Origin of the sequence: Rhodoplanes sp. P11 (assembly GCF_964266735.1) — a bacterium.
In the GTDB taxonomy this organism is placed as follows: Bacteria; Pseudomonadota; Alphaproteobacteria; order Rhizobiales; family Xanthobacteraceae; genus Rhodoplanes; species Rhodoplanes serenus.
Window position 1 is genome coordinate 111,398 of sequence record NZ_CAXWGY010000001.1, and the last position, 55,219, is coordinate 166,616.

53 protein-coding genes and 2 pseudogenes (2 of these 55 cut by a window edge) are annotated in these 55,219 nt (G+C 70.9%); 21 read left to right on the plus strand and 34 right to left on the minus strand.

What is annotated here, in order from left to right; all coding sequences use genetic code 11:
- Positions 1–265, plus strand: the 3' portion of a protein-coding gene (gene msrP / locus ACFQUV_RS00520) for a protein-methionine-sulfoxide reductase catalytic subunit MsrP (protein ID WP_129608515.1). It extends 704 nt beyond the left edge of the window; only the last 265 of its 969 coding nucleotides appear in the window; the start codon falls outside the window, past its left edge; it ends in the stop codon at positions 263–265.
- A gap of 461 nt (positions 266–726) precedes the next feature.
- Here the strand turns inward: msrP and ACFQUV_RS00525 are convergent, their stop codons facing one another.
- Together ACFQUV_RS00525 and trxB are read right to left on the minus strand one after the other, a co-directional pair.
- On the minus strand, positions 727–1,620 hold the full coding sequence (locus ACFQUV_RS00525; protein ID WP_378393944.1) for a LysR family transcriptional regulator: 894 nt from the start codon (positions 1,618–1,620) through the stop codon (positions 727–729).
- Between the two features lie 175 nt (positions 1,621–1,795).
- Complete coding sequence (gene trxB, locus ACFQUV_RS00530) at positions 1,796–2,761, minus strand: thioredoxin-disulfide reductase (protein ID WP_129608516.1); 966 nt, start codon at positions 2,759–2,761, stop codon at positions 1,796–1,798.
- A 222-nt stretch (positions 2,762–2,983) separates the two neighbouring features.
- On the opposite strand from trxB, the gene ACFQUV_RS00535 reads away from it, so the two are divergent.
- Together ACFQUV_RS00535 and ACFQUV_RS00540 are read left to right on the plus strand one after the other, a co-directional pair.
- The gene (locus tag ACFQUV_RS00535) at positions 2,984–3,466 is read left to right on the plus strand and encodes an Lrp/AsnC family transcriptional regulator (protein ID WP_111383829.1); all 483 of its coding nucleotides are present in this window, start codon (positions 2,984–2,986) and stop codon (positions 3,464–3,466) included.
- A gap of 22 nt (positions 3,467–3,488) precedes the next feature.
- Positions 3,489–4,577, plus strand: coding sequence for a glycosyltransferase family 9 protein (locus ACFQUV_RS00540; RefSeq protein ID WP_129608517.1), 1,089 nt, complete (start codon positions 3,489–3,491; stop codon positions 4,575–4,577).
- A gap of 189 nt (positions 4,578–4,766) precedes the next feature.
- On the opposite strand, the gene ACFQUV_RS00545 is transcribed toward ACFQUV_RS00540, so the two are convergent.
- The 10 genes from ACFQUV_RS00545 to ACFQUV_RS00590 all read right to left on the minus strand — a co-directional run bounded on the left by ACFQUV_RS00545 (position 4,767) and on the right by ACFQUV_RS00590 (position 15,105).
- Positions 4,767–5,201 (minus strand): DUF6165 family protein, encoded by a 435-nt coding sequence (locus tag ACFQUV_RS00545; protein ID WP_244601521.1) that lies wholly within the window; start codon positions 5,199–5,201, stop codon positions 4,767–4,769.
- Positions 5,198–5,671 (minus strand): transcription elongation factor GreA, encoded by a 474-nt coding sequence (greA, locus tag ACFQUV_RS00550; RefSeq protein ID WP_111383827.1) that lies wholly within the window; start codon positions 5,669–5,671, stop codon positions 5,198–5,200. The genes ACFQUV_RS00545 and greA overlap by 4 nt, the downstream gene beginning before the upstream one ends.
- A gap of 108 nt (positions 5,672–5,779) precedes the next feature.
- Positions 5,780–9,277, minus strand: coding sequence for a carbamoyl-phosphate synthase large subunit (carB, locus tag ACFQUV_RS00555; RefSeq protein ID WP_129608518.1), 3,498 nt, complete (start codon positions 9,275–9,277; stop codon positions 5,780–5,782).
- Between the two features lie 230 nt (positions 9,278–9,507).
- Positions 9,508–9,732 carry a DNA gyrase inhibitor YacG gene (gene yacG, locus ACFQUV_RS00560; RefSeq protein WP_129608519.1) on the minus strand — a complete coding sequence of 75 codons (225 nt, stop codon included), beginning with the start codon at positions 9,730–9,732 and terminating at the stop codon, positions 9,508–9,510.
- Positions 9,733–9,850: 118 nt separating this feature from the next.
- Positions 9,851–10,489 carry a Maf-like protein gene (locus ACFQUV_RS00565; protein WP_111383824.1) on the minus strand — a complete coding sequence of 213 codons (639 nt, stop codon included), beginning with the start codon at positions 10,487–10,489 and terminating at the stop codon, positions 9,851–9,853.
- Positions 10,490–10,621: 132 nt separating this feature from the next.
- Positions 10,622–10,840, minus strand: coding sequence for a translation initiation factor IF-1 (gene infA / locus ACFQUV_RS00570; protein WP_111383823.1), 219 nt, complete (start codon positions 10,838–10,840; stop codon positions 10,622–10,624).
- A 198-nt stretch (positions 10,841–11,038) separates the two neighbouring features.
- Positions 11,039–12,541, minus strand: coding sequence for a tripartite tricarboxylate transporter permease (locus ACFQUV_RS00575; protein ID WP_129608520.1), 1,503 nt, complete (start codon positions 12,539–12,541; stop codon positions 11,039–11,041).
- 146 nt (positions 12,542–12,687) lie between these two features.
- Positions 12,688–13,149 (minus strand): tripartite tricarboxylate transporter TctB family protein, encoded by a 462-nt coding sequence (locus tag ACFQUV_RS00580; RefSeq protein WP_129608521.1) that lies wholly within the window; start codon positions 13,147–13,149, stop codon positions 12,688–12,690.
- A 148-nt stretch (positions 13,150–13,297) separates the two neighbouring features.
- On the minus strand, positions 13,298–14,272 hold the full coding sequence (locus tag ACFQUV_RS00585) for a tripartite tricarboxylate transporter substrate binding protein (RefSeq protein ID WP_165363835.1): 975 nt from the start codon (positions 14,270–14,272) through the stop codon (positions 13,298–13,300).
- A gap of 14 nt (positions 14,273–14,286) precedes the next feature.
- Positions 14,287–15,105, minus strand: a complete 819-nt coding sequence (locus ACFQUV_RS00590) for a GntR family transcriptional regulator (RefSeq protein ID WP_129608523.1) — start codon at positions 15,103–15,105, stop codon at positions 14,287–14,289.
- A 45-nt stretch (positions 15,106–15,150) separates the two neighbouring features.
- Here ACFQUV_RS00590 and ACFQUV_RS00595 point away from each other — a divergent pair, with 45 nt between their 5' ends.
- Positions 15,151–16,077: an amidohydrolase family protein gene (locus ACFQUV_RS00595; protein WP_378393951.1), complete on the plus strand. Its 927-nt coding sequence runs from the start codon at positions 15,151–15,153 to the stop codon at positions 16,075–16,077.
- A 174-nt stretch (positions 16,078–16,251) separates the two neighbouring features.
- On the opposite strand, the gene ACFQUV_RS00600 is transcribed toward ACFQUV_RS00595, so the two are convergent.
- From ACFQUV_RS00600 to ACFQUV_RS00615, 4 genes are all read right to left on the minus strand, one after another.
- The gene (locus ACFQUV_RS00600; protein WP_129610473.1) at positions 16,252–16,719 is read right to left on the minus strand and encodes a low molecular weight phosphatase family protein; all 468 of its coding nucleotides are present in this window, start codon (positions 16,717–16,719) and stop codon (positions 16,252–16,254) included.
- Between the two features lie 5 nt (positions 16,720–16,724).
- On the minus strand, positions 16,725–17,219 hold the full coding sequence (locus ACFQUV_RS00605; RefSeq protein ID WP_129610472.1) for a UPF0262 family protein: 495 nt from the start codon (positions 17,217–17,219) through the stop codon (positions 16,725–16,727).
- A complete protein-coding gene (gene hisD / locus ACFQUV_RS00610; protein ID WP_129610471.1) occupies positions 17,216–18,511 on the minus strand; it encodes a histidinol dehydrogenase in 1,296 nt (431 codons plus the stop codon). The genes ACFQUV_RS00605 and hisD overlap by 4 nt, the downstream gene beginning before the upstream one ends.
- A 172-nt stretch (positions 18,512–18,683) precedes the next feature.
- Positions 18,684–19,130, minus strand: coding sequence for a DUF2948 family protein (locus tag ACFQUV_RS00615; protein ID WP_111383815.1), 447 nt, complete (start codon positions 19,128–19,130; stop codon positions 18,684–18,686).
- Positions 19,131–19,499: 369 nt separating this feature from the next.
- Here ACFQUV_RS00615 and ACFQUV_RS00620 point away from each other — a divergent pair, with 369 nt between their 5' ends.
- The gene (locus ACFQUV_RS00620; protein ID WP_129610470.1) at positions 19,500–19,790 is read left to right on the plus strand and encodes a DUF4282 domain-containing protein; all 291 of its coding nucleotides are present in this window, start codon (positions 19,500–19,502) and stop codon (positions 19,788–19,790) included.
- Positions 19,791–19,864: 74 nt separating this feature from the next.
- Here ACFQUV_RS00620 and ychF read toward each other — a convergent pair whose 3' ends face one another.
- The 6 genes from ychF to ACFQUV_RS00650 all read right to left on the minus strand — a co-directional run bounded on the left by ychF (position 19,865) and on the right by ACFQUV_RS00650 (position 23,786).
- Positions 19,865–20,962: a redox-regulated ATPase YchF gene (gene ychF / locus ACFQUV_RS00625; protein WP_129610469.1), complete on the minus strand. Its 1,098-nt coding sequence runs from the start codon at positions 20,960–20,962 to the stop codon at positions 19,865–19,867.
- A 10-nt stretch (positions 20,963–20,972) separates the two neighbouring features.
- Positions 20,973–21,368: a PIN domain-containing protein gene (locus ACFQUV_RS00630; RefSeq protein ID WP_158859429.1), complete on the minus strand. Its 396-nt coding sequence runs from the start codon at positions 21,366–21,368 to the stop codon at positions 20,973–20,975.
- Positions 21,268–21,636, minus strand: a complete 369-nt coding sequence (locus ACFQUV_RS00635) for a hypothetical protein (protein ID WP_158859427.1) — start codon at positions 21,634–21,636, stop codon at positions 21,268–21,270. The genes ACFQUV_RS00630 and ACFQUV_RS00635 overlap by 101 nt, the downstream gene beginning before the upstream one ends.
- Before the next feature lie 55 nt (positions 21,637–21,691).
- The gene (gene pth, locus ACFQUV_RS00640; protein ID WP_129610468.1) at positions 21,692–22,348 is read right to left on the minus strand and encodes an aminoacyl-tRNA hydrolase; all 657 of its coding nucleotides are present in this window, start codon (positions 22,346–22,348) and stop codon (positions 21,692–21,694) included.
- Positions 22,349–22,402: 54 nt separating this feature from the next.
- Positions 22,403–23,119 carry a 50S ribosomal protein L25/general stress protein Ctc gene (locus tag ACFQUV_RS00645; RefSeq protein ID WP_129610466.1) on the minus strand — a complete coding sequence of 239 codons (717 nt, stop codon included), beginning with the start codon at positions 23,117–23,119 and terminating at the stop codon, positions 22,403–22,405.
- Between the two features lie 376 nt (positions 23,120–23,495).
- Entirely contained in the window at positions 23,496–23,786 is a 291-nt protein-coding gene (locus ACFQUV_RS00650) for an accessory factor UbiK family protein (RefSeq protein WP_129610464.1), read from the minus strand.
- 258 nt (positions 23,787–24,044) lie between these two features.
- Between ACFQUV_RS00650 and lgt the strand changes: the two genes are divergently transcribed.
- The 10 genes from lgt to ACFQUV_RS00700 all read left to right on the plus strand — a co-directional run bounded on the left by lgt (position 24,045) and on the right by ACFQUV_RS00700 (position 34,501).
- Positions 24,045–24,884, plus strand: a complete 840-nt coding sequence (gene lgt / locus ACFQUV_RS00655; RefSeq protein ID WP_129610462.1) for a prolipoprotein diacylglyceryl transferase — start codon at positions 24,045–24,047, stop codon at positions 24,882–24,884.
- Positions 24,881–25,972: a class I SAM-dependent methyltransferase gene (locus ACFQUV_RS00660; RefSeq protein ID WP_244601665.1), complete on the plus strand. Its 1,092-nt coding sequence runs from the start codon at positions 24,881–24,883 to the stop codon at positions 25,970–25,972. The genes lgt and ACFQUV_RS00660 overlap by 4 nt, the downstream gene beginning before the upstream one ends.
- A gap of 45 nt (positions 25,973–26,017) precedes the next feature.
- On the plus strand, positions 26,018–26,788 hold the full coding sequence (gene pgeF, locus ACFQUV_RS00665; RefSeq protein WP_129610460.1) for a peptidoglycan editing factor PgeF: 771 nt from the start codon (positions 26,018–26,020) through the stop codon (positions 26,786–26,788).
- A gap of 228 nt (positions 26,789–27,016) precedes the next feature.
- Positions 27,017–27,577: a hypothetical protein gene (locus tag ACFQUV_RS00670; protein WP_129610459.1), complete on the plus strand. Its 561-nt coding sequence runs from the start codon at positions 27,017–27,019 to the stop codon at positions 27,575–27,577.
- A 181-nt stretch (positions 27,578–27,758) separates the two neighbouring features.
- Positions 27,759–28,712: a ribose-phosphate pyrophosphokinase gene (locus tag ACFQUV_RS00675; RefSeq protein WP_111385751.1), complete on the plus strand. Its 954-nt coding sequence runs from the start codon at positions 27,759–27,761 to the stop codon at positions 28,710–28,712.
- Between the two features lie 595 nt (positions 28,713–29,307).
- Positions 29,308–29,808: a YbjN domain-containing protein gene (locus tag ACFQUV_RS00680; protein WP_111385752.1), complete on the plus strand. Its 501-nt coding sequence runs from the start codon at positions 29,308–29,310 to the stop codon at positions 29,806–29,808.
- 327 nt (positions 29,809–30,135) lie between these two features.
- Complete coding sequence (gene purD / locus ACFQUV_RS00685; RefSeq protein ID WP_129610457.1) at positions 30,136–31,413, plus strand: phosphoribosylamine--glycine ligase; 1,278 nt, start codon at positions 30,136–30,138, stop codon at positions 31,411–31,413.
- An 81-nt stretch (positions 31,414–31,494) separates the two neighbouring features.
- A complete protein-coding gene (locus ACFQUV_RS00690; protein ID WP_129610455.1) occupies positions 31,495–32,511 on the plus strand; it encodes an RDD family protein in 1,017 nt (338 codons plus the stop codon).
- Between the two features lie 257 nt (positions 32,512–32,768).
- Complete coding sequence (locus ACFQUV_RS00695) at positions 32,769–33,674, plus strand: alpha/beta fold hydrolase (RefSeq protein WP_129610453.1); 906 nt, start codon at positions 32,769–32,771, stop codon at positions 33,672–33,674.
- Positions 33,671–34,501 carry a patatin-like phospholipase family protein gene (locus ACFQUV_RS00700; RefSeq protein WP_244601664.1) on the plus strand — a complete coding sequence of 277 codons (831 nt, stop codon included), beginning with the start codon at positions 33,671–33,673 and terminating at the stop codon, positions 34,499–34,501. Before ACFQUV_RS00695 ends, ACFQUV_RS00700 begins: the two co-directional genes overlap by 4 nt.
- A 19-nt stretch (positions 34,502–34,520) precedes the next feature.
- Here ACFQUV_RS00700 and ACFQUV_RS00705 read toward each other — a convergent pair whose 3' ends face one another.
- A complete protein-coding gene (locus ACFQUV_RS00705; RefSeq protein WP_129610476.1) occupies positions 34,521–34,949 on the minus strand; it encodes a nucleoside deaminase in 429 nt (142 codons plus the stop codon).
- A 71-nt stretch (positions 34,950–35,020) separates the two neighbouring features.
- Between ACFQUV_RS00705 and ACFQUV_RS00710 the strand changes: the two genes are divergently transcribed.
- Positions 35,021–37,168 (plus strand): pseudouridine synthase, encoded by a 2,148-nt coding sequence (locus ACFQUV_RS00710; RefSeq protein ID WP_129610451.1) that lies wholly within the window; start codon positions 35,021–35,023, stop codon positions 37,166–37,168.
- A complete protein-coding gene (gene rsmD / locus ACFQUV_RS00715; RefSeq protein WP_129610449.1) occupies positions 37,168–37,722 on the plus strand; it encodes a 16S rRNA (guanine(966)-N(2))-methyltransferase RsmD in 555 nt (184 codons plus the stop codon). Before ACFQUV_RS00710 ends, rsmD begins: the two co-directional genes overlap by 1 nt.
- Before the next feature lie 54 nt (positions 37,723–37,776).
- On the opposite strand, the gene ACFQUV_RS00720 is transcribed toward rsmD, so the two are convergent.
- Both ACFQUV_RS00720 and ACFQUV_RS00725 read right to left on the minus strand, forming a co-directional pair.
- Positions 37,777–38,790: a tripartite tricarboxylate transporter substrate binding protein gene (locus ACFQUV_RS00720; protein WP_165364064.1), complete on the minus strand. Its 1,014-nt coding sequence runs from the start codon at positions 38,788–38,790 to the stop codon at positions 37,777–37,779.
- Positions 38,791–38,922: 132 nt separating this feature from the next.
- Positions 38,923–39,918, minus strand: coding sequence for an MBL fold metallo-hydrolase (locus ACFQUV_RS00725; RefSeq protein ID WP_129610445.1), 996 nt, complete (start codon positions 39,916–39,918; stop codon positions 38,923–38,925).
- Between the two features lie 128 nt (positions 39,919–40,046).
- Between ACFQUV_RS00725 and ACFQUV_RS00730 the strand changes: the two genes are divergently transcribed.
- The gene (locus tag ACFQUV_RS00730) at positions 40,047–40,958 is read left to right on the plus strand and encodes a LysR family transcriptional regulator (protein ID WP_129610443.1); all 912 of its coding nucleotides are present in this window, start codon (positions 40,047–40,049) and stop codon (positions 40,956–40,958) included.
- Between the two features lie 42 nt (positions 40,959–41,000).
- Here ACFQUV_RS00730 and mutL read toward each other — a convergent pair whose 3' ends face one another.
- Positions 41,001–42,863, minus strand: a complete 1,863-nt coding sequence (gene mutL, locus ACFQUV_RS00735; protein ID WP_129610441.1) for a DNA mismatch repair endonuclease MutL — start codon at positions 42,861–42,863, stop codon at positions 41,001–41,003.
- Positions 42,864–43,101: 238 nt separating this feature from the next.
- Here mutL and ACFQUV_RS00740 point away from each other — a divergent pair, with 238 nt between their 5' ends.
- Positions 43,102–44,421: a dicarboxylate/amino acid:cation symporter gene (locus ACFQUV_RS00740; protein WP_129610439.1), complete on the plus strand. Its 1,320-nt coding sequence runs from the start codon at positions 43,102–43,104 to the stop codon at positions 44,419–44,421.
- Between the two features lie 31 nt (positions 44,422–44,452).
- On the opposite strand, the gene arfB is transcribed toward ACFQUV_RS00740, so the two are convergent.
- The 8 genes and pseudogenes from arfB to ACFQUV_RS00780 all read right to left on the minus strand — a co-directional run bounded on the left by arfB (position 44,453) and on the right by ACFQUV_RS00780 (position 53,990).
- Positions 44,453–44,872 carry an alternative ribosome rescue aminoacyl-tRNA hydrolase ArfB gene (gene arfB, locus ACFQUV_RS00745; protein WP_129610437.1) on the minus strand — a complete coding sequence of 140 codons (420 nt, stop codon included), beginning with the start codon at positions 44,870–44,872 and terminating at the stop codon, positions 44,453–44,455.
- A gap of 118 nt (positions 44,873–44,990) precedes the next feature.
- Positions 44,991–46,379, minus strand: coding sequence for a pitrilysin family protein (locus ACFQUV_RS00750; RefSeq protein ID WP_244601663.1), 1,389 nt, complete (start codon positions 46,377–46,379; stop codon positions 44,991–44,993).
- Positions 46,376–47,794 carry a pitrilysin family protein gene (locus ACFQUV_RS00755; protein ID WP_244601662.1) on the minus strand — a complete coding sequence of 473 codons (1,419 nt, stop codon included), beginning with the start codon at positions 47,792–47,794 and terminating at the stop codon, positions 46,376–46,378. The genes ACFQUV_RS00750 and ACFQUV_RS00755 overlap by 4 nt, the downstream gene beginning before the upstream one ends.
- Before the next feature lie 161 nt (positions 47,795–47,955).
- Positions 47,956–48,717 carry a hypothetical protein gene (locus ACFQUV_RS00760; protein WP_129610434.1) on the minus strand — a complete coding sequence of 254 codons (762 nt, stop codon included), beginning with the start codon at positions 48,715–48,717 and terminating at the stop codon, positions 47,956–47,958.
- Between the two features lie 73 nt (positions 48,718–48,790).
- Positions 48,791–49,303, minus strand: a complete 513-nt coding sequence (gene lspA / locus ACFQUV_RS00765) for a signal peptidase II (RefSeq protein WP_129610432.1) — start codon at positions 49,301–49,303, stop codon at positions 48,791–48,793.
- Between the two features lie 40 nt (positions 49,304–49,343).
- A pseudogene (locus ACFQUV_RS00770) lies at positions 49,344–51,048 on the minus strand (class I tRNA ligase family protein); the annotation flags it as partial.
- A gap of 1 nt (position 51,049) precedes the next feature.
- Positions 51,050–52,575, minus strand: a pseudogene (locus tag ACFQUV_RS00775) (class I tRNA ligase family protein); the annotation flags it as partial.
- Between the two features lie 404 nt (positions 52,576–52,979).
- The gene (locus tag ACFQUV_RS00780) at positions 52,980–53,990 is read right to left on the minus strand and encodes a bifunctional riboflavin kinase/FAD synthetase (protein ID WP_129611005.1); all 1,011 of its coding nucleotides are present in this window, start codon (positions 53,988–53,990) and stop codon (positions 52,980–52,982) included.
- A gap of 400 nt (positions 53,991–54,390) precedes the next feature.
- On the opposite strand from ACFQUV_RS00780, the gene ACFQUV_RS00785 reads away from it, so the two are divergent.
- Positions 54,391–54,774: a response regulator gene (locus ACFQUV_RS00785; protein ID WP_129611006.1), complete on the plus strand. Its 384-nt coding sequence runs from the start codon at positions 54,391–54,393 to the stop codon at positions 54,772–54,774.
- A 56-nt stretch (positions 54,775–54,830) separates the two neighbouring features.
- On the plus strand, positions 54,831–55,219 hold the 5' portion of the coding sequence (locus tag ACFQUV_RS00790; RefSeq protein ID WP_111387761.1) for a protein phosphatase CheZ. Its footprint extends 313 nt past the window's final position; 389 of the gene's 702 nt are visible here — the first part of the coding sequence; it begins with the start codon at positions 54,831–54,833; the stop codon falls past the right edge of the window.

Here is a 55,219-nt window from a genome sequence, read left to right on the forward strand (position 1 = left end):
GAAGTACGGCTTCAAGTCGATCAAGTCGATCGTTCGCTTCACCTTCACGGACCAGCGGCCGCGCAGCTATTGGGAGGCGCTCCAGGCGAGCGAGTACGGCTTCTGGGCCAACGTCAACCCGCAGGTCCCGCATCCGCGCTGGAGCCAGGCGAGCGAGCGCGTGCTCGGCACCGACGAGCGACGCCCGACCCTGCTGTTCAACGGCTATGGCGACCAGGTCGCCCATCTCTACCAGGGGCTCGACGGCGAGCGCCTGTGGGCGTGAGGACGCTCAGCGTTGGGGTCCCATCGCTCATAAAAAACGCCGGGTCTCGCGACCCGGCGTAGTTTCGTCGGCTAACGCCGACAACACCTTCCAGAGGGACAGCTGGCGGCGACGGTTGGAGTGTGGGAGGAAGCCGTTGCCAGCAGCTCGGATCAGCATGTCTTGACCGGCGCTCGTCCACAATGCCGACCAGCACATGTCACCCTTGCCCGTCCCGCAGGGCTGTTCAGCCCTCGCGAACAGCGGGCCGAGCTCGCCCGCCACGCCGCGCCCGAACAGTGAGCTGAAATGGGCCCAACACCCTCACATTTCGCTACAATGGGCGCGACGGGAGCCGTCAGGTCCGCGACACCGCTCGAACGAGAGGGCGCCACGCCGAGGCGGACGCGACGCTCGGCCGCATCCTGTGCTCACGCCGCCCACGCCCACCGCGTCCGCGCCCACACCGCCATCGCGGCGGCTCAGTAGGCCCAGCGCTGCGCCTTGCTGACCAGGAAGTCGCGGAACGCCTGCACGCGGGCGACCGACTTCAGCTCCTCCGGATAGACGAAGTAGGCGTCGAGCGACACCGCCTCGTCGTCGCTGAACAGCCTGACCAGGCTCTGGTCGTCCTCCAGGATGTAGTCGGGCAGCATGGCGATGCCGATGCCGCGCTGGCAGGCCCGCAGCACGCCGGCAATGTTGGTGATGATCAGATGCGGCTGGCGCAGATCCTTGCCCTCGCGGCCGGTGGTCAACAGCCAGCGGGCGCTCTGGAGATTGATCGGCACCACGGTGCCGCCGAGCACGATCAGCCGGTGCTTGTCGAGATCGTCGACCGAGCGCGGCGTGCCGAAACGCTTCAGGTAGTCCGGCGACGCATAGGCGTGATAGTGCACCGAGAACAGCTTGCGCTGGATCAGGTCTGGCTGGGTCGGCTGGCGCAGGCGGATCGCCACGTCGGCCTCGCGCATGGCGAGGTCGAGCTCCTCCTCGGTGGTGATCAGCGTGATGCGGATGTCGGGATAGAGGTCGGTGAACTCGCCGAGCCGCGGCGTGAGCCAGTGCACTCCCATGCCGATCGTGGTGGTGACACGCAGATCGCCATGCGGCCGCTCGCGGCTGTCGGTCAGCTTCACCCGCACCGATTCGAGCTTCATGAACACGTCGTGGGCGGTGCGGTAGAGCAGCTCGCCCTGCTCGGTGAGGATCAGGCCGCGGGCATGGCGGTGAAACAGCGCCACGCTCAGCTCCTGCTCGAGCGCGCTGACCTGGCGCGACACCGCCGACTGCGACAGCCCGAGCTGCTCGCCGGCATGGGTGAAGCTGCCGGCCTCGGCCGCAGCGTGAAAGACCTTCAGCTTATCCCAATCCATGATCGTTCGCGGGCGCCGCCCGTTCCCATCCCGGCCCGCGGTTGCGCACGGGCGCCGGCCCCGCCGCATGCGGCGCGAGCCTGTGTTGATCTGGCTCGATTCGGGAGAACGGTCACGACCGCTCCGCAACGCCCCGCACCGATGCCGAATCCCATGACCGACGATCCTCGACGTCTCACTCGGCCGCGGCGCGCGTCTCCGCGTGCGCAGCCAAGAAGCGCTCCGCCTCCAGGGCCGCCATGCAGCCCATCCCGGCAGCCGTGACGGCCTGCCGGTAGATGTCGTCGGCGACGTCGCCGGCCGCGAACACGCCGGGCACGGAGGTCGCGGTGGAGAACGGCGCGACCTCGACGTAGCCGGACGGCTTCAGCGCGAGCTGCCCGGCGACCAGCTCGGTCGCCGGCGCGTGCCCGATGGCGACGAACACGCCATCCGTCTCGAGCAGCGTCGGAGCGCCGGTCTGGGCATGGCGCAGCCGCACCCCGGTGACCTTGCGGGGCTCGGCGGTGCCGACGATCTCGTCGACGACGTGGTTCCACACCACCTTGACCTTGGGGTTGCGGAACAGCCGGTCCTGCAAGATACGCTCGGCCCGGAAGCCGTCGCGCCGGTGCACCACCGTCACGCTCGCGGCGAAGTTGGTGAGGAACAGCGCCTCCTCGACCGCCGAGTTGCCGCCGCCGACCACAACGACGCGCTTGCCGCGATAGAAGAAGCCGTCACATGTCGCGCAGGCCGAAACACCGTAGCCCTTGAACGTCTCCTCGGACGGCAGACCGAGCCAGCGTGCCTGCGCTCCCGTCGCGACGATCAGCGTCTCGGCGAGGTACACGGCGCCCGATTCGCAGACGACCCGGAACGGTCGCTGCGACAGCTCGACCGTGGTGACGTGATCGGTGACGATGCGGGTGCCGACATGCTCCGCCTGCTTCTGCATCTGCTCCATGAGCCAGGGGCCCTGGATCGGCTCGGCGAAGCCCGGATAGTTCTCGACCTCAGTGGTGATGGTGAGCTGGCCGCCCGGCTGGATGCCCTGGATCAGCACCGGCTCCAGCATGGCGCGGGCCGCGTACACCGCTGCCGTATAACCGGCAGGACCGGACCCGATGATCACCACGCGGGCATGGGCGGTGTCGGCCATGCGAAGCCTCGTCGAAAACACATGCGGAGGGAGCCCGCCACGAGATTCGAGCGGGTTTTCCTGAATGTAGTCGTTCCGGTGAGTCATGCAAGCCACGCATAACCCCGGATGTGCATTTCGCTTAACGACTGTCGACCACGCGGATCTACGCAAGATCGTTTCGGCGGCACAGCTCTTGCGATAATGCTGTCAGCGAGTCATGCCGATCTCCTGGAGAGCCCCGTGCCATACCGCCTGGATGCGATCGACCACCGGATCCTGAAAGAGTTGCAGGACGACGGCCGCATGACGAATGTCGAGCTCGCACGCCGGGTCGGCATCTCGCCGCCGCCCTGCCTGCGCCGCGTGCGCGCCCTGGAGGAGGCCGGCTTCATCACCGGATACCGGGCGCTGCTCGACGAGAAGCGGCTGGGCTACGAGGTCACCGCCTTCGCCATGGTGCATCTGTCGAGCCAGGCCGAGGCCGATCTCGTCGCCTTCGAGGCGTTCGTACGATCGGAGCCGCTGGTCCGCGAGTGCTGGATGCTGTCCGGCGAGATCGATTTCCTGCTCAAATGCGTCGCCCCCAACCTGTCCGCCTTCCAGGCCCTGGTGGCCGAGCTGACCGCCGCCCCCAATGTCCGCAACGTCAAGACGACCCTGACGCTGCGCAATGCCAAGAACGCGCCCGTCGTCCCGATGGAGCTCGACCGGCTGGCCGGCTGACCGCCCCTGCCCGAGTGACGCCATGAGCCCGCCTCCCGCTCCGCCGGCTGCCGCGGCCGCCGATTCGCCCGCGGCCTCCGCCGCCGGTCCTCGCCCCATCGCGGTCCTGGTCGACCGTGAGGGTCTTGGCGATTCGCTGCTCAAGCTGCCGTTTCTGCGGGCGATCGCCCGCGCCTATCCGGACCACCCCATCTGGTGGATTTCGAGCCACCAGACCGCCATGGCGAACGACCTCGCCCCCTTCGTGCGACCGCTGATCGCGCGGGTGATCGACCACGCGGGGCTGACCACGCCGCCGCGCGCCGTGATCGCCAGGCTGCGGGCGCTGCCGCCGTTCGAGATGGTGTTCGATTCGCGCACCCGCGGCCTCACCGTGCTGCTGGCCCGCCTGTTCCTGCGCCACCGCGGCTTCTACTGCTGCCTGCCCGGCTACATGCTCTCGTCACGCCGACCGCCGGGACGCTTTGCGCGCCCCTCCGGCATCGCGGCCCGGATGCTCAGCCTGGCGGCGGCGGCGATCGGCGGCGATCCCGACTGGCGCGGCCGGCTCGACATCGCGGAGGCGGCGCGGCGGCTGGCGGCGGAGCGGCTGCCGGAAGGCCCCGTTTATGTCGGGCTCGCCCCGGGCAGCCGCGAGGCGCGCAAGAACTGGCCGATCGACCGCTACGTGGCGCTCGCCCGCCGGCTGGCCGAAAGCGGCCGTGTCCCGGTGTTCATGATCGGCCCGCAGGAGGCCGAGATGGTGGCGACCATCCGCCGCGCGGTGCCGGAGGCGCTGCTGCCGGAGGTCGAGCCGGTCGATCCCGGGCTCGGGCTGAAACGGCTGGAGCTCGCCATCGCGGTCGGCGAGCGGCTCGCCGCCGTGGTCGCCAACGACAACGGCATCGGCCACCTGATGGCGTCGATCGGCACGCCGCTGGTCAGCCTGTTCGGCCCCACCGACATCGGCCGCTGGGCGCCGTTCACCGAGCAGGGCGTCATCGTGTCGGCGACGCAGTTCGGCGGCACCGCCATGGAGGCGATCCCGGTCGACGCCGCCTTCGCGGCGGCCGAGCGGCTTTTGGTGGAAAGCCGCGACGGTGCGCACGGCGGCAGCCCGAACCGCCTGTGAGATCGCGGCGAGCCGCGGGCGGCGCCGGACGTCCCCCGCCCCTGTAGCCCGGGGTCGAGCCACGCGAGACCCCGGGGCTCCGGACGCCGCACCGCTGGTCCCGGATGTCGCTGCGCTCCATCCGGGCTACGGTCCTAGGTCCCCGCATTCGCGGAGACGAGCGGCGCGACGGAGCGGGCGGCGCCCCACCTAATAGGCGCTGTAGGACTTCTCCTCGACCAGCTCGGAGCCGACGAGGTCGTCGATCGCCCGCTTGAGGGCGGCGCGGGCGTCGTTGGTGCGATAGACGCTGCGGGCCAGCGTCACGAAGCGCGGGCCGAAATCCTTGCTGCGCTCGCAGTCGCGGATGTCGTCCTCGATCTGCCACAGCGTCTCGTTGACGCGGCGCAGCTCGCCCTTCAGCGACGCAATGCCGGGCTCGGCGGCGATCAGCCCGTCGAGCGAGCCGCGCAGCACCGCCAGCTCGCGGCCGACATTGGCCAGCTTGGCGGGATCGCCGATGCGCTCCGCCTTGATCTCCAGGATGGTCACCTTGTCGACCAGCTCGCCGACCGAGACGGCGATCTCGATCCGGGTGGCGCGCGTCGCCGGCGCGGTCCCGTCGACGGTCGCGGACGTGCTCACCGCCACTCGACCTCGAGCACCTCGTAGGCCTTGGCGCCACCCGGCGTCACCACCTCGACCTGGCTGCCCTTCTTCTTGCCGACGAGCGCGCGGGCGAGCGGCGAGGCGATCGAGATGCGGCCGTTCTTGGCGTCCGCCTCGGGCTCGCCGACGATCTGCCAGACGTGCTTCTTCTCGGTGTCCTCGTCGATCAGCGTGACGGTGGCGCCGAACTTGATCGTGTCGCCCGACAGCTTCGACACGTCGATGACCTCGGCGCGGGCGAGCTTGTCCTCGAGCTCCGCGATGCGGCCCTCGTTGAGCGACTGCGACTCCTTCGCCGCGTGGTACTCGGCGTTCTCTGACAGGTCACCGTGCGAGCGCGCCTCGGTGATCTGCTGAATGATTCGCGGCCGTTCCACCTGCTGGCAGTGGCGCAGCTCGGTCTCCAGCGCCGCATACCCCGCAGCCGTCATCGGAATCTTGTCCATCGGTTCCTCTCCGACAGAAAAAAACTCGATCGCGTGCCGGTCGGTCCGGCGCGCAACCGTTCGAGACTGGGTCCAGCCCGTGTGCCTTGGACTTCCCTGCCCGGCGTCTCAGGAGACTCGGTCAGGGAAATAGCTTTGCAGCGTGCGCACCTCGAGGTCGCCCGCGAGATAGGCCCGGATGCCCAGCGCCGCCGCAACGGCTCCGGAAAGAGTGGTGTAGTACGGGACCTTATGCAAGAGGGCCGCACGGCGCAAGGAACGCGAGTCCGAGATGGCACGAGTTCCGGAGGTTGTATTGAAGACGAGTTGAACCTCGCCGTTCTTGATCGCGTCGACGATGTGGGGCCGGCCTTCCAGCACCTTGTTGACCTTCTCGGCCGGCACGCCGTGCTCTTGCAGATAACGCTGCGTACCGGACGTGGCGATGACGCGGAATCCAAGTTCCGACAACAGCTTGACCGATTCGAGGATGCGCGGCTTATCGACGTCCCGCACCGCCACGAAGACCGTCCCGGCGCGCGGCAGACGGGCACCGCCGCCGATCTGGCTCTTGGCGAAGGCGATCTCGTAGGAGCGATCGATGCCCATCACCTCGCCGGTGGAGCGCATCTCCGGCCCGAGCAACGTGTCGACGCCGGGGAAGCGGGCGAACGGGAACACCGCCTCCTTGACGCCGACATGGTCGAGCTTCGGCGGCGTGAGCCCGAAGCTCGCCAGGCTCTCGCCCGCCATCACGCGCGACGCGATCTTGGCGACCGGAATACCGATGACCTTGGCGACGAACGGCACCGTGCGGGAGGCGCGCGGATTGACCTCCAGCACGTAGATCTCGCCGTCCTTCAGGGCGTACTGCACGTTCATCAGGCCGCCGACCTCGAGCGCCAGCGCCATCGCGCGGGTCTGCCGCTCCAGCTCCGCGAGGGTCTCGGGGGCGAGCCCATAGGGCGGCAGCGAGCAGGCCGAATCGCCCGAATGCACGCCGGCTTCCTCGATGTGCTGCATGATGCCGGCGATGAAAGTGTCCTTGCCGTCCGCCAGGCAGTCGACGTCGATCTCGATGGCGTCCGACAGATAGCGATCGAACAGCAGCGGGTTCTTGCCCAGCACCGTGTTGATCTGGCCGGTCTTGTCGTTCGGGTAGCGGGCCTTGACGTCGGACGGCACCAGGCTCGGCAGGGTGCCGAGCAGATAGTCGTCGAACTGCTCCTGATTGCGGATGATCGCCATGGCGCGGCCACCCAGCACGTAGGATGGGCGCACCACGAAGGGCAGCCCCAGCTCGGCCGCCACCAGCCGGCTCTGCTCCACCGAGTAGGCGATGCCGTTCTTGGGCTGGCGCAGCCCCAGCTTCTCCAGGAGCCGCTTGAAGCGGTCGCGGTCCTCGGCGAGATCGATGGCGTCCGGCGAGGTGCCGAGGATCGGCACCTTGGCCTTCTCCAGCGGCTCGGCCAGCTTCAGCGGCGTCTGGCCGCCGAACTGCACGATGACGCCGTGCAGCGTGCCGGCCGACTGCTCGGTCGCGACGATCTCCAGCACGTCCTCGGCGGTCAGCGGCTCGAAATAGAGGCGATCCGAGGTGTCGTAGTCGGTCGACACGGTCTCCGGATTGCAGTTGACCATGATGGTCTCGAAGCCGACGTCCTTCAGGGCGAAGCAGGCGTGGCAGCAGCAGTAGTCGAACTCGATGCCCTGCCCGATCCGGTTCGGGCCGCCGCCGAGAATGATCACCTTCTTGCGGTCGCTCGGCGCCGCCTCGTCGGCGGGCTCACCGGCGAACGGCGCCTCGTAGGTCGAGTACATATAGGCGGTCGGCGAGGCGAACTCGGCCGCGCAGGTGTCGATGCGCTTGTAGACCGGCCGCACGCCGAGCGCCCGGCGGCGCTGCGTCACCGCATCGGCCGACAGGCCGGTGAGCGCACCGAGGCGGGCATCGGAGAAGCCCATGGCCTTGAGCCGGCGCAGCGCGCCCGGCGTCGTCGGCAGGCCCTTGGCCTTCACCTCGGCCTCGGTGTCGACGATGCCGCGGATCTGCGCCAGGAACCACGGATCGAACCGGCAGGAGCGGAAGATCTCCTCGTCGGAGGCGCCGAGCCGCATCGCCTGCGCGACCTTGAGGAGACGGTCCGGCGTCGGCCGGCCGAGCGCCGCCCGGATGGCGTTCTTGTCGTCGCCGTCGCCGATGCCCTCGATCACCACCTCGTCGAGCCCGGTCAACCCGGTCTCCAGCGAGCGCAGCGCCTTCTGGAGCGATTCCTGGAACGAGCGGCCGATCGCCATCGCCTCGCCCACCGACTTCATCGAGGTGGTCAGCAGCGGCTCGGCGCCGGGGAACTTCTCGAAGGCGAAGCGCGGAATCTTGGTGACGACGTAGTCGATGGTCGGCTCGAACGAGGCCGGCGTCGCGCCGCCGGTGATGTCGTTGGCGATCTCGTCGAGCGTGTAGCCGACCGCCAGCTTGGCGGCGACCTTGGCGATGGGGAAGCCGGTCGCCTTCGAGGCCAGCGCCGAGGAGCGCGACACGCGCGGATTCATCTCGATGACGACGAGGCGGCCGTCCGCCGGATTGACGGCGAACTGCACGTTGGAGCCGCCGGTCTCCACCCCGATCTCGCGCAGCACCGCGATCGAGGCGTCGCGCATCACCTGGTATTCCTTGTCGGTGAGCGTCAGCGCCGGCGCGATGGTGATCGAGTCGCCGGTGTGGACGCCCATCGGGTCGAGGTTCTCGATGGAGCAGACGATGATGCAGTTGTCGTTCTTGTCGCGAACGACCTCCATCTCGAACTCTTTCCAGCCGAGCACGCTCTCCTCGACGAGCACCTCGTTGGTCGGCGAGGCGTCGAGGCCGCCGCGGACGATCTCGATGAACTCGTCGAGATCGTAGGCGATGCCACCGCCGGTGCCGGCGAGCGTGAAGGACGGACGGATGATCGCCGGCAGGCCGATCTCGGCGAGCGCGATCAGCGCCTCGCCGAGCGCGCCATGGACATAGCGCTTCTTACGCTCCTCCTCGCCGGCCGCCCACTCCCGCTCGAACTTCGCCCGCTTCGCCGCCTTCTCGGCCGGCGAATCGGTGGCGGCATCGATGCGGGCGAGCTCGGCCAGGTATCTCTCGCGGTCCGCCTGCTTGAGATCGGAGGCGTTGGCCAGGAACGACTTGGGGATGTCGAGGCCGATCTTCTTCATCGCCTCGCGGAACAGCTCGCGGTCCTCGGCCTTGTCGATCGCCTCGGCGGTGGCGCCGATCATGGTGACGTCGAGCTTCTCGAGCACCCCCATCTTGCGCAGCGACAGCGCCGTATTGAGCGCCGTCTGGCCGCCCATGGTGGGCAGCAGCGCGAAGCCGCCGGGAACGACGTGGCGTTCCTTCTCGATGATCTTGGCGACGACCTCCGGGGTGATCGGCTCCACATAGGTGGCGTCGGCCATCTCCGGGTCGGTCATGATGGTGGCCGGGTTCGAGTTGACCAGCACCACCCGGTAGCCTTCCTGGCGCAGCGCCTTGCAGGCCTGGGTGCCGGAGTAGTCGAACTCGCACGCTTGGCCGATCACGATCGGACCGGCGCCGATGATCAGGACGGTGGAGATATCGGTCCGTTTGGGCATCCGTGTCTTCGCCAGGCTGGTCTGGGCACACAAAAAAAGGCGTCGTCGGCGCGCCGCCTTTGCGAACTCGACCGGGTTGTGGCCTGCCCGCGCGCGGTCAGCCGGGGCGCGCGACCCTTAGCCCATATTCGGCAGCGATGGAAGAGCGGCAGGCGGCCCCATCCCGCTCTGTCAATCCGGAGCGCACCGAGGGTGCGCCCCGAAATCACTGCGACGTCGCGATGGTCCGGTCAGGTGCCGTCGGCAGGGCTGCGGCGGCCGAGCGGCGGCGCGTCCTCCGGCTCCGCCAGCCCCAGCTCGTCCTCCTCGGCCTCGACAGCCGGCACCGCGTAGACGCCGGACAGCCAGCGGTGGAGATCGACGTCCTTGCACCGCTGCGAGCAGAACGGCCGGTGCGGCTCGGCCGCCGGCTTGCGACAGATCGGGCAGGGTCTTCCGGGAGCGAGCGAGGACATGGAACTCAAGATAGGGACGACGGTGGCGGACCGGGAGAGCGAGAGCTGCGAAAGCCGGACATGGCGTCGGGGTCCTTCTCCCCGCACAGCGGGGAGAAGTCGCGCGAGCGTCCCCGCCTCACGCCGGCATCGGGTTGGTCGGGTTCAGCCAGCCCTGATGAATCGGGAACCCCTCGCCGGCCAGGAGCGTCACCGTCTCGTAGAGCGGCAGGCCGACGATGCCCGTGTAGGAGCCGACGATCTTCACCACGAAGGTGCCGGCCAGCCCCTGCACGGCGTAGCCGCCGGCCTTGCCGCGCCATTCGCCGGACGCCAGATAGGTCTCGATGTCCTGCTCGGACAGCCGCTTGAACCGCACCCGGGTCTCCACCAGGCGCTGCCGGAAGGTCTCCTTCGGGGTGACCAGGCACACCGAGGTGTAGACGCGGTGGTTGCGCCCGGAGAGCAGGCGCAGGCACTGCCCGGCCTCGTCCAACAGCTCCGCCTTGGGCAAGATGCGGCGCCCCACCGACACCACGGTATCGGCCGCCAGGATGTAGGCGCCGCGCAGATCGTCCTCGGCCTTGACGGCGGCGAGCGCCACCTCGGCCTTCTCGCGGGCGAGCCGGTTGGCGCAGGCGCGCGGCAGCTCGCCGCGCTTCGGCGTCTCGTCGACCTCGGCGGGCCGCAGCGCGTCGGGATCGAGGCCCGCCTGGTTGACGAGGGTGAGCCGCCGGGGCGAGCCGGAGGCGAGCACGAGCTTGGGACGGCCGGTCATGGGATGCGGTTCGGTTGCGCTCGCGCGACGCGCTTGCGGACGGTTGGCCCGGACGGCGGCCCGGATGTCGCGGACGCGGCCGAGCGGGGCGGGAGCAGCGGCCCGGCCCGGAAGGGCGGAGCGCCGCGGCGGTTACTTGAAGCGGTAGGTGATCCGGCCTTTCGTGAGATCGTAGGGGGTCATCTCGACCAGCACCTTGTCGCCGGCGAGCACGCGGATGCGGTTCTTGCGCATGCGGCCCGCCGTGTGGGCGATGATCTCATGACCGTTCTCGAGCTTGACGCGGAAGGTCGCGTTGGGCAGCAGCTCCGTCACGACGCCGGGGAATTCCAGCAGCTCTTCTTTCGTCATTCGCAACCCAGTGATCGCACCGGGCCGCACGCGGCCGCGAGCGAAGGTCAGGCTTTCGTTTGACGCCACAAGATGGGCGCGGACCCTAGCCGAAACGGGCTGCGTCGACAACCGGCGATCCCCGCCCAGCCGGCAGGGTCGAGGGCTCGTCGAAGCCCTGTCGGGAGCCGCGCGCGGGCGCGGCGTCAGGGCGCGGCGTCAGGGCGCCGCGGCCCCCCGCCGGCGCCAGCCGAGCAGCATGGCGGCGAGCTGCAAACCGCCGATCAGCACCAGCACGGCGAGGAACACCCGGGCGGCCGGTCCCTGCACGAAGACGAGGTAATCGCCGTCCGAGATGGTGAGGGCGCGGCGGAACGACAGCTCCATGCGGTCGCCGAGCACGAAGGCGAGGAGCAGCGGCGCGACGTCGTAGGAGAACTTGCGCAGCAGATAGCCGACGACGCCGGCCCCGACCAGGATCGCCAGATCGAGCGGCGAGCCCTTGAGCAAGTAGACGCCGATCAGGCAGATCACCAGGACGAGCGGCGCCAGCACTCCCATGGGGGTGCGCAGCAGCGACACGAAGATGCCCACCAGCGGCAGGTTGAGCACCACCAGGATGGCGTTGCCGAGATAGAGGCTGGCGATCAGCCCCCAGAACACCTGCGGATGCTCGCTCATCAGCAGCGGCCCCGGCTGCACGCCGTGGATCAGCAGCGCCGAGAGCAGGATCGCGGTCGCCGGGATGGCCGGGATGCCGAGCACCAGGAGTGGGATCATCGAGGCGCCGGTGGTGGCGTTGTTGGCGGTCTCCGGACCGGCGACGCCGGCCACCGCGCCGTGCCCGAATTTTTCCGGGGTCTTCGACACCTTCTTCTCGATCGCATAGGCCACGAAGGTCGAGATGATGTGGCTGACACCGGGAACGAGACCGAACAGGAAACCGACGCCGGAGCCGCGCAGCACCGCCGGCGCCGCCTCGCGGATCTCGGCGCGTGTCGGCAGCATCTCGCGCAAGCGCGGGGCGCGAGGCACCTGCGGGGCGGCCTCGTCGAGATTGAGCAGGATCTCGGAGACGCCGAACAGGCCGATCGACAGCGCCACGAAGTTGATGCCGTCGGTGAGATCGAGCGACCCGAAGGTGAAGCGCGGCCAGGCGGTGAGCTGGTCGAGCCCGACGGTGCCGAGCGCCAGGCCCAGCACGATCATGGCGAGCGTCTTGACGGGCGGCGAGCTGGAGACGGCGCTGACGACGAGGAGCGCGGTCAGCATCAGCACGAACTCGGCCGCCGGCCCGACCGTCAGCATGGCGTCGGCGAGCAGCGGCCCCACCGCCATCAGCCCGACGATCGACACGGTGCCACCGACGAAGCTGCCGACCGCCGCGAGGGTGAGCGCCGCGCCGGCGCGGCCGCGCTTCGCCATCTCGTAGCCGTCGATGCAGGTGACCACCGAGGCCGCCTCGCCCGGGATGCGCATCAGGATCGAGGTGGTCGAGCCGCCATACATGGCGCCGTTGAAGATGCCGGCCAGCATGATGACGGCGCCGGCCGGATCGAGCTTGAAGGTGAGCGGCAGGAGAAGCGCCATGCCGGCGAGCGGGCCGAGCCCGGGCAGCACGCCCACCGCCGTGCCCCACAGGCAGCCGACGAAGCACAGGAGCAGATTGCGGCCCGTGAAGGCGACCGCAAAGCCGTCCATCAGATAGCCGAGCGACTCCACAATGCTGCTCCCGACTTGCTTTCTTCGTCATTCCGGGGCGCGGGCGAAAGCCCGTGAATCCAGAATCCCGCGGCAGGCTCTCAATCCGCGGCTGGATTCCAGGTTCGCACCCGCGGTGCGTCCTGGAATGACCAGAGCGCAGACACTCAGAACGGCCAGATCCCGGCCGGCAGGCCGAGGCCGAGAATGCGCTGGAAGACGCCGTGCAGCGCTAGGCTGGCGCCGAGGCCGTACAGCGCGGCGCGCCACCATGGCTTGCCGCCCAGCACCGTGAACAGGACCGCGAGCAGCAGCGCCACCGTCGGCACGAAGCCGAGCGGGATGAAGCCGAGCGCCGCGGCGGCGAGCGCGACGAGGCAGACCGCCGCCTTGCGGTCGGCGAGCGTCACGATGGCCGCATCGCGCTCGCGCCAGGCCCGCAGCGCACAGGCGAGCCCGAGGCTGATCAGCGCGATACCGAGGACGGCGGGCATGAAGCCCGGCCCCGGCGTGCCGACGCTGCCGCGCGGGATCGGCGCCGCGAGCCACAGCAGCGCCACCCCGCCGAGCGCCAGCGCGAGCCCGACCGCGGCGTCACCGGCCCAGCGCGGAACGCTCAGCCCGGTCATGCGGGCCTCCCGACGCACCGCCCGTCGTCCGCTCGTCCCCGCGAAAGCGGGGACCCAGCGCAAGAACTCTGGATTCCCGCTTGCGCGGGAATGAGCGGAGGTTTGGGCTGCGCCGATCCGTTTCGACGCAGGCCACGGCGCGCGCCCATCACTGCGCCTTCCGCTCGACGCCGATCGCCTTGGCGACGGTGCCGAGCGCGGCGAGCTCGCTGCGGATCAGGGCGCCGGTCTCCCGGGCTCCGAGCACGCGCCGGGTGGCGCCCTGCTTGTTCATCGCATCCTTGAACCTGTCGGTCTCGGCCGCCGCCATGAAGGCCTTCTCCAGCTTGGCCAGGACGGCGGGCGGCGTCCGCGCCGGGGCGATCAGGCCCCACCACAGCACGGTCTCCTCCGCGCCGAGGCCGATGTCGTCGAGGCCCGACGCCTGCGGCAGCGCCGGATTGCGGCCCGCCGAGGTGAGCAGCAGGCACTTGGCCTTGCCGGCCGCCACATGCGGCAGGATCGGCGGCAGCGAGCCGCCGTAGAAGGTGACGTGGCCGCCGAGGAAGTTGCGCGCCGTCTCGCCGGCGCCGCCGAACGGCACCGGGCGCACCTTGGCGCCGAGCTTGGCGAACACGCGCTCGGCCGCGAGCTGCATGGTGCCGCCGATGCCGTCGTTGCCGTAGGTGTACTTGCCGGGCTCGGCCTTGATCCGCTCGACCAGCTCCTTGGCGGTCGCGGCCGGGAAGTCGGGCGCCGCGCACAGCACATAGGACGAGTAGCCGATCGACATCACCGGGGCGTAGCTGTCTGGCGTGTAGGCGACCGTCAGGCTGTGCGGGCTGGTGGTGAGCGGCGAGTTCCACACGAAGCCGAGCGTGTAGCCGTCCGGCTGCGCCGCGCTCACCAGCGTGGTGCCGACGGTGCCGCCGCCCCCGGCACGGTTGTCGACGATCACCTTCTGGCCGAGGATCGGTTCCACCGCCTCGGCGATCTGGCGGGCGAACACGTCGGTGCCGCCGCCGGGCGGCGCCGGCACGATCAGCGTGACGGGGCGGGCCGGATAGTCCTGGGCCGCCGCAGGGCCCGTCATCAGGCCGGCAGCGAGCACGCCGGCGACGACGCCGCGCAGGATGCCACGCATGGGAGTCTCCCTGGTCAACGGATTTCGGTCTCGTAGCTGAAGCGGTCGGCGGGGCCGCGCGAGCGCCGCCATTCGAGCGGCTCGCCGTCGAGCCCGTAGGCGATGCGGTCGATCACCACGACGGGATCGCCGGCCGGCACGCCGAGCGTCTTGGCGACCGCCGCCGAGGCGCGGCCGAAGCCGATGCGGTCGACCGCGCGGGCGATCGTGACACCGGCGATGCGCTCGTAGAGCGGATAGAGAAGCTCGGCGAAGGCCGCGGCCGGCAGCGCGGCGACCGCCGCGAAGCGCGGCAGCGGCAGCGCGATCTCGTCGACCACCAGCGGCTCGTCGTCGACGAGGCGCAGACGACGCAGCCACAGCACGTCGGCTTCGGTGCCGACACCGAGCGCCACGCCGGCCTCGCGGCCGGCCGGCGCGGTGCGACGCGACAGCAGGCGCTGGGTCGGGGCGAGTGGCCCGCCGCCCTTGCCGGTAAGACGGAAGAAGCGGAACAGCGAGTTGCCGAAGTCGACCCGGCGCACGAAGGTGCCGCGGCCCTGGTGCCGCTCCAACAGGCCCTGCGCCACCAGCCCCTCGATCGCCTTGCGCATGGTGCCGAGCGCGACGCCGAAGTCGGAGGCCAGCTCGGACTCGGCCGGAATCGCCTCGCCGGGCCGCCAATGGCCGTCCTGGATGCGCTCGGCGAGCGCGTCCTTGAGGCGCTGATAGATCGGCAGGCGCTGGTCGGCGCCGGTTTCGGCGCGCGCCGCATCGGGACGCGGCGGATCGTTGCGCGGATCGCGGCCCGGATCGGGCCGGCCGGCACGGTCGACATCGGAGGCGTTCGGCATGGCAGGGCGCCCCTGGTCAGATAGTCCTCTATAGGTCTATAAGACATGCGGACCCATCTGGCAACGACCCCGATGACGCTGCGACCGCCCTCCCCGCCTTCCCCCTCTCCTGCCACCCCCACCGCCCCTGTCGGCGCCTGCTCGGCCGCCGACGAGACCGCGCCGGTCGAGACCGCGTCGGTCGAGACGATCGTGGACACGCATGTTCACGTCTTCACGCGAGCGCTGCCGCTGGCGAGCGGGCGCCGCCACAGCCCGACCGGCGACTTCACGCTCGACGACCTCCTCGCCGCGACGGCGCCGCACGGCGTCGGCGAGATCGTGCTGGTGCAGCCGTCCTTCCTCGGCACCGACAATGGCTATCTCCTCGCCACGCTGGCGCGCGCGCCGCAGCGTTTGCGCGGCATCGTCGTGGTGGCACCGAACGTCGACGACGACACGCTCGACGCCTACGGAAAGGCCGGTGTCGTCGGGGTGCGGCTCAACCTGATCGGGCGAGACCCTCGCGAGGTGCTGGCGCCGCCGTGGACCGACCTCCTCGGCCGGGTGGCGGCGCGCGGCTGGCAGATCGAGATCCAGGCCGAGGGCCGCGACCTTCCGGATCTGATCGACGGCCTCGCGCCGCTCGGCGCCCCGCTGGTCATCGACCACTTCGGCCGCCCCGACCCGCGCCTCGGTGTCGCCGACCCGGGCTTTCGCCGCCTGCTCGCCGCCGGCCGGGATGGGCCTTTATATGTGAAGATTTCCGGCAGCTATCGCTGTGGTGGCGCCGACGCCACGCCTTATGCGGGCGCGCTGCTGGCCTCGCTCGGGCCCGACCGGCTGCTTTGGGGCAGCGACTGGCCGTTCACCCAGTTCGAGGCGGTGCGAACCTATGCGGACGGCCTCGCCGAGCTGCGCGCCTGGCTGTCGCCGGCCGAGCGCGCCGCGCTGGCGGCGACGTCGCGGCGGCTGTTCGGGTTTGCCCTGTAGGGGCGGCGCGATCTGGGACTCCGTGATCCGGGACTGTTGCCCCGTCAGCACCCGTAGCCCGGGTTGAGCGCAGCGAAACCCGGGGTCCGACCGTGGTCCCCGCAGCGAGACAGCCCTGGATTTCGCTTCGCTCAATCCAGGCTACAAAGAAGCTACAAAGAAGCCTACTCGCCGTCAGCTCCCGAAGCCGCCGCGGCCGAACCGCTCCTCGATCTTGGCGACGATCTGGTCGCGGATCGACCGATAGGCGTCGAGACGCTGGGCACGGCTGCCGTCCTCGAAGGCGCCGGGGTCCTGGGTCGGCCAGTACTCGACGTCGACCGCGAGCGTGCGAGTCAGCTCCAGCGCGCGGTGATGCGCCTCCGGCGACAGCGTGACGATCAGGTCGAAGTTGAGCCCTTCGAGGTCCTCCAGCTCCTCCACGGTGATCGGCTTGTGGCCGGTGAGGTCCAGCCCCAGCTCGTCCATCACGGCGGCGGTGAACGGGTCGAACTCGCCCTTGCGCACGCCGGCCGAGCCCACATAGCTGCGATGGCCGAAATACTGGCGGAACACCGCGGCCGCCATCGGCGAGCGCACCGAATTGTAGGCGCAGACGAACAGCACGGCTCCCGGCGGCGCGCTCACGCCCGGCGGGGGCATCGCCCTCACCCCTTCCAGTGCAGCACGGAGATCAGCGTGAACAGCCGCCGCGCCGTGTCGAAGTCGATCTCGATCTTGTCCTTGAGCCGGTCGGTCAACAGCTCCGAGCCTTCGTTGTGCAGCCCGCGCCGGCCGACATCGATCGCCTCGATCTGGCTCGGCGAGGACGTGCGGATGGCCTGATGATAGCTCTCGCACATCAGGAAGTAGTCCTTCACGATGCGCCGGAACGGCGTCAGCGAGAGATGATGCGCCACCACGGGCGTGCCGTCGTCGCCGCGCACGTCGAACACCAGCCGGTCGTTCGACAGCGTCAGCCGCAGCCGGTAGGGACCGCCGTCGTGGCCGAGCGGCGCGAACAAGTTGTCCTCGAGCAGATCGTAGATGGCGACCGAGCGCTCGTGCTCGACGTCGCGGTTGGCGGCCCCCATGGTCTCCGGATCGAGCGTGATCTCGACGAGGCGTCGCCGCGCCCGCTCCTCGTCGCGCCCGTCGGTCATGATGCGCCGAGCCGCAGCGCGACCGAGCGCGCATGGGCGTCGAGCCCCTCCGCCTCGGCGAGCGTCACCGCCGCGGGCCCGAGCGCGGCGAGCTGCGCCGGCCCGCAGCGCAGGATCGAGGTGCGCTTCATGAAGTCGAGCACGCCCAGCCCCGACGAGAAGCGCGCCGAGCGCGCCGTCGGCAGCACATGGTTGGAGCCCGCCACGTAGTCGCCGATCGCCTCCGGCGTGGTCATGCCGACGAAGATGGCGCCGGCGTGCCGGATGCGGGCGGCGAGCGGCTCCGGATCGGCGACCGCGAGCTCCAGATGCTCGGCCGCCACCGTGTCGGCGAGCCCCACCGCCTCGTCGAGATCGCGCACCAGGATGACGGCGCCGTGGTCGCGCCACGACGCCGCGGCGATCTCCTGCCGCGGCAGCGTCGCGAGCTGCGCCGTGACGGCTCGCTCGACCGCGTCGGCCAGCGCCGCATCCGACGTGATCAGGATCGACTGCGCGGCGGTGTCGTGCTCGGCCTGCGCCAGCAGGTCGGCGGCGAGCCAGTCGGGATCGGCGGTGCCGTCGGCGATGATCAGCACCTCGGAAGGGCCGGCGATCATGTCGATGCCGACCTTGCCGAACACGATGCGCTTGGCGGCCGCCACATAGGCGTTTCCGGGACCGACGATCTTGTCGACCGGCGCGATCGTCGCGGTCCCGTAGGCGAGCGCCGCCACCGCCTGGGCGCCACCGACCCGATAAATCTCGTCGACGCCGGCGAGATCGGCGGCGGCCAGCACCAGCGGCGACAGCCGGCCGCCGGGGGCCGGCACCACCATCACCAGGCGGCCGACGCCCGCCACCTTGGCGGGCACCGCGTTCATCAGCACCGACGACGGATAGGCGGCAGTACCGCCCGGCACGTAGAGCCCGGCCGCCTCGACCGCCGTCCAGCGGTGGCCGAGCTCCACCCCGAGCGGATCGGTGAAGCGGTCGTCGGCGGGACGCTGGCGGCGGTGATAGGCGTCGATGCGATCGCGGGCGAGGCGCAGCGCCTCCACCCGGCGCGGCTCGCAGGCCGCCACCGCGGCGGCGATCTCGTCGGCCGTGACGCGCAGGCCGAGCCGGTCGAGATCGACACCGTCGAACTTGCGCGAAAGCTCGATCAGGGCGGCGTCGCCGCGGCTGCGGACATCCTCGATGATGGCCCGCACCGCCGCCTCGACGTCGGCGGCCGCCTCGCGCTTGGCCCCGAGCAGGGCGGCGAAGCGGTCCTTGAAATCGGCGGCGCGGGTGTCGAGACGGACGGGCATGGCAGGGAACCGGCGGGCGACGAGACGCGAGCCCGGCGCACCGGGACGGGCCGGTCCTGCTGCCGCCCGGGTGCAGGCGAGGACACGGCGGCGCAACGGGGGAATGTCGGGTGTCGGCCATCAGGCCGGAAGCCGTCAGGCCAAAATCGGAACGGGTGGCGGGCCGCAGCCGTCAGGCCGGGCTCACCTGGTCCTCGTGCGCCGGACAGCAGGTCGTATCCCATACCGGCCCGAGGTCGGCAAGCTCCACCTCCAGGCACTCCACGTCCAGCCGCATCTCGCCGCCGCCCGAGAAGATCAGCACCACATGGCCGCTCGGCGCCGCGGTCTGGACGAACTCGATGGTGAGGAGATTGAGGACGACGTCCTTGGCCTGGGACTGGACGTTGCGGCACTTGCAGGCGAGCACGCGGTCGAAGCGCAGGGCGGTGCGGCGGCGACGGAAATGCGGCTCGCCACAGACCGCGCACTCCCAGTCGAAGCGATCCACCGCCATCACCAGCCGCTTCTCGTGGGGCCGCCACAGGATGTCGCCCACCTTCACATGGGCATCCTGGAGATGGGTGGCGACGATCTCGAGATCGTCCTGGTCGAGGGCGACGAGCTTGAGTTGGTCCATGGCGGCGGCTCCTGCTTGAGCCGTAGTTAGGAAACCGTAATGCAGTCCACAAGCCTGGACGAACCCGCAACGAAGACCTATGGCGCCGCCGCTCCCACCCAAATCGCCCGATCCGGTCGCGGGGGCCGCCCCGCGGCCGGACCGACCGCAACGGAGCATGAACGTTTCGTTAACCCTGACGGCGAGCCGAGGGGGACCGCGGCAACCGGATGCGGGGCCGGCGCCCTGCCGGCGGCGGCCCCGACGCGAGCGCACCACAATTCACGGTCAGAACGGCGGCTGACGCGAGGGGGCGGGTCCGATCCGGCAGGAGACGCGGGCCCGGACCGCGGAGGGGGGCCGAACGGCTCCGTGCCAGAGGAGGCCGTCATGTTTGCGTTCACCGACCTGTTCCAGTGGGATCGGTTCATCACCCCGTCGATCATCAAGGTGTTCTACTGGCTCTCGGTCGTGCTCGCCGTGCTGTTCGGCCTGTCCGGCCTGGTGTCGGCCGTCACCCTGATGGGCACGAGCGTGGTGGCCGGCCTGCTCGCGCTGCTCGGCACCCTGCTCGGCATGCTGATCGCCATCGTGGCGGCGCGCATCGCGGCCGAGCTGGTGCTGATCGTCTTCCGGATCAACGAGCACCTCGGCGCCATCCGCAACCGCGGCGGCCTGTAGGCCGCAGGCGGCCTTTTAAGGCGCAGGCGCCCGTCGCGCCGCAGCCGCATGCAGCCCGCGAGGCCCCGGCCCCGTCAGGTGGCGAAGCGGAAGTGCAGCACGTCGCCGTCGGCGACCACGTACTCCTTGCCTTCGAGGCGCAGCCGGCCGGCGTCGCGCGCCCCCGCCTCGCCGCCGAGCGACACGTAGTCGTCGTACGCGATGGTCTCCGAGCGGATGAAACCGCGCTCGAAATCCGTGTGGATGACGCCGGCCGCCTGCGGCGCCTTGGTGCCGCGGGTCACCGTCCAGGCGCGCGCCTCCTTGGGGCCGACCGTGAAGAAGGTGACGAGGTCGAGCAGCGCATAGCCGGCGCGGATGAGCCGGTTGAGGCCGGGCTCCTCCAGCCCGATGGCGGCCAGATAGTCGGTGCGCTCGTCGGGCGGCAGGATGGCGATCTCGGCCTCGATCTGGGCCGAGATGACCACCGAGCCCTCGCCCTCCTCGGCGGCGCGCGCCTCGACGGCGCGCGAGAAGGCGTTGCCGGTCGCCGCCGACGCCTCGTCGACGTTGCAGACATAGAGCACCGGCTTCGACGACAGGAGCCCGAGCATCCGGAAGGTCTTCTCGTCCTCGGGGCGGCGCTGGACGAAGCGGGCAGGCTTGCCCTCGCGCAGGAGATCGAGGGCACGCTTGACGAGATCCAGCGTCTCCTTCGACTCCTTGTCGCCGCCCTTGGCGCGCTTCTCGAGCTGGTCGACGCGGCGCTCCAGGCTGTCGAGATCGGCCAGCATCAGCTCGGTCTCGATGGTCTCGATGTCGGCCACCGGGTCGACGCGGCCCTCCACATGGGTGACGTCGCCGTCGTCGAAGCAGCGCACCACATGCACGATGGCGTCCACCTCGCGGATGTTGGCGAGGAACTGGTTGCCGAGCCCCTCGCCCTTGGAAGCGCCGCGCACCAGCCCGGCGATGTCCACGAAGGCGAGGCGCGTCGGGATGATGTCGGCCGACTTGGCGAGCTTGGCCAGGATGTCGAGCCGCGGGTCCGGCACCGCCACCTCGCCGACATTCGGCTCGATGGTGCAGAACGGATAGTTGGCGGCCTGGGCGGCCGCCGTGGCCGTCAGGGCGTTGAAGAGGGTCGACTTGCCGACGTTCGGCAGGCCGACGATGCCGCATTTGAATCCCATGATGCTCTCGTCAGGAGAAGAAGGAGGCGGGCTCGCCGAGTCGGAACGGGTTCAGAATCGTCATGCCCTCGATGATGCGCTCGTGCTGCATGTCCTCGCTGAGGAAGACGTCGCATCCGGCCGCCAGAGCCGAGCCCAGCAGCAGGCAATCCCACCAGCCGAATCCGCCGGCGTCCTGCACCCGCCAGGCTTTCCGAAGGACGTCGGTGCCGCACGGGGCCGTGCAGAACGGAACCAGCACCGCGATGAAGTCGCGGACGTCCCGACGGTCCAGCCGCCGCCGTTCGGTGAGAACACGATAGCTTTCATTCAGGCTTTGCGGACTGAGGACCAGCATACGGGTCCTGCTCAGGCTCCTCAGCCAATCCGCGGCGCTCAGTCGCTTCCGAAGCTCCCCCGGGTCCATCGCGTAGACGATGAGATTCGTATCGACGAAGCAGCTCCTCTTCCCGCTCGGCATAGAGCTCCTCGCGTGTCGGCAAGTTCGCGGCAATTCCAGGATAGCCGGGGCCGCTCAGGAATCGGTCGAGCGCCACCGCCGGATCGTCGGTCGCCCCCATCTTCTCGACCACCGCGTCGGCGACGAACCGCGACAGGCTCTTGGCCTGCTTGGCCGCCTCGACCCGGGCGCGCGCCAGCACGTCGTCCGGCAGCGTGATGGTGACGTTCTTCATGGCTCTCGTCCGCGCGACCGCCCCGACACGGATCTCGTGTTTCCGTGTTTCCGTGTCAAGCACGGTCGGCCTTGCCCCGCTCCGCCCCGCGCTCCGGTCTGTCACCGGCCGCCGGCGGCTCCTTGTCGGGGCCGAGGAAGCCCTTGGCCTGCATGGCGAGATGGACCTTGTTCTGGAAGGTCGCGTCCTGCCCCTTGGCGAGCAGCCCGGCATTGTCCGCGATGGTGTCGCACAGGGTCTCGACCCACTCGCGCTCGGCCTTGGCGAAGTCCTGGAGCACGTAGTTCTGCACCATCTCCTTGACGCCCGGATGGCCGATGCCGATGCGCACCCGGCGAAAGTCGTTGCCGAGATGCGCGCCGATGGAGCGCAGGCCGTTGTGGCCGGCGGCACCCCCGCCGGTCTTCAGGCGCACCTTGCCGGGCGGCAGGTCGAGCTCGTCGTGCAGCACCACGATGTCGGCGAGGCCGACCTTGTAGAACTGCGCGGCCTCCTGCACGGCGCGGCCGGACTCGTTCATGTAGGTCTCGGGCTTGAGCAGCATGACCCGCTCGCCGGCGAGCGGGCCTTCCGTCGCGACGCCGTGGAATCGCTTGCGCCACGGCGGGAAGCCGTGGCGGCGGGCGATGGCGTCGACCGCCATGAAGCCGATGTTGTGCCGGTTGCCCGCGTAGCGGGGGCCCGGATTGCCGAGCCCGATCACGAGCCGCATGGCGGAGCCTCATGGGTGGCCCGGGGCGACGATGCCGTCCCGGGCCGCCGGTTGTCACTTCTTGTCGGCAGGCTTCTTCTCGGCGGCCTTCTTGTCGCCGGCCGCAGCCTTCTTGTCGCCGCCGGCAGCCGCACCGGCCGCCGGGGCGGCGCCCGCCGCCGGAGCCGCCGCCGCCGCATCGGCCGCCGCCTTGGAATCCTCGGCATAGCCGGAGGGCGGCACGATGGTGACCAGCGTCGGGTCGAGCTGGCCGATCGGCCGGACGTTGGCCGGCAGCGTCACGTCGCTGAGATGGACCGAGTGGTTGATCTCGAGGCCGGTGAGGTCGACATCGATCGCCTCCGGGATCGACTCGGCCGGGCAGCGCAGCTCCACCGCGTGGGCCACGATGTTGACCGTGCCGCCGCGCTTGATGCCGGGCGCCGCCTCGGGATTGCGGGTGCGCACCGGCACCCGGACCCGAATGGTCGCGCCGGCGCCGAGCCGCATGAAATCGACATGGACCGGACGGTCCTGCAAGGGCTCAAGCTGGTAGTCGCGCGGGATGACCCGATGCTTGGCGCCGTCGAGTTCGATCTCGTAGATGCTGGTCAGGAAGTGACCGGCAAAAATGCGCTGCCGCAGCTCCGCCTCGTCGACCGAGATGGTGAGCGGGGGTTGATTGTCGCCGTAGATCACGCCCGGCACGCGGCCTTCACGACGCACGGCCCGGGCGGCCCCCTTGCCGGCCCGGGGACGCGCCGTCGCTTTCAGCTCTTTGACGGTCGCCATAGGTGTCGTCCTCTCTCAGACGGAAACGGCCGCTGGCGCGGCCCTCCCGGTCGATTCACGGATGGAAAAGCCGCTGTCGCGGCGGCGCGGCCGGCCTCCAGGGGTGCGTGCAGACCGCGGAACGCGGGCTTATAGCCCGCCTGTGCCCGGATTGACAAGGAAGCGGAGGTTTTTCGCCCGAAAGGACGGCATGCCGGCAGCCGCCGGCCTTCGCGGTTCCGCGTGCAGAAAGGGCGAGACTCGCGCCAAAGGCGCAGAACCCGAGTAGAGGGACGTCACGGCTCGATCCGAGGCGCCCCCTCGGCCGGCCGGGGCCTTCCGGCCCCCGCCGCGTCTTCCCGCCAGCCGGGAGAGTAAACGCCTGCGTCGGGGCGCCTCAGACCACGGCCGTGGTGGCGTCGGTCGGGCCGCCGCCGGAGGCTGCGACCTTCGCCTCCAGGGCGGCGAGACGCGCCTTCAGCACCTCGTTCTCCTCGCGGGCGAGCCGCGCCATCTCCTTGACGGCCTCGAACTCCTCGCGCTGCACCACGTCCATGTCGCGCAGGATGCGCTCGGCCTGGGCCTTGATCAGGGTCTCCGCCTCGCGCCGCACGCCCTGGGCGACGCCGGCGGCGTCGTTCATCAGGCGGGCCATCTCGTCGAAGAACCGGCTCGTCGTCTGGACCATGTACTCTCGTCTCCGGAAGCCTGTCGGCACACTGTCGGGGTTGGCGCAGACAATGGCGATGGCGGCGGGGTGACGCAAGGTCTCCGGAACCGTGGACGGCGCGCCGGCGCCCCTCGCGACGACGCCGGCGGCTTGACGCGGCGGGGCTCGCCGCCCCATCACCCGGATCGACCGCCCGAGTCGCCGGCCGCGCCGGCCATGGAGCCTGCGAGGCTCCAGCCCGCGCCGCTTCACCCCGACAGGGTCCGAGGACCGCCGATGCCACTCGCCGTGCTGCCCTTTCCGCGGATCGACCCGGTGCTGGTCAGCATCGGCCCGTTCGCCATCCGCTGGTACGCGCTCGCCTATATCGTCGGCATCCTGCTCGGCTGGCTGTATGCCCGGGCCCTGATCCGGTCGGCGCGGCCGTGGGGCGGCCGGGCGCCCCTCGACGTCCTCGACTTCGACGACTTCGTCGTCTGGGTCACGGTCGGCATCATCCTGGGCGGCCGCGTCGGCTACGTGCTGTTCTACAACTTCGAGCACTTCCTGGCCGACCCGCTGGAGATCGTGAAGCTGTGGAAGGGCGGCATGTCCTTCCACGGCGGCTTCCTCGGCTGCGTCGCCGCGGTGGTGCTGTTCGCCCGCTCGCGCGGCCTGTCGATCCTCACCATCGGGGACCTCACCTGCGCGGTGGCGCCGATCGGTATCTTCCTCGGCCGGCTCGCCAACTTCATCAACGGCGAGCTGTGGGGCCGCCCGGCCGATGTGCCCTGGGCCATGGTGTTTCCGGGTGCCGGGCCGTGGCCGCGCCATCCGAGCCAGCTCTACGAGGCGGGCCTCGAAGGGCTGCTGCTGCTGGCGATCCTGGCCATCGCGGTGCGGGCCGGGGCGCTCAAGCGGCCCGGCCTGGTGATCGGGCTGTTCGCCTGCGTCTACGCGGTCGCCCGCTCGTTCTGCGAGTTCTTCCGCGAGCCCGATCCGCAGCTCGGCTTCCTGTGGGGCGGGCTGACCATGGGGATGGTGCTGTCGGTGCCGCTGTTCCTGGCCGGCCTCGGCTTCGTGGCGGCGGCGCTGTCGCGGCCGCCGCTGCGGCCGGCGCGGGCCGAGTCCCCGTGAGCCCGCTCGCCGACCTCGTGCGCCGGCGCATCGCCGCCGCGGGGCCGCTACCAGTCGCCGACTACATGAGCCTCTGCCTCGGCCATCCGGAGCACGGCTATTACGCGACCCGCGATCCGTTCGGCGCCGCCGGCGACTTCATCACGTCGCCGGAGATCAGCCAGATGTTCGGCGAGCTTCTGGGGCTGTGGGCCGCCGCCGTCTGGCGGCAAATGGGCGAGCCGTCGAGCCTGCGGCTGATCGAGCTCGGCCCCGGCCGCGGCACCCTGATGGCGGACGCGCTGCGCGCCGTCCGGGTGCTGCCCGCCTTCCGCACCGCGCTGTCGGTGCATCTCGTCGAGACCAGCCCGGTGCTCGCGGGGCGCCAGCGCGACACCCTGGCGGGCGCCGGCGTGCCGCTCGCCTGGCACGACGACCTCGGCGCGGTGCCGCCGGGACCGGCCATCGTGCTCGCCAACGAGTTCGTCGACGCCCTGCCGATCCGCCAGGCGGTGCGGACCGCCGACGGCTGGCGCGAGCGGGTGGTGGCGCTGGCTCCGGACGGCCGCCTCGACTTCGATCTCGCGGCCCCCGACCCGGCGCTCGCCGCCACGGTGCCGGCGGCGCTGCGGACGAGCCCGCCCGACATGATCGTCGAGTGGCGCGACGAGGCGTTCGTCCGCCGGCTCGCCGCCCGGGTGGCCGGCGACCGGGAGACTCCCGGCGCCGCCCTGATCATCGACTACGGCCACACGATCAGTGGCGCCGGCGACACCCTCCAGGCGGTGCGCGGCCATGCCTTCGCGGACCCGCTGGCCGCTCCCGGCGAGGCCGACCTCACCGCCCATGTCGACTTCGCGGCCCTCGCCCGCGCCGCCGCGGCGGCCGGCGCCCGCGTCCACGGCCCGCTGACCCAGGCCGAGTTCCTCCGCCGCCTCGGAATCGACGCGCGCGCCGCGCAACTGAAGGCATCCGCCCCCGCCAAGGCCGCCGCCATCGACGCCGCGGTGGCCCGCCTGCTCGATCCCGGCCGCACCGGGATGGGCGCCTTGTTCAAGGTGCTGGCGGTCGCGGACCCGGCCCTCGGGCCGCTGCCCGCCCTGGACTGATCTCTCGACACGACGCTATCGGGACCGACAGACGAGACTGACACCATGATGCTCCACGCCCCCTCGCTCGCGGCCCTGCCGGGCATCCGCCACGCCTTCTTCACCCGCGAGGGCGGCGTCTCCGACGGCCTCTATGCCAGCCTCAACGCCGGCTTCGGCTCCGGCGACGATCCCGCCCGGGTGGCCGAGAACCGCGCCCGCATGGCCGCCGCGGTCGGTGTGGTTCCCGAGAACCTCTTGAGCGCCATCCAGATCCATTCGGCCGACGTGATCGTCGCGGAGGCGCCGTGGACGCCGGCCGAGCGGCCGAAGCTCGACGCCATCGTGACCCGCCGGCCGGGTCTCGCGGTGTGCGCCTCGACGGCCGATTGCGGCCCCGTCCTGTTCGCCGACCCGGAGGCGCGCGTGGTCGGGGCGGCGCATGCCGGCTGGCGCGGCGCGCTTGCCGGCGTCACCGACGCCACCATCGCGGCGATGGAGCGCCTCGGCGCCGCCCGGGAGCGCATCGTCGCCGCCATCGGGCCGATGATCCGCCAGCCGAACTACGAGGTCGGCCCCGAGGTGCAGGCGCAGTTCGTCGCCCAGGACCCGGGCTATGCCCGCTTCTTCGCACCGAGCAGCCGCGACGGCCATGCCCTGTTCGACCTCGCCGGCTACGTGGCGGCCCGGCTCGCCGCCGCCGGCATCGGGCGGGTGGAGGACGTCGGCGTCTGCACCTATGCCGAGGAGGCGCGGTTCTACAGCTTTCGCCGTGCCACCCACCGGGCCGAGCCGGATTACGGCCGCCACGTCAATGCCATCGCCCTGATGCCCTGAGCCCCTCGCGAGCCCCGTCCCCAGCCCGTCCAGCCCCCGGCTGGACCGCAGTCGCGGTTACGGTTAAGGAGTGGTTACCGACCGAGGCGGGACGACCGCCCGACCGGCCCGCTCGACCGGGCCACGGCAGCATCGGGGGCTCGGATGCACGGGGACACGGCACGGCGGCTCGCGCGGCCGCAGTCACGGCGATCGCAGTCACGGCGGAGTGGCGGACGCGGCGCCGGATTGATCGGCTTCGGCGCAGTCCTGCTGCTGGCGCTCGGCAGCGCCGGCTGCACCACCGCGAGCCAGGGCCCCGCCCCGGCCGCTGCCGGCCGCGGACCCACCGTGGCGTTCGAATCCATCGACGGCCCGCCCGAAAGCGTGTTCTCCCGCCTGGTCCAGTCGCTCACCACCGAGGCGCAGACGCGCCAGCTCGCCGTGGTGTCGCGCACCACCCCGGCCACCTACCGGGTGAAGGTCTACACGGCCAACGTGGTCTATCCGAAGAAGGCGGTCATCCACTGGGTGTGGGACGTCTACGACGCCGACCAGCGCCGCGCCTTCCGGTTGTCCGGCGAGGAGCCTGTGACCGGCGCGGGCAGCAACACCTGGGCGGCCGCCGACGAGACCGTGATCCGGCGAATCGCCTCCTCCGGCATGGAGCGACTCGCCGGCTTCCTGGCGACCCCGCGGACCGCATCGGCGCCTGCGGCTCCCGCCGCCGCTCCGGGGGCCGCGCCCGGGCCGGCGCCGACCCGCGACGAGGCTGCCGTGACGGTCGCGGCCGTCGGCCCGGCGCCCTGATCGGGTCGGGGTCGGCAGCCGCTCGCCGGCCGTCCCCCGCTGCAAAGCTCGTGGCCGGCGGGAGCCATGCCTGGGCAAAAGTGCCGGAACACCAAATCGTCGTATTGCACACACCCCGACCGCCTTGTATTCAGGCGCCGCCGGTAGGTTTCGCTCGCGTTGGCGTTTCGGGAGGTCGGGAATGCCTGGCAAGAATGGAGCGATCAAGCTCGTCGCCGGCAACTCCAATCCGAGACTGGCGGAAGCGATCGCGGCTTATCTGAAGACACCGCTCACCCGGGCGGTGGTGCGGCGCTTCGCCGACATGGAGATCTTCGTCGAGATCCTGGAGAACGTGCGCGGAGCCGACGTGTTCGTCGTGCAGGCCACCTCGTTCCCGACGAACGATCACCTGATGGAGTTGCTGATCATCACCGATGCGCTCAAGCGCGCGTCGGCACGGCGCATCACCGCCGTGATGCCGTATTTCGGCTACGCCCGCCAGGACCGGAAGCCCGGACCGCGGACGCCGATCTCGGCCAAGCTGGTGGCCAACCTGATCACCCGGGCGGGCGCCGACCGCGTCCTCACCGTCGATCTGCACGCCGGCCAGCTCCAGGGCTTCTTCGACATCCCCACCGACAACCTCTATGCCTCGCCCGTGATGGTGCGCGACATCAAGGAGCGGTTCGAGCTGTCGAAGCTCATGGTGGTGTCGCCGGACGTCGGCGGCGTGGTGCGGGCGCGTGGTCTCGCCAAGCGCATCAACGCGCCGCTCGCCATCATCGACAAGCGGCGCGAGCGCGCCGGCGAGTCGGAGGTGATGAACGTCATTGGCGATGTCGAGGGGCGCACCTGCATCCTGGTCGACGACATCGTCGACTCGGGCGGCACCCTGGTGAACGCCGCCGACGCCCTGCTCGGGCAGGGCGCCGAGCGCGTCTATGCCTATATCAGCCACGGCGTGCTGTCGGGCGGCGCGGTCGCCCGCATCACCGCCTCCCGGTTGAAGGAGCTGGTGATCACCGACTCGATCCAGCCGACCGAGGCGGTCCGCGTCGCCGAGAACATCCGGGTGCTGTCGATCGCCACTCTCCTGGGCGAGGCGATCGGCCGGACCGCATCGGAAGAATCCGTCTCCAGCCTGTTCGACTGATCCCGTCGACCACCTTCGCGCGACGACGCTCGATCGGCGCCGGACCGGCGCCGTCGGCGGACGCTCGTCGGTGGGCGCTCGTCGACGCGGCCGGCATGATCGCGTCGACGCCGCCTCGGCCTTCACGGCGGCCTCTCCGTCACGCGCGCACGCACCCGTGCAGGACGAGCTTTGCCGTCCCCATCTGATCACGTCTGCTGATCAGCTCCGGACTCCGCCACCACCGACCAGGTCTCCCGTGGCGACGACGTACGCCGTTCGCGCTCCGATTCCGCTCCGTTCCACTTTTGATTCAGAGCGGCGCCGCGCACCCGCTCCCCGAGTCAAACTGTCGCGGACCGAAACGCGGTTCTCTGTGGACCGGCGACGCTCCGTCGTTGCGCGATTCAGCAGAATCCACGATCGCTCGTAAGCGGTTCGGTCGTCTGGGCCGAGCCGCTATAGTCGACGGACCGAGTGATTCGGTGTTCGTGGAAGTCCCGGTGGTGCCGCTCTCGCTGCCCCGGACGCTTCGGGCACCCGGCGCGTGCCGTCGCGTGGCGTGCGCGTTCCGAGCGTACGTTCGCGCGTCCGGCACAGAAGGGGTAGAAGCGGCATGTCGCTGATGGAGATCTCGAATCCGCGGACGGCGAATCCGGTCGACATCGTCGAGCGGATCGCGGCCTTGAACGACTGGTCCTTCGCCCGCTCCAGCGAGGACGAGGTCACGCTGGTGATTGCCGGCAAGTGGACCGACTATCAGGTCTCCTTCACCTGGATGAGCGAGATCGAGGCGCTGCATCTCGCCTGCGCGTTCGATCTGAAAGTGCCCGAGCGGCGCCGCGCCGACATGATCGCGCTGGTCTCGATGGTCAACGAGCAGCTCTGGGTCGGCCACTTCGACCTGTGGGCCAACGACGGCCTGGTGATGTTCCGCCACGCGCTGGTGCTGGCCGGCGGCGTCACCGCCTCGGGAGCGCAGTGCGAGTCGCTGCTCGCCGCCGCCACCGATGCCTGCGAGCGCTACTATCAGGCGTTCCAGTTCGTCATGTGGGCCGGCAAGAGCCCGCGCGAGGCGCTGGAAGCGGTGATGTTCGAGACCGTCGGCGAGGCGTGAGGCGCGCCTTCGGCGCGGCTCCCCGGACGAGGCTTCGTGTCCCGGGCGCGGCGCAACGCGCTGCGAACCGCGACACGATCGGACAAGACCTGCCGAACCTCCTGCCCATCCGACCTGGACCCGGATCTCTGGACCCCAGATCTCTGGACCCCGGATCTGCGGCGCATCGGGCCTACGGCCCGACGCACCTTGTCCGGGGCACGCGGCCGGAGTCCAGCGACGCCGTTTTCCCCAGAGCAGGCCGTGTCGCTCGACGATCGCCGCCGCCGATTGCTGCTATAAGGGCGCCCGACCCTGCCCCTTGGAACCAGCCTCGGCGTGCTGCTCATGAACATTCTCCTCCTCGGCTCCGGCGGACGCGAGCACGCGCTCGCCTGGAAGATCGCCGCGAGCCCGCTCGTCGACCGCCTGTGGTGCGCGCCCGGAAATGCCGGCATTGCCCAGGAGGCCGACTGCGTCGCCCTCGACGCCGCCGACCACGCGGCCGTGATCGCCTTCTGCCGCAACAACGCCGTCGACCTCGTGGTGGTCGGCCCGGAGGCGCCGCTGGTCGCCGGCCTGGTCGACGACCTCGCCGCCGCTGGCATCAAGGCGTTCGGCCCGACCCGGGCGGCGGCCCGGCTCGAAGGCTCCAAGGGCTTCACCAAGGCGCTGTGCCGCGACGCCGGCATCCCCACCGCCGCCTGGGCGGTGTTCACCGCGGCCGCGCCGGCCAAGGCGTATGTGCGCGAGCGCGGCGCCCCGATCGTGGTCAAGGCCGACGGGCTCGCGGCCGGCAAGGGCGTGGTGGTGGCGCAGAGCGTCGCCGAGGCGGAAGCCGCCATCGACCGCATGCTCGGCGGCAGCCTCGGCGAGGCCGGCGCCAGCGTGGTGGTCGAGGAGTTCCTGGCCGGCGAGGAGGCGTCGTTCTTCGTGCTGTGCGACGGCGAGACCGCGCTGCCGCTCGCCTCGGCCCAGGACCACAAGCGCGCCTTCGACTTCGACCAGGGGCCCAACACCGGCGGCATGGGCGCCTACTCGCCCGCCCCGGTGATGACGCCGGAGATCACCGCCCGCACCATGGACGAGATCATCCGTCCGACCCTGACCGCGATGGCCGCGATGGGCGCACCTTACCGCGGCGTGCTGTTCGCCGGCCTGATGATCACCGCCGAGGGGCCGAAGCTCATCGAGTACAATGTCCGCTTCGGCGATCCCGAGTGCCAGGTGCTGATGCTGCGGCTGATGTCGGATCTCGTGCCGGCCCTGCTCGCCACCTGCGACGGGCAGCTCAAGGACTTCGATCTGCGCTGGTACCCGCAGTCCGCCATCACCGTGGTGCTGGCCGCCAAGGGCTATCCGGGCGCCTACGAGAAGGGCACCGTCATCGGCGGGCTGCGCGCCGCCGCCGAGGTCGACGAGGTCGAGATCTTCCACGCCGGCACCACGCAACGCGACGACGGCGCGGTGATCGCCAGCGGCGGCCGGGTGCTCGATGTCTGTGCCATCGGCGACACGCTGGCGACGGCGCGCGGTCGCGCCTACGAGGCGGTCGCGGCGATCCAGTGGCCGGGCGGCTTCTGGCGCACCGACATCGGCGCCAAGGGGCTGGTGCGGCGGGACTGAGCCGCCTCCGTGATCCGCGGCGGACGATGGCCTCCTCGCCCGCTGCCGTCCCCTGCTCTTCTCACCACCCGGACTATTTTCATGAGCGCGTCGGCCCCCTCCGATCTCCCTCTCCTCGACGCCGCCCAGCCTGCATCCGCCAGGCCGGCACCGCTGTGGCGCCGGCTGATCGCCTTCACGCTGGACACCACGCTGCTCGGCGCCATCGGCTACGGGGTCGGCATGCTGCTGTTCGACTGGGTGGTCGGGCTGGGCCTGGCGGCGCGGCTGATCGGCCTGGTGCTGGCGCTCGGCTATTTCGGCCTCGCCGACAGCCGGCTGACCGGCGGGCGCAGCTTCGGCAAGCGCCTGCTCGGTCTCGCCGTGGTAGGCCCGGACGGGGCGCCGCTGTCGATCGGCGCCGCCACCCTGCGGGCGCTGGTGCTGATGGCGCCGGTCATCCTCAACGACTTCGATCTCGACGAGATGTCGCCGCTCATCACCGGCCTGTGGAGCTTCCTGGTCATCGGCGTCGGCCTGTCGCTGCTCTATCTCGTGCTGTTCAACCGGCCGACCCGCCAGTCGCTGCACGATCTCGTGGTCGGCGCCCGGGTGATCGACGTCAACCCGGCGCCGGCTCCCACGCCCACGCCCACGCCTGCTCCGGCGCTGCCGGGCCGTCCGCTGCGGCTCGTCCACCGCATCGTCGTGGGTGTCCTGTGCGCCGTCAGCATCGGCTATGGGCTGGTGCTGCCCTCGCTGGTGGAGTCTTCGGTCCGGCTGAGCGAGCTTCTGGTGGTCCGCAACGCCGTGCGCGAGAACCCGGCGGTGCGCGACGCCACGGTGGCGCGGCGCTGGCAGAAGACGACGGACCGTGACGAGGCGAGCGAGTCCATCGTGATCACCGCAGTGGTCCGGCAGTGGCCGGCCGACCCGGAGGCCGCGGCGCGCGACATCGCCGGCATGGTGCTGAAGCAGTATCCGCAGCTCGTCGGCGAGCGGCCCCTGATCGTGAAGGTCGTGATCGAGTTCAATCTCGGCATCGCCAACTACTCGAAGAGCCAGGGCATCGAGACCTCGGCCGCGACCTGGCCCAAGGCCGAGCCGCTGCGGAGCTGATCGGCGGCCGCGTCCGCCTGCGTCCTCGCCACCGTCTTACGGCCGCGGCCGCTCTCCGGCTATGCTGCGCCCCAGACCCGCCGCGTAGCGGTATACCAACCGCCACATCCCCCGGCTCGTCATGCCCGCGCTCGTCGCGGGCATCCACGACCTGAAAGGCTTGCCAGAACAAGATCGTGGATGGCCGGACAGCCCGGCCATGACGGAGGAGAGGCGGTCGTTATCGACGAAGCTTTGTATTTTGCCCGGAGTGCCCCATGTCCGATCTCGCCGACCTCTATCCCGGCTTCGAGGCCCACTGGATCGATACCAGCGCCGGCCGGCTGTTCGCCCGCTCGGGCGGCAGCGGCCCGCCGCTCCTCATGCTGCACGGCTATCCGCAGTCCAACGTCATTTGGCACAAGGTGGCGCCGACCCTGGCGAAGCAGTTCCGCGTGGTGGTCGCCGATCTGCCCGGTTACGGCTGGTCGGCGGCGCCGCGCTCGGGGCCGGACCATGCGCCCTACACCAAGCGCGCCATGGCCAACGCCATGATCGACCTGATGGAGGCATTGGGGCACGCCCGCTTCTCGCTCGCCGGCCACGACCGCGGCGCCCGCGTCGGCTACCGCCTGGCGCTCGACCATCCCGGCCGGCTGGAGCGGCTGGCGGTGCTGGACATCGTGCCGATCTACACCATGTGGCACCAGATGGACCGCATCCTCGCCTACAAGGTCTGGCACTGGACCTATCTGGCACTGCCCGAGCCCTTCCCCGAGACCATGATCGGCAAGGACCCGCTCTATTACTTCGACTGGAAGCTGGCGAGCTGGAGCGGCACCAAGGACCTGACGCCGTTCGATCCGCGGGCGCTCGCGCACTATCGCGCCGCCTTCCAGGACCCGCTGCGCATCCACGCGACCTGCGAGGACTATCGCGCCGGCCGCACCACCGATCTCGCCGCCGACGAGGCCGATCGCGCCGCCGGCAAGAAAATCGCCTGCCCGGTGCTGGTGCTGTGGGGCTCCAAGGGCATCCCCAGCGAGAACGGCCCGCTCACGGCGTGGCGCGACTGGGCCGACGACGTGCGCGGCCAGCCACTCGACTGCGGCCACTTCCCGGCCGAGGAACGCCCCGCCGAGACCGCCGCGGCCCTTCTCGCCTTCTTCACGGGATCGGCGTGAAGACCTTCGCGCTCGCACTCGGGGCGGGCGGCGCTCGCGGCCTCGCCCACATCGCCGTGTTCGAGGCGCTGGACGAGCTGGGCGTCAAGCCCGTCGCCATCTCGGGCTCGTCGATCGGCGCCCTGATGGGGGCCGCCTACGCGGCCGGGATGAGCCCGCGGGCGCTGCGCCGCCACGTCATCGCCACCGTCACCGACCGCGCCGCGCTGATCCGCCGGCTGGTCGGCGCCCGCGCCTCGGATTTCGCCTGGTCGAGCCTGCTGCGGGTGCCGTTCGGCCACAACCCGGTGCTGCTCGACGCCGACAAGTTCTGCGCCGCCTTCCTGCCCGAGGCGGTGCCGGAGGACTTCTCGGCGCTGACGATCCCGCTGCTGGTGGTCGCCGCCGACCTGTTCGACCAGGCCGAGGTGGTGTTCTCGCAGGGGCCGCTGCGCCCGGCCGTCGCCGCCTCGATGGCCATCCCGGGCCTGCTGCGCCCGGTCGAGCACGGCGGCCGGGTGCTGGTCGACGGCGCCGCCGTCGACCCGCTGCCGTTCACCCAGCTCGCCGGCCGTGCCGACGTGGTGGTGGCGGTGGACTGCTCGTCGGGGCCGCGCCCGCCCGCCGCGGTGCCGGAGGCATGGGACTCGGTGTTCGCCACCCTCGGCCTGATGGGTCACACGATCGTGACCGAGAAGCTCGCCCGGGTGCGGCCCGACCTGCTGATCCGCCCCAATGTCGAGGTGTTCCGGCTGCTCGACTTCCTCCAGGCGATCGCCGTGATCCGCGCCGGCGAGGCCATCAAGGACGACATCAAGCGCGACCTGGCGGCCCTGCTGGAGGGGTGAGAGGTCCCGCCCCGCCGGCTCACCGCCGCGCGCGAAAGAACGCCCGCAGCAGCTCCGCCGCCGCCGTCTCGCCGATGCCGGCATAGACCTCCGGCCGGTGGTGGCAGGTCGGCGACCCGTAGAGGCGCACGCCGCTCTCCACCGCGCCGCCCTTGGGGTCGGCAGCCCCGTAATAGAGCCGCCGGAGGCGGGCGAACGAGATCGCCGCCGCGCACATCGGGCACGGCTCCAGCGTCACGTAGAGGTCGCAGCCGGGCAGCCGCTCGGAGCCGAGCGCCGCCGTGGCGGCGCGGATCGCCACCATCTCGGCGTGTGCAGTCGGATCGCGGTCGCGGAGCGTGCGATTGCCGCCGCGCGCCACCACGGCGCCGTCGCGCACGATCACGCAGCCGATCGGCACCTCGCCGGCGGCCTCTGCGGCCCGCGCTTCGGCCAACGCCATGTCCATGAAGGTGGTCAACGCTCGTTCCTCTGCCCGAACTCTGCTATCAGGCTCGCTCCTTATCCAAGACAGAGATCATGACCGACAAGCCCGAACCCGAAGACGCCGCGCCGGAGCGGCGCCCCGCCCCGCCCGATGGCGAGCGCATCGCCAAGGTGATGGCGCGCGCCGGCCTGTGCTCGCGCCGCGACGCGGAGGCGTGGATCGAGGCGGGTCGCGTCGCCGTCAACGGCACGATCATCACCTCGCCGGCCCTCGACGTGACACCGCAGGACCGCATCACGGTCGACGGCGACCCGCTGCCTGAGGCCGAGCGCACCCGGCTGTTCCTCTATTACAAGCCGGTCGGGCTGGTGACGACGAGCCACGACCCCGAGGGCCGGCCGACCATCTACGACTCGCTGCCCGACGACCTGCCGCGGCTGATCAGCATCGGCCGGCTCGACATCGCCAGCGAGGGGCTGCTGCTGCTCACCAACGACGGCGGCCTCGCCCGCATGCTGGAGCTGCCGGCGACCGGCTGGCTGCGCCGCTACCGGGTGCGGGCGCACGGCACCGTCGATCCGGCCGCGCTCGACGCCCTCAAGAACGGCATCGAGGTCGACGGCATCCAGTACGGCTCGATCGAGGCGACCCTCGACCGCACCCAGGGCAGCAATGTCTGGCTGACGATGGCGCTGCGCGAGGGCAAGAACCGCGAGGTCCGCAACGTCCTCGATGCGCTCGGCCTTCAGGTCAACCGGCTGATCCGGGTGTCGTACGGGCCGTTCCAGCTCGGCGAGCTGGTCGACGGCGAGATCGAGGAGGTGAAGACCCGGGTGCTACGCGAGCAGCTCGGCGAGCGGCTGGCCGCCGAGGCGGGCTGCGACTTCGACGGCCCGCGGGCTCCCCGCGGAGCGCCGCCACGGACGGCGCCCGACACCGACAGCCGGCCGCCCCGGCGCGGCCGCGACGAGCGCGGCGAGCGCCGCTCCGGCGATGATCGTGGCGAGCGCCGTTTCGGCGGCGGGCGGCGCGACGCCGAGCGCGGCCGTGACGAGCGCGGCCGTGACGAGCGTGGCCGTGACGAGCGTGGTCGTGACGAGCGTGGTCGTGAGGAGCGCGGCGGCGATCGGCCCTACCGGCGGCCGCGCGACCGCGACGAGCGGCCGGAGACGCCGTTCGTCCGGCCGCGCCGCGGCAACACCTGGCGGGCCGACGACGCCCCGGTGCGCCGTCACTACAAGGGCGGCGATCGCGCCACCATCCGCCAGGAGCCACCGGCCGGCGAGAAGCGCGAAAGCCTGCTCACCGACCGCAAGGGCCGCGCCGTGCCGGTGGAGCGGTTCGGCGACCCCAAGCCGGCCGTCGAGGAGGCTCCGCGTCCCTCGTTCCGTGACCGGCCGTTCCGCGACAAGCCGTTCCGTGACCGCGAGGACCGCCCCCGGAGCGACCGGCCGTTCCGCGAGCGCCCGGGCGGCGATCGCCCGTTCCGCAGCAAGGGGCCGGGCGGCGGCAAGCCGTTCCGCCCACGCGAGGACGGCGACAGGCCGTTCCGCGAGCGCTCGGCCGGGGACCGCCCGTTCCGCGAGCGATCGGGCGACGACCGGCCGCCGCGGGGCGACCGGCCGTTCCGCGAGCGTCCCGCCGGAGATCGCCCGTTCCGGAGCAAGGGGCCGGGCGGCGGCAAGCCGTTCCGGTCGCGCGAGGACGGCGATCGGCCCTTCCGTGAGCGCCCGGCCGGGGACCGCCCGTTCCGCGAACGATCGAGCGACGACCGGCCGCCGCGGGGCGACCGGCCGTTCCGGCCGCGCCAGGAGGGAGACAGGCCCTTCCGCGAGCGTCCCGCCGGGGATCGCCCGTTCCGCAGCAAGGGGCCGGGCGGCGGCAAACCGTTCCGGCCGCGCGAGGACGGCGATCGGCCCTTCCGTGAGCGCCCGGCCGGGGACCGGCCGTTCCGCGAGCGTCCCGCCGGGGATCGCCCGTTCCGCAGCAAGGGGCCGGGCGGCGGCAAACCGTTCCGGCCGCGCGAGGACGGCGATCGGCCCGGTGGCGGGCGCCCCGGCGGCTTCGGCGGCAAGCCTGGTGGCTTCAAGGGTGGCCCCCGCAGCGACCGCCCGGGTGGCTTCAAGGGGGGCGGCTTCAAGGGCAAGCCGGGTGGCGGCCGTCCCGGTGGTGGCCGCCCCGGCGGCGGTGGCCGGCCCGGCGGGCGCCCAGGCGGCAAGCCCGGATCACGGGGCGGGTGATGCGCATCGTCGGTGGCCAGTTGCGCGGGCGCGGCCTCGCCGGCCCGCGCTCGCAGGCGATCCGGCCGACCAGCGACCGCCTGCGCGAGTCGCTGTTCAACATCCTGGTCCACGCCTACGACGACCCGGTCTCCGACGCGCGCGTGCTGGACCTGTTCGCCGGCACCGGAGCGTTGGCGCTCGAGGCGATGTCGCGCGGCGCCGCCTTCGCCCTCATGGTCGACGACGGCGCCGAAGCGCGCGCCCTGATCCGCCAGAACGTCGAGGCGCTGGGACTGGCGGCGACCACGCGCATCTTCCGCCGCGACGCCACCAAGCTCGGCACCGCGCATCCGCTGGCGCCGTTCTCGCTGGTGTTCCTCGATCCGCCCTATGGCCGTGGCCTCGCGGTCCCGGCCCTCACCGCCGCGCGGGCCGGCGGCTGGCTCACCCCCGCCGCCCTGGTGGTGGTCGAAGAGACGGCCGACGCGCCGCTGCCGCCGCTCGACGGTTTCGCGGCGCTCGACCGCCGCGTCTACGACGACACGGCGATCAGCGTTCTTCGCGCCGCGTGACGGGCCGGCACACCGGCGGCCGGCACGCCGGCACGCCGAGGATGAGCGCGCGCCCTACTCCACCTTGAGGCCGGCCGCCTGGATCGGCGGCGCCCAGCGGGCGATCTCCTCCTTCACATAGGCGGCCAGGACCTCCGGCCCGCGCCGCTCCGGCGGCACGATGGACAGGCCGAGCTCGTCCAGCCGCTTCCTCACCAGCGGGTCGTCGAGCGTCTGGGCGACCGCGGCGGCGAGCTTGCGGACGATCGCGTCGGGCGTGCCCTTCGGCAGGAAGATGGCGTTCCAGGCATTGGCCTCGACGCCCGGCAGCCCGGCCTCGGTGGCGGTCGGCACGTCCGGCAGGATCGGCGAGCGGGTCGGCGCCAGGACGGCGAGCGCCTTGACGTTCTTCTCCTTCACCTGCGGCAGCGCCGTCTGGATCGAGTCGCACATGTAGTCGATGCGGCCGCCGATGACGTCCTGCATGGCGGGCGCGGCGCCGCGATACGGCACATGAGTCACCGTCGCGCCGATCGCCTGGTTGACCAGGAGGCACGGCACATGGGTGGCGGAACCGAGGCCGCCGGAGCCGAAGCTCATGGCGGCGTGGTTCGCCTTCACATAGGCGGCGAAGCCCTTGAGATCGTCGATGGGGAGCGTCTTGCGGGCGACCAGGAGGCGCGCCGACTCGGTGGTCAGCCCGACCGGCGCGAAGTCGGTCACCGGATCGTAGAGCGGCTTGGCATACAGGGTGGGGTGATAGGCGTGGGTGCCGACATTGCCCATCACGAAGGTGTAGCCGTCCGGAGTGCCGCGGGCGATGCGCTGCGCTCCCAGCGCGCCGCCGCCACCGCCGACATTCTCGACGATGACGGTCTGGCCGAGGATCTCGCCGAGCCGCTGGGCCTGCACCCGGGCGATTACGTCGATCGGGCCGCCGGCCACGAACGGCACGATCAGGGTGACGGGCCGCGTCGGCCAGCTCGTCGCCGCGTCCTGAGCGGCCGCCGGCAGCCCGGCGGCAGCGAGCCCGGCCACGAGCGCGAGCGCGGCAGCCCGTCGGGCCGCCGCCTCGAAGAATCGTCGCATGTGAATCTCCATCACGAACAGTCGGTATCGCGGACGGTGAGTGACACGAGGAACGATGTCAGGAAGGCAAATGTCACGAAGCAGGTGTCACGAAGCAGGTGTCACGAAAAGTCGGTCACACCGGAACGACCGTCACAGCGTCGGGCTCCACGGCACCAGCACCTCGCGATAGCCGGGGCCGCTGCGCTCGACGCGGGCGAGCGCCGGGAACGGATAGTGGAAGCCTTGCACGAGCATCCGGTCGGCGACCAGCATGTCGTAGACCCTGCGGCGAGTCGCCTCGGCCGCCACCGGATCGACGTCCAGCATGAAATGCCAGCCCGGATGGCGGGCGAACAGCGCGGGCGCGTGGGTGACGTCGCCCTGCACGTAAACGCTCCGGCCCGCCGAGGCGACCACCAGCGAGGTGTGGCCCGGCGTGTGGCCGGGCGTGGCGAGCGCGGTGACGCCGGGCACGATCTCGGCGTCCCACTCGTAGGTGCGCAGCCGCTTCAGCACCTCGCCGGCCATCACCCGGCGGACGTTGCGGAAGCCGTCCTGCACGCGCGGCCGGCCGGTGCGGCTCATCTCGCCGTCGTCCATCCAGAAGGCGTGCTCGCGCGCCGGCGCCAGCACCTCGGCGTTGGGGAAGGCCGGCGTGCCGTCGGCGCGCAGAAGGCCGTTGATATGGTCGCCGTGATAGTGGGTCAGCACGACGGCGTCGATCTGCTCGGGCGTGATGCCGGCAGCCGCGAGGTTGATCAGGAAGCGGCCGTTGAGCCCTTGGCTCGTCCGGAAGGCGGCTTCGCCAGTGCCGGTGTCGACCAGCACTAGCCGCGATCCGGTGTTGATCAGGATCGGATTGTAGGGGCCGGCATAGACGGTGGTGTCCATGGCGGCGGCGGCGAGCGCCGCCTGCACCTCCTCCTTGCCGGCATTGGCGACGAAGCCGTCCACCAACGGCATGCGGCTGACGCCGTCGTTCACCACCGTGATCTCGATGTCGCCGACCTTGTAACGATAGAAGCCGGGCGCCTGCTGGCCGTTCTGCGGCGCGGCGGCCGGAGCCGGAGACGGCACGGCGCCGCCGACGACGGCGACGGCGAGGCCGGCGAGCGCGGTGCGGCGGGTCAGGACGGGCGGCAGCATGGCGGGCTCCGGACAGGGAACGCGAGACGGCGAGGCGCCGAGACTAGGGACGCCTTGCCCATTTGTGAAATCGATCCTATCAATCATCCCCATTCAGCGGATGAATAGCGCCGGGAGCCGCCGCATTGGTGCGCGACATCGATCTCAACCTGCTGCGGGTGCTCGACACGCTGCTCGCCGAGCGCAGCGTCACCCGCACCGGGCAGCTGCTGGGCCGGTCGCAGCCGGCGGTCAGCAATGCGCTGCAACGGCTGCGAGCCGCACTCGGCGACGATCTCCTGGTGCGCGGGCCGGACGGCCTGGTGCCGACGCCGCGCGCCGAAGCGCTGCGTGGGCCGCTGCGCGACGCCATGACCCTGATGGCGGACGTGCTGCGCGCCGGCGCCGCGTTCGATCCGGCGGCGTCCGCGGCGCTGTTCCGCATCAGCACGCCGGACCGCCAGAGCCTGGCGGTGGTGCCGTCGCTGGTCACCCGGCTGCAACGGCTGGCGCCCGGCACCACCCTGCATGTGATGACCGCCGACCGCCAGCACGCCCTCGACCTCCTCGACGACGACCGCACCGATCTGGCGCTCGGCTGGATCGACGGCGAGCCCCACCATCTGCGCCACGAGGTGCTGATCGAGGAGAGCCTGTATTGCGTGTTCCGCCGCGGGCACCCGCTGCTCGCCCGGCGCAGGCGCCTCGACATCGCCGGCGTGCTGTCGTTTCCGCATGTGGTGGTCAGCGCCACCGGGACCCGCACCGCGATCTTCGACGATCTCCTGGCGGCGCGCGGGCTGTCGCGGCGCGCCCTCGTCACCGTGTCGAACTTCACGGCGGTGCCGCAGCTTCTCGCCGGCAGCGACATGGTCGGCGTGTTCACCCGGCTCGCCGCGCGGGTGTTCGACTCCGCCTTCGGCCTCGCCACCCGGCCGGTGCCGCTCGACGTCGGCCGGCTGCCGACCCGCATGGTGTGGCACGCCCGCTTCGACCGCGACCCGGCGCACGCCTGGCTGCGCGAGCAGGTCCGCACGATCTACCGGGATTTCCGGAGCTGATCAGGACGCGGGAATGCCGGCATCCCGCTGATCGGCAGCGCCTCACCGTCGCCCGAACAGGCGCTCGATGTCGGCGAGCGTCAGCGTCACATAAGTGGGCCGGCCGTGGTTGCACTGGCCGGCGTTCGGCGTCGTCTCCATCTCGCGCAACAGCGCGTTCATCTCCTCGGGCTTGAGCCGGCGCCCGGCGCGGATCGAGCCGTGACACGCCATCGTGGCGGCGACGTGCATGAGCCGCCGTTCCAACGGCAACTGATCGTCCCACTCGGCGAGATGCTCGGCGAGATCGTGCACCAGAGCGGCGGCGTCGAGCCGGCCGAGCAGGCCCGGCGTCTCGCGCACCGCCACCGCGCCGGGGCCGAACGGCTCCAGCACCAGGCCGAAGCGGGCGAGATCGTCGGCGCGCGCCGTCAGGCGATCGACATCGGCGTCGTCGAGCTCGACGATCTCCGGCACCAACAGGATCTGGCGAGCGATGCCGCCGGCCGCGAGCGCCGCCTTCATGCGCTCGTAGACGATGCGCTCGTGGGCGGCGTGCTGGTCGACGATGACAACGCCGTCGCGGGTCTGCGCCACGATATAGGTCTCGTGGAGCTGGGCGCGGGCGGCGCCGAGCGGCCGATCGAGCCCGTCGGGCGTCGCCGCATCCGCCGTGCCGGCTGGCACCGGCGCGAGTGCGGCCCGCGCATCGGCGCTCGGCCCGCCGATCGCGAAGGCCGCCTGCACGGCCTCGGCGAAGCCCCCCGCGGGCGTCGCCGCGCCAGCATCGCCGCCCGGCCGGGCCGGCGAGCCGCGCCAGTCCCAGCCCACCGCGGCCCCGCGCTCCGCCGGCCAGCCGGGCCGCGGCGCGAGCCCACCCGGCCGGAACGCCGCCACCGTGGCGCCGCCGCCGGTGCTGGCCGCCCGCCCCGACTCGCGGGTCAGCGCGTCGAGCAATGCCCGCACCACGGTGGAACGCACCAGGCCGGCGTCGCGGAAGCGCACCTCGGCCTTGGCCGGATGGACGTTGACGTCGACCTCGTGCGGATCGACATCGACGAACAGGGCGAGCACCGGATGGCGGTCGCGGGCGAGATGGTCCGCATAGGCGGCCCGCACGGCGCCGTGGAGCAGCTTGTCGCGCACCGGCCGGCCGTTGACGAACAGGTACTGCGACAGCGCATTGGCCTTGCTGAAGGTCGGCAGCCCGGCGAAGCCCTCGACGAACAGGCCGTCGCGGCCGCCGCGCACCGACACCGCGTTGGCGGCGAAGTCGGCGCCCAGCACGGCACCGAGCCGCGCCAGCCGACCGGCCGCGTCGGGCAGCGCCGCCGGGAAGGTCAGCGGCGCCCGCTCCTCGCCGGCCAGCGTGAAGGCGACGTCGGGCCGCGTCATCGCCAGCCGCCGCACCACGTCGCGGATCGCCTCGGTCTCGCTACGCTCGGCCTTGAGGAACTTGAGGCGCGCCGGCGTCGCGTAGAACAGGTCGCGCACGTCGACCCGGGTGCCGCCGGCGAGCGCCGCCGGCTTCGGCTCACCCTTCAGGCCGCCTTCGACCGCGAGCGTCCAGGCGTGCGGCTCGGCGGCGTGCCGCGTCGTCAGCGCCAGCTTCGCCACCGCGCCGATCGACGGCAGCGCCTCGCCGCGGAACCCGAGGGTGCGGATGTCGAGGAGATCGTCGTCGTCGAGTTTGGAGGTGGCGTGGCGCTCCACCGCCAGCACCAGGTCGTCGCGGCTCATGCCGCCGCCGTCGTCGGTCACCGTGATGCGCCGCCGACCGCCGCCCTCGGTGATCACGTCGATGCGGGTGGCACCGGCGTCGAGAGCGTTCTCCACCAGCTCCTTCACGACGCTGGCGGGACGCTCGACGACCTCGCCGGCGGCGATGCGGTTGACGACGGCCTCGGTGAGCTGCCGGACGGGCATGGACGACTCGCGGTTCGTGGGTCGGTTCACTTTAAAGCGGAATGGTCGGCAGAGCGGAATGGTCGGCCTCCGCTCCAGACGTTACGGCACGGGCACATCCTGGACGTGTCCCGCACCGCCGCACCGATCGAGGCGTGCCGCCGGCTCGATCCTGTACTTGGGTTGTAGGATTTCCCCCAAGATTGCACCGAGATATCGGGCGTGACAGAGTTTCGGCCACGTCGCAAGGGGACTGATCATGAAGCAGCACAACAAACTATTACTTGGCTTCGTGTTGGGTGTCGGCTTCGGCCTGCTGGCTTACTACTATCTACCGGCGAAACAATACCCGTTCATGACAACGTTCAGCGAAGTCATGACGTTCATCGGCGCCATCTTTCTGCGCATGATCTTCATGATGGTGGTGCCACTGATCCTGTCGGCGCTGATGCTCGGCACGATGGAACTGGGCAAAGGCGCGGGTCTTGGCAAAGTCGCCGGCCGATCGCTGCTCTTTACTATCCTGCTGAGCGGCACCTCGGTGATCATCGCCGTGGTCCTGACCAACATCCTGCGGCCCGGCGCCGGGCTCGACTTCGACAAGGCGGCGCTCGCGTCCAACGCCGGCGTGCTGTCGATCCAGCGCAATGTCGCGGCCACGCAGGGCAAGCCGTGGTATCAGTATATTGTCGATCTCTTGCCGCAGAACCCGATCGACTCCGCGGCGCGCGCCTTCTCGGGTGAGATCGTCGCCGTCATGGTGTTCGCGCTGTTCTTCGGCTGGGCGCTGAGCACCGTCATCAAGAGCGACAATCACCCCACCAAGCAGGTGCTCGAGTCGATCTTCCAGGCGTGCATGAAGATCATCGGGCTCGCCATGATGATCGCGCCCTATGCGATCTTCGGCATCGTGTTCAACACGGCCTACCGGATGGGCGCCGGCTTCCTCGGCAACGTCGCCTTCTACGCCTTCGTGGTCGTGCTCGGCCTGTCGATCCAGTTCCTGATCGTCTACAGCCTGATGATCCGGGTGGTGGCGCGCACCTCGCCGCTCGGCTTCTTCGCGCAATGCAAGGAGGTCTATCTCTACGCCTTCTCGACGGCGTCCTCCAACGCCACCCTGCCGGTGGCGCTCGCCTGCGCCGACAACATCCTCAAGCTGCCGCCGAAGATCTCGCGCTTTGTGCTCACCATCGGGGCGTCGGCGAACCAGAACGGATCGGCGCTGTTCGAGGGCGTCACCGTGATCTTCCTGGCCCAGGTCTACGGCATCGACCTGTCGATCGGCCAGCAGGTCATCGTGGTGCTGATGTCGATGCTGGCCGGTGTCGGCACCGCGGGCGTGCCGGGCGGCGCGCTGCCGCTGATCGTGGTGGTGATGATCCAGGTCGGCATTCCGGCCGAGGGCATCGGTCTGATCATCGGCGTCGACCGCTTCCTCGACATGTGCCGCACCACCCTCAACGTCGCCGGCGACCTCGTCATCGCCAAGCTGGTGACCTCGACGGTGGACGAAGGCACGCTGTCGCGCATGCGGGAGGAGCCGACCACGGAGGACCAGCCGGCCGCCGCGGCCTGACGCAACGACGGGATGCCAGGGCCGCGCCCGATCACTCCTCGGGACGGCCCTGGCGCCGGCTCTTGATGGCGCCCCGATGCTTCTTGGCGTCGACCCGGCGCTTCTTCGAAGCGAGCGTCGGGCGGGTCGGGCGGCGCGGCGTCGGCCGCACCGCCGCCTCCTGAATCATCGCGATCAGCCGCTCGCGGGCGTCGGCCCGGTTGCGCTCCTGGGTGCGGAAGCGCTGCGCCGTGATCACCAGCACGCCATCGGTGGTGAGGCGACTGCCGGCGAGCCGCATCAGGCGGATCGCCACGTCGTTCGGCAGCGACGGCGAGCGCCGCACGTCGAAGCGCAACTGCACCGCCGTCGCCACCTTGTTGACGTTCTGGCCGCCCGGCCCGGAGGCGCGGACGAACTCCTCGACGAGCTCCGTCTCGTCGAGAGCGATATGGTCGGTGACCCGGATCATGGCGCCGTTGAAGGCGAGACGCCGCCCGGGGTCAAGCCCGGACGCCGTCGGCAGACAAACAGACAGCGTGGCGGCCGAGGCTCCGGCGCTCCGGCGCTCCGGCGTCCGGGGCGCCCGCTTACTGGCCGCGCACGGGCGGCGTCGGCGGCGGCGGCGGCGCGGCGGACGCCGGGCCAGGGGCGGCGGCGGCCGCCGAGCGCCCCGCCACGGCGGCGAGGAACGGCCCGGAGAGGAAGCGCTTCGCCACCCGCTTCGCGTCGTCGAGCGTCACCGCCTCGATCATGGCGTTGCGGCGGTCGATGTAGTCGATGCCGAGATCGTCGAGCTGGATCAGCACGAGCTGGTTGGCGACCTTCAGCGAGGTGTCGAAGGACAGCGCGTAGGAGCCCTTGAGGAACGACTTCGCCTGGGTCAGTTCCTCGGCGCTCGGCCCCTGCTCGGCCATGCGGCGGATCTCCGCCTCGATCACCGCCATCGACTGGTCGACCCGGTCCGCCCGCGTCGCCGTCGAGACGAAGAACAGCGCGGCGCTCTTCAGCGGCACCAGTGACGAGGAGACCCCGTAGGCCAGGCCGCGCTCCTCGCGCACCTCACGATAGAGCCGCGACGAGAACGAGCCGCCGCCGAGAATGTGGTTGACCACATAGGCCGGGATGAAGTCGGGATCGTTGCGGGGAATGCCGATCCCGCCGAGCAGCAGGGTCGACTGCGGCACGTCGATGTCGACCGGAACGCGGCGGCCGAGATCGGCCGGCACGGCCTGCGGCACCGGCACGAGCTGCGCCTTGGCGGGCAGCGCCCCGAACACGTCGTCGACGAGGCGCGCCACCGTCTCGGCATCGATGTTGCCGACCACGGCGATCTTCAGGTTGTCGCGGGCGAACACGCGGGCCGCATAGCCCTTGAGGTCGGCGATCCCGATCGCCTGCACGCTGTCCACCGAGCCGCGGTTGATGCGGCCGTAAGGGTGGCCGGCGAACGCCGTCTCCCACCATGTGCGGCCGGCCATCTCGCCCGGATTGGTGCCGTCGCGGCGCAGCGCCGCGAGAATGTCGGCGCGGATGCGCTCCACCGCCTCGGGATCGAAGCGCGGCGCCGTGAGGGCGAGGCGCAGGAGCCCGAACGCCTCGTCGCGGTGCTCGGTTAGGGTGCGCAGCGAGCCGACCACGCTGTCGCGATACGCGGTGGCGTTCAGCTCGATCGCCTTCGACTCGAGCCGCCGGTGGAACGCATGGGCGTCGAGGTCACCGGCCCCCTCGTCGAGCAGCGACGCCACCATGTTGGCGAGGCCGCCGCGGTCGGCCGGGTCCTGGGCGGCGCCGCCGCGGAACGCGAACTCCATGGCGACGAGCGGCACCGACGGGGCGCGCACCAGCCACGCCTCGATGCCCTTGGGAGTGACGACCCGCTCGATGGTGGTGGCGCGGGCCGGGCCGGCGGCGGCGAGCAGCACCACCGCGACGACACCGAGCAGCGCCGCCGCGGTCTTCCGGAACACCGAATTCACGATCGCTTCTCCTCGCCGGTCGGCGGAGACTTGATGAGGTAGCCCGTGGCCGAGCGCCGCTTGTCGAGCCAGACGCGCGCCGCGTCACGGACCTGCTCGGCCGTCACCGCCCGCACCCGCTCGGGCCAGCTCAGCACGTCCTGCACGGTCGAGCCGGTGGCGAGCGCGGTGCCGTACCAACGCGCCATGCTGGCCTGGTTGTCCTGGGCATAGACGGCATCGGCGATCATCCGGGTCTTGGCCCGCTCCAGCTCGTCGGCCGCGACACCGCCGGTGATGATCTCGTCGATGACGGCGTCCGTCGCCTTCTCCAGCTCGGGCAGCGCCACCTCCGGGGTCGGTCGCGCATAGACGCCGAGCCGGGTCGCGTCGAGGGCGGAGCCCTGGTACCAGGCGCCCGCCCCGGTGGCGATGCGCTTCTCCACCACGAGGCGCTGGTAGAGCCGGCTGTTGGGGCCGCTGCCGAGGATCTGGGCGAGCACGTCGAGCGCCTCGGCGTCGCCGCGCTTGGCGGTGGCGTAGGACGGCACCAGATAGCTGCGGTTGAGGCTCGGCTGGGCGACGCGCGGATCGTCGAGCGTAACCTGGCGGACGGCGGCGGGCGGCGGCTCCTGCGGGCGCTTGCGGACGGTGAGGTCGCCGCGCGCCGGAAGCTTGCCATAGGTCGCCTCGGCGAGGCGGCGGACCTCGGCCGGATCGACGTCGCCGGTGACCACCAGCACGGCGTTGTTGGGGCCGTAGAAGGTCCGGTAGAAGGCGAGCGCGTCGGCGCGGTCGAGCTTCTCGATCTCGCCCCGCCAGCCGATCACCGGCCGGCCATAGGGATGGTTGAGGTAGAGCGCGGCGGCGACCTGCTCGCCCATGCGGGCGTCGGGGCTGTTGGCGACCCGCATGTTGTACTCTTCCAGCACCACGTCGCGCTCGGGCAGCACGTTGGCGTCGGTGAGCACCAGCCCGGTCATGCGGTCGGCCTCGAAGGCCATGACCTCGCCGAGATACTCGCGCGGCACCCGCTGGAAGTAGCCGGTGTAGTCGCTGGTCGTGAAGGCGTTCTCCTGGCCCCCGATGGTGGCGAGCATCTTGGAGAAGCGCCCGCTCGGGTTCTTCTCGGTGCCCTTGAACATCAGGTGCTCGAGGAAGTGCGCGATGCCGGACTTGCCGGGCGGCTCGTCGGCGGAGCCGACCTTGTAATAGACCATGTGGGTGACGACGGGCGAGCGCCGGTCCGGCACCACGACCACCTGAAGCCCGTTCGGCAAGGTGAACTCGCTCGGCCGCAGGGCGCCGCCCGCGCTGTCGCCGGAGGACGCGGGTGCCGCCGGAGCGGCCGGCGGCGACGCCGCGGTCGCGGCAGCGGCCGGCGGCAGCGCCAGCGCGGCGGCGAAGGCGAGCGACATCACGGCGGAGCGGATCATGCGGCGGCCTTTCGTTGCAACCCGCCGGCAGTGTTCGGGGAAATGCCGGCGCGGCTCAAATGACAAATCGGTCAGGTAGCGGCCGAAACCGAATGCCCGAAACGCAAACGCGCACGACCCGGGGCCGTGCGCGCCTTGCGTGTGACGAGGTGCGGCGCCGCTCAGCGGGTCTCGGCGCTGCCGACCGCGGCGTCCATGGGGTTCGCCGGCTTGGCCCGCTCGGTGGACTTGCCGACCCCGTAGGGCTGGTTCGGCGACGGCGTCAGGTAGCCGGGTGGCGGCTGGGTGAGATCGGTGCGGCGCGGCTCCTTGTCGAAGGAGCCGTACTCCTCCTTGGGCTCGGCCCCCATCAGCGAGCGCCAGCTGAACAGGCCGCCGCCATAGCCGAGCTCGGACGGCTTCACCGGATTGATCGCCTCCTCGGTCGGCTTCTGGCCGGCCGCGGGGGCCGCGGCGGTGCGCGAGGCGCCCTGCCGGTTCAGCTCGCGCGGCGACAGCGAGCGCGCCTCGTCCTCCCAGTCGATCGACTTGCGGGCGTTCTGCTTCGCCTCGCGACGGCGCTTGACGTCGGTGTCCTCGGGCCAGGCCGGGTTCCGCTCCACCACCGAGGCGGTTTCGGGCGGCGGCAGGTCGCGGCTCGGCGGCACCACCAGGGGCGACCGCTCCCGATACTCGATGTGATTCTCCTCGCCGGGCTTCCTCAGTCCGAGCCCCCGCATGATGCTGCGGAACATCTTGACGTCCGGCAGCTCGTCGTCCTCTTCGGCGCGCACCCGGTCGCCGCCGCTGCCGATCAGCAGCAGCATCGACAGGGCGCCGGAGAGCACCATCCGCAGCGCGGCCTTGCGCGTCGGCAGGCGACGCGCGACCGGCAGGCGCGTGAGCGGCTGGTGCGCGAGAGCGCGCGTCAGGAAAGCTCGCATTTCGTTCCCCCATGCCGAGCCGCCTCCAGGTTGTGGACCCCGGATGACGACCAGCCTTCTTGTATATCCGGGATCAGGGCGCTTTTGCGGCGTCCGGGGCGCCCCACAGCGCCTCGTAGAGCAGCACAAGGACGCCCGCCACGATCGCCACGTCGGCGAGATTGAAGACATACCAGCGGACCGTCCAGGTCGCAGTGGTGAGGTGCAGAAGCACGAAATCGAACACCGCCCCGAAGCTCGCGCGGTCGATGGCATTGCCGATCGCACCGCCGATGATGAGGCCGAGAGCGAGCGCGGTCGCCCGCGTCTCGGCTCGCGCCAGCCACACCCCCAGCAGCGCCACCGCCGCCACCTTGACGCCGAGCAGCGCCCATTGGCCGAGCGGCCCGGACTGCGGGAACAGCCCGTAGCTGATGCCGGTGTTCCACACCACGACCAAATCGAGCACCGGCAGCAGCCGCAGTGGCGCCCGCGCCGGCAGATCGAAGCCGTAGAGCAGCCACAGCTTGGCGGCCTGATCGAGCGCCACAGTGGCCACCACGGCAACAAGCCCGGGCCGGATGAAGCGGGACAGCCGGACCGTCATGGGAACCGGCTCCGCACCGTCGTGCGCGGGCTCGAACGGCTCATTCCGCCGCCGGCGCGATGGCGTCGAGCTCGCGCAGCGCCTGGGCGTCGCGCGGGGTCACGTCGGGATACTCCGGATCGGTGCCGACCATCGGCGAGATCTTCCACGAGCGCGCGCATTTGCGGCCCTCGGCCCGGCGCGGCAGCACGGCGACACCGGGCACCTCCGGCAGCCGGAAGGCATCGTCCGGTCCCTCGCCTTCGATCAGCGACGCCCCCGAGGTGATGCAGATCTCGGCGAGATCGAGATCCACCACGGCACGGAAGAGATCGTCGTCCGCCACATAGACCAGCGGATCGGCCTCCAGCGACGAGCCGATGTGCTTGGCGGCGCGCTCCAGCTCCAGCGCCCCGGTGACGACGCGGCGCACCGCGCGCGCCTTGCGCCAGGTCTCGGCCAGTCCCTCGTTGCGCCACGTCGCCGGCACGTCCGGGAAGGTCTCGAGATGCACCGAGCCGTCGAGCCCGGGATAGCGTGCGAGCCACGCCTCCTCGGCCGTGAAGCAGAGGATCGGAGCCAGCCATGTCACGGTGCAGCGGAAGATGTGGTCGAGGACGGTGAGGCACGCCTTGCGGGTCACCGACGAGATCGGATCGCAGTACAGCGCGTCCTTGCGGATGTCGAAGTAGAACGCCGACAGGTCCACGGTCATGAACTGGCTCAGGACCGCGAAGATGCGCTTGTAGTCGTAGTTGGCGTAGGCGTCGCGCACCGTGGCGTCGAGCTCCGCCAGCCGGTGCAGCATGTAGCGTTCGAGCAGCGGCATCCGCTCGATCTTGACGCGATCCTCCGCGCGGATGTGGGCGAGGTTGCCGAGCATCCAGCGGATGGTGTTGCGCAGCTTGCGATAGGTGTCGACCGTGGTCTTGATGATCTCGGGGCCGATGCGCTGGTCGTCCCAGTAGTCGCAGGAGCCCACCCACAGCCGCACGATATCGGCGCCGTGCTGCTTGATCAGATCCTGCGGCGCCACCGTGTTGCCGAGCGACTTCGACATCTTGCGGCCCTGCTCGTCGAGCGTGAAGCCGTGGGTGACGACGACGTCGAAGGGGGCGCGGCCACGGGTGCCGCACGACTCCAGCAGCGACGAGTGGAACCAGCCGCGGTGCTGGTCGGAGCCTTCGAGATACATCACCTGGTCGCGGCCGCCGTCGACCTTGCGGCGAATGCCGGCGAGGCTCGGGAAGCTCTTCGGGTCCTCCAGCACGAAGGCGTGGGTGGAGCCGCTGTCGAACCAGACATCGAGAATGTCGTCGACCTTCTGCCAGCCTTCGGCGGCCCGCTCGCCGAGGAAGCGCTCGCGCGCTCCCGCGGCGTACCAGGCGTCGGCGCCTTCCTGCTCGAAGGCCGCGACGATGCGGGCATCGACCGCCGCGTCACGCAGGATCTCGACCTCGCCGTGGCCCTTCTCGCGCACGAACACGGTGATCGGCACGCCCCAGGCGCGCTGGCGCGAGATCACCCAGTCGGGCCGGCTCTCGATCATGCCGGTGATGCGGTTGCGGCCCTGCGGCGGCACCCAGCGGGTCGCCGCGATGGCCTTCAAGGCGCGGGCGCGCAGCGTGTCGCCGGGGGCCGCTTCCTTCACCTCTCCCCAGGGGGGAGAGGTCGACGCCGCAGGCGTCGGGTGAGGGGGTTCGCGCCGTCGAGAGGTGGGCGGGGGGGGGGGGGGGGGGGGGGGGGGGGGGGGGGGGGGGGGGGGGNGTCCCAGTCGTCGCAGGAGCCCCCCTCGCGACGGCGCGCACCCCCTCACCCGGTGCCCGCGCCGTTTGCGCGGGCCCCGACCTCTCCCCGGCGGGGAGAGGTGCAGAGGAGGCCGACGCCGCGATGTCGCGGTCCATGGCGATGAACCATTGCGGCGTGTTGCGGAAGATCACCGGCTTCTTGGACCGCCACGAGTGCGGATACTGGTGCTTGAGTTTTCCGCGCGCCACCAGCATGCCGGCGTCCACCAGTGCCTTGATCACCGTCTCGTTGGCGTCGCCCTTCTCGCCCTTGTCGGTGATGACGCGGCGGCCCGTGAAGCCCGGCGCGTCCTCGGTGAAGCGGCCGTCGGCATCGACCGTGTAGGGGATCTTCGACGAGATGCCGCGCTGCTCCAGCCCGCGAGCGTTCGCCATCCAGATGTCGAAGTCCTCGCGGCCGTGGCCGGGCGCGGTGTGGACGAAGCCGGTGCCGGTGCTGTCGTCGACATGCTCGCCGTCGAGCAGCGGCACCGCGAAGTCGTAGCCCATCGCCTTCAGCGGATGATCGCAGACGAGATCCGCCAACACATCGGCCGGCACCGTCCGCACCTTCTCATAGGCGGCGACGCGGGCCTTCTCGAACACGTCGGCGGCGAGATTGTCGGCGAGGATCAGCAGATCGCCGGGCTTCGCCCAGTTGTCGGCCGGGGCGTCGACGACGCGATAGAGGCCATAGGCGATCCGGTGCGCATAGCTGATGGCGCGGTTGCCCGGCAGCGTCCACGGGGTGGTGGTCCAGATGACGACGGCGGCGCCGTCGAACTCACCTCCCCCCGCCGGGCGGGGAGAGGCAACCGGGAACTTCACCCACACGGTATCGGACGTGTAGTCCTCGTACTCGACCTCGGCCTCGGCCAGCGCGGTCTTCTCGACCACCGACCACATCACCGGCTTACTGCCGCGATAGAGCGTGCCGTTGTCGGCGAACTTCATGATCTCGCGGGCGATCTGCGCCTCGGCCGCGAACGTCATGGTGGTGTAGGGATTGGCCCAGTCGCCGACCGCGCCGAGGCGCTTGAACTCCTCGCGCTGCACGTCCAGCCAGTGCTCCGCATAGGCGCGGCACTCCTGGCGGAACGCCACCATGGCGGCGGGGTCGGAGAGATCCGGCTTGGCCTTGCCCTTCTTGCGGTAGTGCTCCTCCTCGATCTTCCACTCGATCGGCAGGCCGTGGCAGTCCCAGCCCGGCACGTAGTTGGAGTCGAAGCCGAGCATCTGCTGCGAGCGCGTCACCAGGTCCTTGAGCACCTTGTTGAGCGCGTGGCCGATGTGGATGTGGCCGTTGGCGTAGGGCGGCCCGTCGTGCAGGACGAAGCGGGGCCGGCCCGCGGCGGCGCGGCGCAACCGGCCGTAGAGGTCGAGCGCCTCCCAGCGGGCGAGGATCTCCGGCTCCTTCTGGGGCAGACCGGCCCGCATGGGGAAATCGGTCACCGGCAGGAACAGGGTTTTCGAGTAGTCGCGGGTCGAGGTCGAGGCGTCGGTCATGGCGCGCCGTTCTAACAAGGCGTCGCCGCTCCGGGAAGGGCAAAGGACCGCCCGGGCCTGCCCGGACCTTCGGCATCCGTGTCCCGGACGCGCCGCGGCGCGGTCGCGGTCGGGGTGAGGGGCGCTTCGTGAGTCGGGGAGCCGCGCCCCCTCACCCGGCTCGCCGCTCCGCGTCTCGCCGACCTCTCCCCGCCAGCGGGGAGAGGTGAGCACCGACAGACGCCCAAAGGCTGGACCACCCGATCGCCCGGCGGCCCTCCCTCCCTTCGCTCATCGCCCCGCGGTAGCCCTCCCTCTCCCCGCCTGCGGGGAGAGGGTCGGGGTGAGGGGCGCTTCGTGAGTCGAGGGGCCGCGCCCCCTCACCCGGCTCCCCGCAGCGGGGAGAGGTTCAAAGAGCGGTCGCCCTATCCCTGCTTCAGGACGCCCACGTCGGCGAGCTGCGGGAAGGCGTTGCCGGCACCGGCGAGGATCTGGCGGGCGGTCTTCGAATCCTCGTTCATTCGATCCACCAGGTCGGCGGTCGAGCGGAACTTCAGCTCCGGGCGCAGGAACGCATAGAAGGCGACGTCCAGCGTCTTGCCGTAGAGATCGCCCTTGAAATCGAACAGGAACGCTTCGAGCAGCACCACCCCGGTGTCGAACATCGGACGGCGGCCGAAATTGGCGACGCCGTCGTAGCGGCGGCCGTCGACCCCGACCCGCACCGCATAGACGCCGTGGCGCAGCTTGCAGTTGGGATCGAGCTGGATGTTGGCGGTCGGATAGCCGAGATCGCGGCCTCGGCTGGCGCCATGCACCACGATGCCGCTCTGGAACCAGGGATAGCCGAGCAGCCGCCAGGCGTGCTCGACCTCGCCGCGCGTCAACGCCGAGCGCACCGCGCCGGACGACACCCGCTCGCCGGCATCGAGCAGGGGCGGCGCGATATCGACCGTGAAGCCGAGGCGGCCACCCTCCTTGGTCAGAAACTCGGTGGTGCCGGCGCGATTCTTGCCGAACTGAAAGTCGAAGCCGGCCGCCACCCCGGCGACCTTGTAGCGCTCGACCAGGATCTTGGCGACGAAGTCGGCCGCCGAGAGCGAGGCCAGCGCCTTGTCGAAGCCCATCACGATCGCCCCGTCGAGCCCGGTGGCGGCGAGCAGCCGCACCTTGCCGTCGAGGCTCGACAGCCGGAACTCCGGCGTCTCGGGATCGAAGACGGCGCGCGGATGCGGCTCGAAGGTCATCGCGGCGGCCGGGCGGCCGAGCGCGTGGGCGCGCGCCTGGGCGGCCGCGATGACGGCGCGGTGACCGCGATGTACGCCGTCGAAATTGCCGAGCGCCACCACGGCGCCGGCGAGGGCGTCGGGCGCCGGCTCGCCGAGGCGGTCGCGGACGATCCGGAACGACGTCGCGGGATAGGAGATGTCGGTCATGGCAGCGGCACGGTCACGGGTTGCGGACAGGCGTCGAAGAACCGAGGGCGGACGGTCGCGGCGAGCGGCGGCCGGCGCGCCTCCGGCGGGCGGAAACGGCACTCGGACAGCGGGTCGGAAACGGTCTCCGGCAGGTTCGGATTCTGCGGTTAACGGTTCTCGACGGTCGCTTCTAAATCACGACGAAACTTACCTCTTTTCGATTCCGCCAAATCCCTTCCGATGGTTTTCGGGGGGTTCCGAACAGGCTCGATTAACCGGATGTTCAAGGGGCGCTGGTACCGTCGATCCAGTGGGGAGAGACCTGGGTGTATCTCGGGCGGTGGGACCTGTCCACATCACTGCACAACAGCGTCAGGACACCGCGCGCACCCGGTTTTATGCGTAACGGAGAGAGGACATGGCTGTCGACCTTTCGATGCCGGTGCTCGTCGTGGACGACTACAACACGATGATCCGGATCATTCGCAATCTGCTCAAGCAGATCGGTTTCGAGGACATCGACGACGCCGCCGACGGCTCGGCCGCGCTCGGCAAGATGCGCGAGAAGCGTTACGGGCTGGTGATCTCCGATTGGAACATGGAGCCGATGACGGGCTACGAGCTCCTCAAGGAGGTCCGCGCCGATCCCGGCCTGTCGAAGACCCCGTTCATCATGGTGACGGCCGAGTCGAAGACCGAGAACGTCATCGCGGCCAAGAAGGCCGGCGTGAACAACTACATCGTCAAGCCCTTCAACGCCCAGACCTTGCAGAGCAAGATCCAGGCGGTGTTCGGCGATTGAGGGGGACTGCCGGTGGCGGTGACGATCCGCGCCGGCCGCATGGGAGCAGACTCGCCATGGCGAGGGTCAAAACGCAGCAGCTCGAAAGCTTGATCGAGTGCCTGCACGACAAGCGGCGCGAGGACGTGTCGCTGGCCGATGTGCTGTCGCTGGCGGAGATCACCGCGCAATCCTTGCAGGTGTTCTTCGAGACGATGGACACCGCGGTCTACCGCGAGATGCGCGAGATCGCCGGCTACATCGAGCGGATGCGCGGCGAGATCGGCGCGCTCCAGGCCGACGAGCTGAAGAAGAACCGCATCCCGGCCGCCGGGCAGGAGCTGGGCGCCATCGTCAAGGCGACCGAGGGCGCCACCAACACCATCATGGAATGCGCCGAGACGCTGATGGCGGCCGATGCGAGCGATATCGCGGCCTATCAGGCGCTGGTGCAGGAGAAGATGGT

What these genes read in the sequence shown, in the direction of transcription:
- ACFQUV_RS00630 (WP_158859429.1), bottom strand. Translation starts at nt 21,368, where the DNA reads ATGGACCCGGGGGAGCTTCGGAAGCGACTGAGCGCCGCGGATTGGCTG.
- trxB (WP_129608516.1), bottom strand. Translation starts at nt 2,761, where the DNA reads ATGGCCGACACCGCCCATGCCCGCGTGGTGATCATCGGGTCCGGTCCT.
- ACFQUV_RS00780 (WP_129611005.1), bottom strand. Translation starts at nt 53,990, where the DNA reads ATGACCGACATCTCCTATCCCGCGACGTCGTTCCGGATCGTCCGCGAC.
- ACFQUV_RS00600 (WP_129610473.1), bottom strand. Translation starts at nt 16,719, where the DNA reads ATGCCCCCGCCGGGCGTGAGCGCGCCGCCGGGAGCCGTGCTGTTCGTC.
- infA (WP_111383823.1), bottom strand. Translation starts at nt 10,840, where the DNA reads ATGACGAAAGAAGAGCTGCTGGAATTCCCCGGCGTCGTGACGGAGCTG.
- ACFQUV_RS00720 (WP_165364064.1), bottom strand. Translation starts at nt 38,790, where the DNA reads ATGCGACGATTCTTCGAGGCGGCGGCCCGACGGGCTGCCGCGCTCGCG.
- carB (WP_129608518.1), bottom strand. Translation starts at nt 9,277, where the DNA reads ATGCCCAAACGGACCGATATCTCCACCGTCCTGATCATCGGCGCCGGT.
- ACFQUV_RS00620 (WP_129610470.1), top strand. Translation starts at nt 19,500, where the DNA reads ATGTTTGCGTTCACCGACCTGTTCCAGTGGGATCGGTTCATCACCCCG.
- ACFQUV_RS00740 (WP_129610439.1), top strand. Translation starts at nt 43,102, where the DNA reads ATGAAGCAGCACAACAAACTATTACTTGGCTTCGTGTTGGGTGTCGGC.
- ACFQUV_RS00605 (WP_129610472.1), bottom strand. Translation starts at nt 17,219, where the DNA reads ATGACCGACGGGCGCGACGAGGAGCGGGCGCGGCGACGCCTCGTCGAG.
- ACFQUV_RS00705 (WP_129610476.1), bottom strand. Translation starts at nt 34,949, where the DNA reads ATGGACATGGCGTTGGCCGAAGCGCGGGCCGCAGAGGCCGCCGGCGAG.
- ACFQUV_RS00725 (WP_129610445.1), bottom strand. Translation starts at nt 39,918, where the DNA reads ATGCTGCCGCCCGTCCTGACCCGCCGCACCGCGCTCGCCGGCCTCGCC.
- rsmD (WP_129610449.1), top strand. Translation starts at nt 37,168, where the DNA reads ATGCGCATCGTCGGTGGCCAGTTGCGCGGGCGCGGCCTCGCCGGCCCG.
- ACFQUV_RS00650 (WP_129610464.1), bottom strand. Translation starts at nt 23,786, where the DNA reads ATGGTCCAGACGACGAGCCGGTTCTTCGACGAGATGGCCCGCCTGATG.
- lspA (WP_129610432.1), bottom strand. Translation starts at nt 49,303, where the DNA reads ATGACGGTCCGGCTGTCCCGCTTCATCCGGCCCGGGCTTGTTGCCGTG.
- ACFQUV_RS00565 (WP_111383824.1), bottom strand. Translation starts at nt 10,489, where the DNA reads ATGACCGGCCGTCCCAAGCTCGTGCTCGCCTCCGGCTCGCCCCGGCGG.
- hisD (WP_129610471.1), bottom strand. Translation starts at nt 18,511, where the DNA reads ATGCCCGTCCGTCTCGACACCCGCGCCGCCGATTTCAAGGACCGCTTC.
- yacG (WP_129608519.1), bottom strand. Translation starts at nt 9,732, where the DNA reads ATGTCCTCGCTCGCTCCCGGAAGACCCTGCCCGATCTGTCGCAAGCCG.
- ACFQUV_RS00695 (WP_129610453.1), top strand. Translation starts at nt 32,769, where the DNA reads ATGTCCGATCTCGCCGACCTCTATCCCGGCTTCGAGGCCCACTGGATC.
- ACFQUV_RS00590 (WP_129608523.1), bottom strand. Translation starts at nt 15,105, where the DNA reads ATGCCGAACGCCTCCGATGTCGACCGTGCCGGCCGGCCCGATCCGGGC.
- purD (WP_129610457.1), top strand. Translation starts at nt 30,136, where the DNA reads ATGAACATTCTCCTCCTCGGCTCCGGCGGACGCGAGCACGCGCTCGCC.
- lgt (WP_129610462.1), top strand. Translation starts at nt 24,045, where the DNA reads ATGCCACTCGCCGTGCTGCCCTTTCCGCGGATCGACCCGGTGCTGGTC.
- ACFQUV_RS00615 (WP_111383815.1), bottom strand. Translation starts at nt 19,130, where the DNA reads ATGGACCAACTCAAGCTCGTCGCCCTCGACCAGGACGATCTCGAGATC.
- ACFQUV_RS00785 (WP_129611006.1), top strand. Translation starts at nt 54,391, where the DNA reads ATGGCTGTCGACCTTTCGATGCCGGTGCTCGTCGTGGACGACTACAAC.
- ACFQUV_RS00540 (WP_129608517.1), top strand. Translation starts at nt 3,489, where the DNA reads ATGAGCCCGCCTCCCGCTCCGCCGGCTGCCGCGGCCGCCGATTCGCCC.
- ACFQUV_RS00525 (WP_378393944.1), bottom strand. Translation starts at nt 1,620, where the DNA reads ATGGATTGGGATAAGCTGAAGGTCTTTCACGCTGCGGCCGAGGCCGGC.
- ACFQUV_RS00675 (WP_111385751.1), top strand. Translation starts at nt 27,759, where the DNA reads ATGCCTGGCAAGAATGGAGCGATCAAGCTCGTCGCCGGCAACTCCAAT.
- mutL (WP_129610441.1), bottom strand. Translation starts at nt 42,863, where the DNA reads ATGCCCGTCCGGCAGCTCACCGAGGCCGTCGTCAACCGCATCGCCGCC.
- greA (WP_111383827.1), bottom strand. Translation starts at nt 5,671, where the DNA reads ATGGACAAGATTCCGATGACGGCTGCGGGGTATGCGGCGCTGGAGACC.
- ACFQUV_RS00635 (WP_158859427.1), bottom strand. Translation starts at nt 21,636, where the DNA reads ATGAAGAACGTCACCATCACGCTGCCGGACGACGTGCTGGCGCGCGCC.
- ACFQUV_RS00595 (WP_378393951.1), top strand. Translation starts at nt 15,151, where the DNA reads ATGCGGACCCATCTGGCAACGACCCCGATGACGCTGCGACCGCCCTCC.
- ychF (WP_129610469.1), bottom strand. Translation starts at nt 20,962, where the DNA reads ATGGGATTCAAATGCGGCATCGTCGGCCTGCCGAACGTCGGCAAGTCG.
- ACFQUV_RS00755 (WP_244601662.1), bottom strand. Translation starts at nt 47,794, where the DNA reads ATGATCCGCTCCGCCGTGATGTCGCTCGCCTTCGCCGCCGCGCTGGCG.
- ACFQUV_RS00710 (WP_129610451.1), top strand. Translation starts at nt 35,021, where the DNA reads ATGACCGACAAGCCCGAACCCGAAGACGCCGCGCCGGAGCGGCGCCCC.
- arfB (WP_129610437.1), bottom strand. Translation starts at nt 44,872, where the DNA reads ATGATCCGGGTCACCGACCATATCGCTCTCGACGAGACGGAGCTCGTC.
- ACFQUV_RS00580 (WP_129608521.1), bottom strand. Translation starts at nt 13,149, where the DNA reads ATGACCGGGCTGAGCGTTCCGCGCTGGGCCGGTGACGCCGCGGTCGGG.
- pth (WP_129610468.1), bottom strand. Translation starts at nt 22,348, where the DNA reads ATGCGGCTCGTGATCGGGCTCGGCAATCCGGGCCCCCGCTACGCGGGC.
- pgeF (WP_129610460.1), top strand. Translation starts at nt 26,018, where the DNA reads ATGATGCTCCACGCCCCCTCGCTCGCGGCCCTGCCGGGCATCCGCCAC.
- ACFQUV_RS00690 (WP_129610455.1), top strand. Translation starts at nt 31,495, where the DNA reads ATGAGCGCGTCGGCCCCCTCCGATCTCCCTCTCCTCGACGCCGCCCAG.
- ACFQUV_RS00585 (WP_165363835.1), bottom strand. Translation starts at nt 14,272, where the DNA reads ATGCGTGGCATCCTGCGCGGCGTCGTCGCCGGCGTGCTCGCTGCCGGC.
- ACFQUV_RS00680 (WP_111385752.1), top strand. Translation starts at nt 29,308, where the DNA reads ATGTCGCTGATGGAGATCTCGAATCCGCGGACGGCGAATCCGGTCGAC.
- ACFQUV_RS00760 (WP_129610434.1), bottom strand. Translation starts at nt 48,717, where the DNA reads ATGCGAGCTTTCCTGACGCGCGCTCTCGCGCACCAGCCGCTCACGCGC.
- ACFQUV_RS00645 (WP_129610466.1), bottom strand. Translation starts at nt 23,119, where the DNA reads ATGGCGACCGTCAAAGAGCTGAAAGCGACGGCGCGTCCCCGGGCCGGC.